Here is a 57671-nt window from a genome sequence, read left to right as displayed (position 1 = left end):
TATTATCGATAGCATACATGTCTATAACTCCGGAGGTTTTATACTTGGACAGAAAACCGATGATTACATACAGAAGAAAATTGAAGAGCCGTTTTATACCGTTTTCACTGAAGTCAACCAGAGCGGGGAAGTGAGAGAACTTACGCTGGTTGAAGATGGACAGCAAAAAACGTATCGATATATTCCGTATGTAGCGGAAGAAAGACGTGGTTATTCAACAAACCGTGTAGTAGAAATTGTATATAATGATTCCGAGTTGACGGGATTATTGCATGCATATAAAAACCAGTTCATCAAACAGCTTTTAGTCATTATCATGGCAGCAGTAGGTTTATCATTCATTATTGGCCGGCTTGTTGCCGCCCCGATTCACTTAGCGTTCCATGACAGTATGACAGGACTGAAAAACCGTGCTGCCTTCGAGGATGAAGTGCAAAGAAGCTTGGCCGGAGGGACTCCGCTAGCATTGCTTATGATTGATTTAGACAACTTTAAGCAGGTGAATGACCGGCTCGGACATGGAGAAGGGGATCGCATATTAAAACAGGCAGCTTCAATAATAGCTGATGTGGTAGAACCGAAGGCAGTTGCCGCCAGAGTAGGTGGAGACGAATTTCTAGTATTATTCAAAAAGGCAGAGAGGGAAGCGGTTTGCCGGGCTGCAGAACAACTTCTTTTAAAGATAGAAAGAAATGTAATCGGCATGCAGTTAACTGAAGAGATTCAGCTTTCCGTCAGCATCGGAATTGCATTCTCAGAGAAAGATGATACGTTTGATACGCTCTATGTAAAAGCAGACGACGCCCTCTACCAATCGAAAGAGAATGGTAAAAACCGGTACAGCATACATGACCCACTGTGTACTTGCTAACCCCATAAATAGGCGGAGAAAAGGATATGTCTTACTCCGTCTATTTTTTCTCCCAAGTTTCTAAAGAGAACTTTTACAGAAAAGGACTGTCACAGGCTATCAGTTTGCCACTGATCTTCTGGACAGTCCTTTGACTTATCTTATAGTGATTTATCGTCTACGCTGTTGAGCCATGATTCGATAGCGCCCACGACCGACTGTACGCAGCCGTCTTCAAAAGGAGAGATGAGGTTGGCTTCACGCACAAGCTCCGTAAATTTCTTTGAACCGCCGAGTCGGCAAAGGTGAATATAATCATTCCAAGCATCCTCACGGTTTTCCAGTGAGCGTTTCCAGAATTGGAATGCACAGATTTGTGCCAGTGTATAATCAATATAGTAGAATGGCACTTCGTAAATATGGGATTGGCGTTGCCACACGCCGCCAGCTTCCAAGTACGGATTGCCGTCGTAATCGCGCTTAGGCAAGTATGTTTTTTCGAGCTCTTTCCAAGCGGCTTTGCGCTCGGCAGGCGTCATTTCTGGATTTTCATAGACGATATGCTGATATTCGTCCACTGCGACACCGTAAGGCAAGAAGAGCAGTCCGCTGCTTAGGTGGGCAAATTTGTACTTCTCCGTTTCTTCCTCAAAAAACAGTTCCATCCATGGCCATGTGAAGAATTCCATGCTCATGGAATGGATTTCAGCCCCTTCATGTGTCGGCCATACGTATTCAGGAATTCCGATATTGCGGCTGGAATAGACTTGGAACGCATGCCCTGCCTCATGTGTCAGTACATCAATATCGCCAGATGTACCGTTGAAGTTGGAGAAGATAAACGGCGAGTCATAGTTGTCGATAAATGTGCAGTAGCCACCGGACTCTTTGCCTTTTTTCGCTTCCAAATCAAGCAAGTTTTTGTCTGTCATGAATGTAAAGAATTCATCCGTTTCGGGGGAGAGCTCTTGATACATCTTTTTGCCGTTTTCAATGATCCATTCGGAAGATCCTTTCGGCTTCGCATTGCCTGTTAAGAAATTCAATGATTGATCGTAGAATTTCAACTCATCAACGCCGATCCTTTCCGCTTGTCGATCGTATAGCTTATTCGCTAAAGGAACGATGTAGTCCCGCACTTGGTCACGGAAGTTCTTCACCATATCGGCATCATAGCCGATCCGGTTCATCCGGGCATAGCCAAGTTCCACAAAATTCTTGAATCCCAGTTTTGTTGCAATCTCATGACGGATTTTTACTAAATCATCGTAGATGCGGTCAAATTGTTCTCCATTGCTCTCATAGAATGCATAGGAGGTTTCCATAGCAGACTTTCTGACAGAGCGGTCTGTTGACTCCGCATATGGAGCGAGTTGAGCTAGAGTCAATGTTTTGCCGTCAAACTCGATTTGAGCAGAGGCTACCAGCTTGGCGTACTCCGAAGTCAGCTTGTTTTCTTGCTGTAAGAGAGGAAGGACTTCGGATGAAAATGACTTGATGGCATTATCCGCAAGTGCGAAAAGCTGTGGGCCCCATTTTTCTTCAAGTTCTTTTCGGAAAGGGGTTGCAACGAGCTCTTTGTAGAAAGCGGTTCCAAGTTCCTGGAATTCAGGATTGATTTCATCGAAATAGTCCCGTTCCTTTTGGTAGTATTCATCATTCGTATCAATGGAAGCACGAATATAAACCAAATTGGCCTGTGTCGAGAAATCGCTGCCGATCGCGTTAATTTTTTCAATTACTTCATTTTGTTTGTCGTACGAGTCCGCAGCGCGGAACTGTTCCAATAAATCATGGAATTGTTCTTTGATTTCGGCCATATCCGGTCTCGTATATTGGTAGTCTTCAAATTTCAACATATACATTTCCCCTAACGATCAAATTGTGAATAGTGCTCACTCTTTCATTGTTCCTTAATCTCTGGAAAATTGCAAAACAAAAATGTTGTCTGTGAATAAAAACAGTTTAAAATGAACGACGAGAAGTGTTTTTTAGTGTACGATGGTATCGAACAGTATATTTTTTTGGTGAGGATGATACAAATGGACATAATGGAGTATACACGGGAGGAATTGGTAGACCCGACCGGCATTTTAAGCGGCACCCGCTATGAATTTCATCTTTTCCTCCAGTTAGATCCCGAGGATGAACTTTACGATGAAAAAGGGACGGGCCTGCGGATCATCTTTTTGGTGGATGGTGAAGAAGAGAGAATCGTTTCCTACAACTTTTTTGAAAGGGCAACAGGGAATGTCCTCGACTTCGAATTAGATGAAGAAGAATACACGGAAATAGAGCAATTTTGCAAGGCACATCTTGCAGAATAAAAAATCGGAGCGCAAAAACGGCTCCGATTTTTTGTATATTTAGCACCACGCTAACCCCATTAGAAAGTGAAACGGTTGACCTCTTTTTGCAGGCTTTCGGCGAGTGAAGCAAGTGTTTGGGAACTCGTCGAAATCTCTTCGTTCACAGCCAGTTGCTCTTCAGTGGCTGCGCTCGTTTCCTGGGCGATGAATGCTGCGGATTCAGCTATCTTTTGGATCTGATGTGACGAGTGGTTGATCGATTCTGTCATATTCCGGATTTGGTCGATAGCAAGTGCGACACGATTCACATTGCCGTGCACTTCTTCGACAGCCTCTTCAATATGGTTGAATAATTGAAGTGAATTATCCGTTTCTGTTTTGCCGCTTTCGACTGTACTGCTGCCAAGGTTAATGGCAACAACCGCTTTCTTTGTAGCTGATTGAATCGATTCGATCATCGTCTCAATCTCGGTAGCAGACGTCTTGGATTGTTCGGCGAGCTTGCGGACTTCTTCTGCAACGACCGCAAACCCTTTACCATGCTCACCTGCACGTGCGGCTTCGATCGCGGCATTCAAAGCCAATAAATTTGTCTGATCCGAAATAGCAGTTATGAGAGAAGTCACCTGCTGAATTTCAGCTGATTGCTTGGCCATCAGTTGAATAATCTCGGCTGCTTCCTGAATGGTCGTTTGGATCTGGATCATTTTGCCTGATACTTCCCGAACTGTATGAGACCCGTCTGATACGTAGGAAATAACAGATTGCATAGACTCCAGCATGTTTTCATTGCTTTGTGCAATGGCCGTGACATCATGCGATAAGGTGCTGACTGATTCGGTCTGATCATTGATCAAAACTGTTTGCTGTTCACTTTCTCGCATATTCTTTTCTGAAGCAGAAGCAACCATTTCCGATGAAGCGAGGCTTTCCTCTGAGCTAGCTGATAACTGTTCGGCTTGTGCAGCCAATTGGTGGGAGGAGAATCGAATCTGCTCAAGAAGCTGTTTGACGTCGGCCACCATTCGGTTAAAGGCTGAAGCCATATCACCAATTTCATCCTTATTTTTTATTGTGACCTGTTCGATTGTCAGGTCCCCATCGGCTATTTGTTCCAGAGCAGTTGTCATCTTCTTCACAGGCAATCCGATTTTCCTGTTGATCATGTTCGTGACAATGATGGAAAGCATGAGCCCAGCCAGTATCAATCCGATTGTGATTGAATGAATGATCAAGGTCATATTCTCTAAGCTTTTTCTGGATGCCGCCATTTCTTCCAGCTGTCTTGCCTTCAGTTCTGTTGCCTTATCCATCATTTCCATATTTAAGAGGCTCGCTTGTTTTAACAGCACTCGGTTCTGTGTATCATTGCCCCTCATCAGCATATAACTGATATCATCCACCATCTGGCCGAACTCTTCATCCAGTGCTGTAAGTTCATCTACCAGATTTTTGTTCTCAGAGGAAGTAAAGGATTTGTTCATCTCTGCAAGCAATTCATCCGCTAGAGCTGTAGACTCATCCCGCTGTTTGACAAATTCCTGTGTTTTAAACAACACATAACTGCTGATAGCGATATATCTTTCTTTCTGGGCATTGATCAGCTCATCAGCCAGGCTGATTTTGTGCATGCGGTCGTCCAATAGGAATGCAAATTCATCGTTCATCTTTTTTGTCGAAATGAAAGATGCAGCTCCAATCAGGAGCATTAGGAAAAGTAATATGGAAAACCCGAACCATATTCTTTTGGATACCGATAGTCTCATGTGTGAACCCCCCCAAAGTCGCAATTGAATTTTTGTGAATCGGTACATATATCCTATTATACGGATTTGAGGAAATAATACTATAATTAAAATTAAAAAAAGTTAAGCGCTTCCAAATTTAATTTTACTATCCATGTGAACCGGCTATTGGAATGACAAAGAAATCAATGAAACAAATTGGGTGTTTTTTATTGAAAAATAGTAGATAATGTGTAGAGTAGATAAGTAAGAAATCAGAGGGAAGGGAAGCAGCTCTTCGTTCTGATCAAAGTCTAAGGAAAATGGAGTGTTCATAGATGAATAATGAAATTGTCGACATTACAATCATTGGAGGAGGCCCAACAGGTCTTTTCGCTTCTTTCTACGCAGGTATGCGGGAAATGTCGGTAAAAATTATAGATAGCCTGCCTCAATTAGGCGGACAGCTAATTGAATTGTATCCAGATAAGTATATTTATGATGTTGGCGGTTTTCCAAAAATCCTTGCTAAGGATCTTGTGGCGAATCTTGTGACACAAGCTCATTATTCCAACCCTGAAATCCATCTTGGCGAGACAGCAGTATCCGTGAAACGAGATGGCGATCATTTCATTCTGGAAACTGATAAAGGGGTTCATTTGACACGTACGATTTTGCTGACTGCGGGCATTGGAGCTTTCCAACCACGGAAAATCGGTTTAGCGGAAGAGGTGGACTTTGAGGGAACTACACTGCATTATGGGATTAAAGACCTTTCCTTGTTTAAAGACAAAAACGTACTTGTCTGCGGTGGAGGAGATTCAGCTGTTGACTGGGCTCTCATGCTAGAGGATATTGCATCCGATGTTTCCTTAGTGCACAGAAGGGAACGTTTTACAGCTCACGAAACAAGTGTCAACCAATTGATGGAATCCAAAGTCAATGTCTTGACATCACGTGCTGTAAAATCAATTTCCGGTGAAAACGGTATTGTCAGTGAAGTAGTTCTTACGCAAAAGGATGGCACTGAGGAAAGCGTTGCAATTGATCATCTAATCGTCAATTATGGAAACATTTCTTCCCTCGGACCGATTAAGGAGTGGGGCCTAGAAATGGATCGCAACTCCGTCTTGGTGAACTCAAAAATGGAAACAAATATTGAAGGAATCTACGCGGCAGGGGATATTACGAGCTATGATGGCAAAGTGAAACTGATTGCAGTCGGTTTAGGAGAAGCGCCGGTAGCAGTAAACCATGCCAAAGCCTACATCGATCCGAAAGCAAGACTTCAGCCGCTTCATAGCACAAGTGTGTTTAACTGAACCGAGTGAAGTCAAAAACCGCTCTCTCTGTAATATCAGTGAGGGCGGTTCTTTTTCTGAAAGCACAATAAGGCAGAGAACGAGTTAACGTTCTCTGTCTTATTTATGTTAGAGCAATAAGGATATAGCGATAATGAGCACTAGAGGTACAAGAATAATAAAATAAGATAAGGGCTGTCCAAAGTTGATGGTCCAGCCGACACCAAACCGCTTTTCAACGAAGAGGGATGGATCATTTCGGTTCACATAAAAAATGCCCGCTTTCCAATATGCATCCTCATCAACATCCGTTAATCCTTCTTTACTTTCTTCTACTACATTGATTTCTATCCGCGCTCCGCCTTGCCCGATCTTAAAAGCGTAAAATGCAGTTGCAGCCAAGAGAAGAATAACAAAACTGATTGGCAATACAAATAGAATCGCTGAGTTGCCAAGTTGCTCATGGATGTTGATCATTTGAAAGTAACCTAATAAAACGGTCACAAGGATAGAAACGAAAAACAAAAGCCAGCTTGAATACTTTCGAAAGGTAAGTTGCTGAATTTTGGAGGCTTGTTTTTTAGCAGCTCGCAGCCGAATTCCTGCACTTTTTGTCGACCAATGAATCAAGCCGAACATAGCTTGCATGATGAGCAGGATCAGCAGCATCGCAATGGCTGAAAATGGTGATTTATCACTGAAGGCATCCGGCTTCCCGTTCGGTCCCCAATGAGTCGGTATCTGATCTGGCAAGTCTGGATAATGAACCGCGGTGTACGCAAGCAATCCGAGTGTGATTGCCATCGGCAAAGCGAATAGGAATGTAGGAAGCATTTCATCCTGTGACCGCAAGGAAAGATCGGTCACGGTCACTTGTTTTAACTCGTTTCCCCAAGCCTCATTCTTTTTTAAAGCCATGACTTTTAGATGGAAGTAGAAATAGAGAATCATACTGCTTCCTAGCACAATGAACTGAAGGGCAAGTCCTGCCAGAATAAAGTTTTGTTCACTCATAACTGAAGATAGCCAGACAAATAATACACACGCCAGAACGCCGGTACTTAGCACCAATGCCGAATAGGTTCGTTTATAAGATGACAGCCTTGCATCATCTATATGGCTTTCGGGAATGGTAACACCAAATGTAACAGTCTGTTTTAAAAAATATGGCATGGCGGATTGTATAAGTGTCAGGAATGCAATGATGGTAAGAAAAATAGTCATTTCCATATAGTTATTCCTCCGTGAGTTCCGAAATGAGAGACGATGCAAGCGAGAGGATTTCATCTCGCGACATGCCATAGACGATCGATTCAGCGATTAAAGGGTGAAGTGTTTCGCGCATGCGGTCTCTGCTCGATTCTGAACTCACTTCAGGAATAGGATTGATGACAGCACCGGATTTGGGAATGACAGAAATAATCCCTTTTTGCTGAAGCTCATGATACGCCTTGTTCACTGTATGCATATTGACTCCCAAATCTGCTGCCAATGACCGGACAGATGGCAATGTATCGTTCGGTTTCAATTCTTTTTTCGCAATCAAAGCAATCAATTGATTGGCCAGCTGGGTATAAATAGGTATATCAGAAGCGGGTTCGATTTGAATGTGCAATGATCGTTCCTCCATTCTGTTCTAAAAGCATTATAACAAAAATGCCTACATATAAATAGCTTTGTTAGTTCTAAAAAAACAAAAAAGTGACGGACCACAAGGGCTCCGTCACATTTTTATTAGGTCTTATTGTTTCTACCATGTCACTCGTGTAATTCGGAGACGGTGACAAATGAATAGCCTTCGTTTTCTAAATACGTCAAGACAGCATCGAGCCCGTCTGCAGTCGACTGATGAATATCATGCATTAAAATAATGCTGCCGTCTTTCGTTTGCTGCTTCACTTTTTCTAGTATCTTGGTTGGGTCATGATGTTGCCAATCCAACGTGTCGACATCCCACAAGACAATCGGTATATCGGAAAGACCGCGAATTCGTTGGTTCACTGCCCCATAAGGAGGTCGGAACGCGGTCGCCTTTTGTCCTGTGACCTCTTCAATCTTGGAAGACGTTTTTTGAATTTCCTCCATTACCCGGGCACTTGGAAGTTTAACAAGATTCGGATGGTTCCACGTGTGATTTCCTAACTCATGTCCTGCCTGTTGAACCGCAGCGGCAACGTCAGGATAATATTCCACCCGGCTTCCTAACATGAAGAATGTTGCTTTGGCATTATGACGATTCAGGATTTCAAGAATCTGAGGCGTCACTTTTGGCTCTGGACCATCGTCGAACGTCAATGCAACTCTCTTGGCTAGAGATTGTTCGGGTTGAGTTGCTTCTTCTCCCTTGCCAGTTGTTTCATCCTCTTTTGAGCTTTCTGGATGGGAAGGCTGTTCTGGCTTTTTCCCAATTTGTCCTTCCGTCCGTAAAGGATCGGACTCTTCAGATTGATAAGCTTTCAACACAATCGAGTTAATAGAGGAAATTGGAACGGATACAATGGGCTGGCCAATTGTACGATCCGTCACAATCTGCGGATTGAGATAGAAGATGACCGCTTCATCTGTTAGTGCATACTCCCTAAAGTTACTCCACAAAGGAGTAAGCCACTTTTCATAGTCATCTGCCAATTTCCCCTGTAAGGATGGATCTGCCAGTAACTCCTTTTTCACTTTCGTAGATAGGACATTCAAATGTTCCGGATTACGGTTCATGACATCGGCAATGGTATGCATTGCGCCTGTCGAAGGATGTAAGTGGAAAGAATGAATGGCCAAAGATGTTTTTCCATCGCTGAAATTACTTCCAGATACCATGACAAAGGAATAATGACCTGATTTGTGGTGCATGGTCTCAAATGAGATATTGAGTTCTCCAGTCGGATCCTTCTTCGTTTTCTTCAATTGTTCCATACGTTTTAGAAAGGTTGCTCGTTCGTTATTTATGTAGGAAAGTACTTGTTCATTAAATTCTTTATGTGCACTTTGTGGATATTGAATGGCGTAGGGCAATTTTTTATCATTGGACGTTTCAGTGACAATTTTAATTCCTGGATAACTGGACTCGATGGATTCGATGGACACGGAAGCCGTTCCGTTTGTTTGGTTTTTCGGTTGCTCTTTGCTGTTACTCGGCCTGGAGATAATAAAGATCGCGGCAATGGTCAATGAAATAATGGTAATTGAAAACGCAAAATCAATCCAGATTTTCCGCCTAGGTTTTCTCATTCTGCTAAACTCCTTTTTCCTTTGTAAAGACTTAGACGGGGATAGTTGGAAAATAGTTTCGAATAAAACGATCTTTTGTCGAAACTTTATCTTTCTCTAGTATACAACATACAAAATCTGACACAATGGGTTAAGTAGTGTTTTTATAAAAAGAGAGTATAGAAATTAAACTTCTACTAGTAGTTTGTTTTAGCACAATACTAGATATTATAATTCAATCATCATTTTATAGTCTGAGGGTAGGGCCAGATTGCAGGTGGTATCTATACGGAAATTCTTGTATTCGTAAATAGAATCTTTTTTATTTAACATGCTTTAGAAAAATGTGACTTTCAATCTGTTGCTAACAAGCTAATTTCACTGCATAAAAATGATGGTTTTTACATCATGAAATCCCCGTCATTCCCTTTTATATGAGAGTTTTTTGTGATATAATGTCCAAGGCCCGGATCTTGCAAATGCGGGTTAGCTGTTATGTGTTTACAATCGAATATTGTTAAACCGAACTTGCTGTTATCCCTATTGCAAAGAGAAAAAACAGAAGGTGGTTGACGAAATGGAAAAAGGCGGATATCGGGTATTATTATTCTACAAATATGTTGAAATTGAAGACCCAGAAACATTTACTGCCGAGCATTTGGCATTTTGTAAGGAACTTGGCTTGAAAGGCCGTATCCTAATCGGCAAGGAAGGCATTAACGGAACATGTTCAGGTACGATTGAGCAGACCGATGCCTACATGGCGAAAATGCATAGTGATGAACGGTTTAAGGATCTCTGGTTTAAAATTGACGAAACGGATGGACATGCTTTCAAAAAAATGCACGTTCGTTACCGAACTGAAATCGTTAATTTGAGTCTGGATAAGGATATCGATCCAACTGAATTGACTGGAGAGTATTTAAGTCCAGAAGAATTTTATAAGCAAATGCAAGAAGAAAATACAGTTGTTTTGGATGCTCGCAATGATTACGAGTATGATCTCGGTCATTTCAGAGGAGCCGTGCGTCCAGATATCGAGACATTCCGTGAACTTCCTGAATGGATTGAGGAAAATAAGGAAATGTTTGAAGGGAAGAAAATCCTCGCTTATTGCACAGGTGGAATTCGTTGTGAGAAATTCACTGGATGGTTGAAGCGCGAAGGCTTTGAAGATGTAGCTCACTTGCACGGCGGCATTGTGACATACGGAAAAGACCCAGTTGTCAAGGGCCAGCTATGGGATGGACAATGCTACGTATTCGACGAAAGGATTGCCGTACCGGTCAATCAAGTTGAACACGTTATTGTCGGTCGTGATCATTTTGACGGTACACCATGCGAACGGTATGTCAATTGTGCGAACCCAGAATGTAATGCGAAAATCCTTTGCTCCGAAGAAAACGAGCATTTGTATATGAGAAGTTGTTCAGATGAATGCCGTACGCATCCGCGTAACCGTTATTTTGTAGAACATAACATGACGGTTGACGAGTTTAATCAACGGCTTGAAGCGATTGAAAAACGTCGTGAGGAAACAACGGCAACGGTCAATTGATTGTCCATATGCTGTTGAACATGTAAATTACTCAAAAAGACTGCAGTAAAATTCGAGTCATCTCGGATTTGGCTGCAGTTTTTGTTTTTCCGGCTGCCATGATCACCTCAGTTCTTTATCACTTAGCTCTGATTAGGTCTAAACTCACTCTATAACCTTGTGAACTGGAAATATTCATATCATATCGATTCATTTACTGCTGAAAAAGAAACTATTTAGTTTACCTGGCGTATAGGAAATAGATTTCCATTAGGAGGGAACAGACATGAGAGCGATCATCAGAACCGCTATAATATTGGCGTCCTGTATAGTAGCAGCAGGATGTTCCAATGGAGGTAAAACCGAAGAGCCGCAACCTGTAAGTGATTCAAAAGGACAAAAGCAGACAGAAGAGAAAGTAAATTCGGAAAGTCAGAACGAGGAAGAGGAACAAACACACAAAATGGCAATCCAACTTGGTCAGGCAGCGTCTACTGCTGAAGAACTGTCAAAGTTCCCGCCTGGTCAACTGACGAAAGGGTTTTCTATTGATCAGGAAACATCTATGTGGGTTGGCCAAGAGGTGCCAGCTGACATTCGTGAGGACTTTTTGGAAGAAATGAGACCGATTCTTGACTCGACTAAGGATCCAGAGGAATTGTATGCTGTGTTTCTTCACTTGCTTGGAGGCGCTCGATATCAGGAGGTTGTTGAGCCACTAGTTTATTTTTCACCAGCCTTTAAGGAACCGGTATTGCCCGAACCTTACGAAATTACAGCTGAAGGGAAACCGGCTTCTATCCCGTCAAAGGCAATTATTTTGTTGGACGCCAGCTCCAGTATGCTGCTCCAGGCTGACGGCAAGCTAAAGATGGATACTGCCAAAAGTGCGGTCAAAGGATTTGCTGCCACCATTGGCAATGAGAGTGACGTGTCATTATATGTGTACGGACATGCAGGAACTCAAAACAAATCGGATAAAGCTTTGTCTTGTGGGACGATTGACGAAGTTTACCCATTGAATAAATATAAAGGAAAAGAGTTTGAACAAGCCGTTGATTCAGTAAAAGCAAGTGGCTGGACCCCGTTGGCAGGTGCCATTAAACAGGCGCGGCTGGATCACGAAAAGACGGAAGAGGATTTAACATTATATATTGTCAGCGATGGAGCTGAGACATGCGATGGAAATCCAGTTGAGGAGGCAAAGGCTTTTGCCGAGCTTTCTAAGGAACGGCATGTGAATGTCATTGGTTTTCAAGTGGATCAAACAGCCGAAAGCCAATTGAAACAAGTGGCAGAGGCAGGGAATGGCACATATTTGGCAGCTAATTCCTTAGAGGAAATGACAGACGGAATCTCAAAAATGTGGCTGCCGTCTGATTTGGATTTAGTCAGTTTAATGTACTTTAAGGCAGATGCATGGCCCAAAACAATGGCTTATGACAAAGTACGGAGGCTGGCAACCTCAGCTCGAGACCTGATCCGTGTAGAGAGTAATCGTTTTGCGGGTGCAGCTAAACTTCTCGAAGCGGAAGGGTTAATCGATCAACCAACAAAGGATGAGCTGCTGAATATTGCAGAGAGGCATCGAGAGCAATACAATCAGATGATCAATACACTTGAGGAAGAGAAAGATACATTAATTCAAGATGAGTCGGATAGGATTGATAAAAAAATTGATGATTATATGAAACGGATCGATAAATTGAAAAAGGAACAAGGGAAATGAATGAACTGACGCCAGGTAAGCATACGTACCTGGCATCAGTCTTATAGATCGTTTAATCGGCAGTCGGCAAATCTGCTGTAGTGTTAGTCGTATCCCGTGGGAGCTTTAGTATGAGAAGGTATCCAATCGATTATTATTTGTATTCTAAAATCTTATAGGATATTAAATAAACGAGGAGACCAAAAACTGGTATGGATGCAGTTGTGAATAAGGGAAACCAAATATGATCAACAAAATAGTTAGGTATATATAGATAAGAACCAATCATCAGAAGGGAATAGACAAGTAGAAGTGCAAAGGCTATGCTGACTGCCTTCCGAGTGTTGACCACAGCCCTTTCATCCGAAACATTATATTCAAAACTCATAAATGCTTTAATATCTGATTTTTTGTCTCTTCGAACAAAAATGTATTGAATAATATTAGCGATTAGGAAGAAAAGAGCACTGCCAATAAAAAAATAGCCGGGCCAAGGCGAAATATACACGCTAAATTCTGTAATAAATCCTCTTTCCATTTTAATGAAATTTTGTTGGATGACAAGAAAATCATAAACCATTAAAGATGTTGAAATGAACAACATAATACGCAGAAAAACAGCCACATACATCCCCACTTTAATCATCCTCCTTACTAAATATTTCTTCAATCGGCAAGCCGAATACCTCACCAAGGTTCATGGCTAGTAATAAGGAAGGCGTATAGCTTCCTTTCTCCAAGGCTACAATGGTCTGTCTCGTTACTCCGACCTTCTCAGCCAGTTCTCCTTGTGTTAAATCAAATCTCGCTCGGAGTTCTTTAACACGATTTTTTATCATTGGACCAAACTCCTTGCAAGTCATGTTGTATGTATAGTATACCATACATATTGTAAAGTCAACCAGACTTTTTGGTGAGAATAGAGTAACAAACTTTTAAAAATAAATTGGAGCAAGATATGGAATTAGCGTAATAGTAAGGCCCTCTGATCAAGCTGAAATGAAAATCATATATGTATTGAAAAAATTCTTTATTTTGTCAAATTGATGCGAGACGACATTCTAGTCCTTCTTTTTGCTTGTAGATGGTATACTACTAAGAGTGAATTTGAATTTTGGAGGACTTTACAACAATGGAATGGAAAAATATTTATCGGGGATTCTTAATGGGAATCAGCGACTTGATACCTGGTGTCAGTGGAGGGACGATTGCGTTCATCCTTGGAATTTATGATCGTTTGTTATCATCAATTAGTGGTTTTTTTAGCCGGGACTGGAAGAAACACATTGGTTTTCTGTTGCCTCTTGGCATAGGGATCGGCTTAACATTAGTACTATTCAGTCGGGTTATCGATTATTTATTAAAGAATTATAATCAGCCCACTCAGTTTTTCTTTCTTGGTTTGATCATTGGCATTGTTCCTTTCATTTCTAAACAGGCGAATGTGCGGACGAATTTTAAATTTGGGCATTATCTTCTTCTGGTTCTAGTCGCAGCAGCTTTGGCATCGACGGCCTTCATCAAACCGGCTGACGCCGCTGTCATCACGTCGTTGACTGCCACGAATACACTGGGGCTGTTCTTGGCCGGCTGGGCGGGAAGCATGGCGATGTTGCTGCCTGGGATCAGCGGTTCGTTCATCTTATTGCTGCTAGGTGTCTACCCGACAGCAATTAATGCTCTTTCCACTATGAATTTCCCATTGATCCTCGTGATCGGTGCTGGTGTTATTGTTGGATTTATTGTGAGCAGCAAGGCCATTGCGTATTTACTGCATCATTATACGCACAGCATGTTTGCCATCATTATCGGATTAATTCTCGGCTCCATTTTCGTCATCTACCCGGGCATTCCTGAGAGTGGGACCCCGTTTGTGATGAGTGCTATTGCGCTGATTACCGGCTTAATTGTAGCGAACATGTTTAATGTGGCAGATCCAAAAACAAAATAAATGAATGTATGCACCGTTTCCGTGCGGATCACTTGTGAGTGATCCCATGGAAACGGTTTTTATTTGCAAGAAATAAAAAGAGATCCGTCCAATCCATTAGGAGGATGGCGGATCTTGAGTCTTTATGAAAGCGGGAGTGCCGCCATGACAATCCAACAAATATGGTAGACAACAACCATAATGTATAAGAGTAAAGCCGACAACAACAAAAATTGTAAATAGAGCCGATGTGTTATTTTAGTTACCAAAAATAAGAGTGCCAAGGGAAGGCAGAATTTGATCAAATAAAAAATAGGAATATTCATCTCGTATATGGATCTCATAACAGGGTTAAACTCTTCGATCAGCCCTTGGCGTAAGCCGAGATCTGTAAAAATGGCATCTATCATGCTTAAGCATAATAGCAGGAAAGATGCGTTCCATAATCTGCTTCTTGAATGGGGTAATGTTCTGGCTGTTTCCATGGTTTCACTCCCGATACATTGTTCACTGTTGCTAGTAACCGTTCCTTAGACATATAGCATATGGATTCTCGCTGTTTTTTATTCAAGCGATTGTCATGCTCGAATAAAAAATTCTGTATGGCCTTATTTTCACAAAAGAAAAAGGCATTGCATGACTGGCAATAAATGCTTATATTGAGTGGAGACAGATGGGGCAACGATTAGAATCAGGCCTGTTAACGTAAAGATGAGTCTAACCAGAGGTGAACAGCAATGGCATTTAAGTTAGTGAAACCGACAACTGCATATGAAGCTAGTTATCAGTCATTCCTCAAAGAATGGAAATCTCCGTTTGAAGAATATACTCCGTCCTTCATTCGTAAAGAGATTAATGAGATGAAGGAGTATGTCCAGCAAAGTATAGATGCTGAGATAGGAATCGGACTTCCTGATGGCTGGGTGCCGTATTCTACTTTTTGCTGCTGAAGAATGACCGTATGATTGGTGCTGCGGTTTTGCGACATGAGCTGAACGAGCGCTTAGTTAACACAGAGGGACATATCAGCCTAGGGATTAAGCCGAGTGAAAGAGGGAATGGCTATGGCCGGCTCTTCCTCTCACTGGCGCTTGCTGAATTAAATAAACTTGGAATAAAAAGGGCACTTGTAGTATGCGAAGAAGGGAATATTCCGTCGGAGCGGACTATTATTCATCTTGGCGGAGAAAGAGATGCTGACTTTATAGAGAGGGATGGGACCGTATTACGGCGCTATTGGATCAGTATATGAGAAAAAATGAGCAGGTAAAGAAGTGGATTGAAGATCATCTGAATGTAAAGGAGACTGCCATAACTCAAGCAAAAGAAGGTTTTTTCAATGAAGTATTTATCGTTCAAGTCAATGAGCAAAGAGTAGTTGTCCGTTTATGCCGTCAACAAGATAGAACGATTCAGGAATTAGAAGCTGAAATGCTCTGGCTGGATCATCTCAGCTCCTATGATATTGCTGTCGCTACATCTTTTAAAACCACTGGTGGTCGCTCCGTTTTTCCATTCACGTACAACGGAGAATCCTATTGGCTTTGTTTATTTGAACATACCAAAGGGCAGCCAGTTGATGTGATCGATACTACTGTTTGGAATGAATCGCTATTCCATGAATGGGGAAAGCAATTAGCCTCATTGCACTGCGTAGACATGCTGGGTATTCAGGGGCGACGGTCAGGTTTCGAAAAGCTGCAGCAAATGGAGCTGGAGGAAGAATGGCTCCGTCAAGCATTTCAACGGCTGATGAACCAAATGAGTGGATGGGAACAGAACGCAGAGGTGTATGGTTTTATCCATCATGATCTTCATCAAGGGAATTTTCATATTCGAGAAGGAAAACTGATCGTCTTTGATTTCGATGATTGCGGGAATCATTTTTATGCACAGGACTTAGCGGTTTCCATCTATCATGCCCTATGGACAGGTACATCGTTTCACCCTAATTGGGACGATTTTCCGAGTGTCTTCCTTCACTCATTCCTATCCGGGTATACCTCAAAGAAAACCTTGTCTCGAATAGTGCTAGAGCAGGTTTTGGTCTCCATGCAAATGAGAGAAGTCTTCCTTTATTCACTTTTCAAGAACACGTGGGATATGGATGGCCTGGAGGATTGGCAGAAATGGAAGCTGAACGAACTTGAAAATAATATTAGAAATAACAAGGTTCCTTTCCATAGCGTGATGGAGGCGTCGTTGTATTTGTTTGGCTGATGCGGGCTGACCTTGGAATGGATATAAGAATGCAAAACAGGAGGAGAAAACGAAATGTTTTCTCCTCCTGTATTTTAATTAGCCAATTACTTGTTCTTCTAGCACCTCATTCATTGAAATGCCAAGTGCTTTCGCAACTCCTTCTCCATATGCAGAATCTGCCTGGAAGCAATGGCGAATATGCCGGATCTTGATCTCTTTTGGAGCATCCCCCATGTTGCGTGCTGTATTGCCAAAGAGAACTTCTTTTTGGTCATCATTCATTAAATTGAACAACTTACCTGGCTGTGTGAAGTAGTCACTATCATCCTCGCGGAAATCCCAGTGGGCAGCATCCCCGTAAATCTTGAGTGGCGGCTCCTTGAAGTCCGGCTGCTCCTTCCATTCACCGAAGCTGTTCGGTTCATAGGAAGTCCGGCTGCCATGATTTCCGTCTACACGCATGGCTCCATCGCGGTGGAAGCTATGAAACGGACATTTCGGGGCGTTGACAGGAATTTGGTGATGATTGACTCCAAGACGGTAACGTTGTGCATCTCCGTACGAGAAAAGACGGGCTTGCAGCATTTTGTCAGGTGAGAAGCCGATGCCCGGTACGATCGCTGCCGGTGTGAAAGCAGCTTGTTCCACTTCAGCAAAATAGTTATCCGGATTGCGGTTCAATTCATATTCTCCAACTTCAATGAGTGGGAAATCCTTTTTGTACCAGACTTTTGTCAAGTCAAATGGATTGTAATTCATCTGCAAAGCTTGATCTTCCGTCATGACTTGAATATACATTTTCCATTTCGGGAAGTCTCCGTTGTCAATGCTGTTTAATAAGTCGCGTTGATGGGATTCGCGATCATGTCCGATCAACTCTGTCGCTTCCGCATCGGTCAAGTTTTCAATGCCTTGCTGGGAGCGGAAATGGAATTTAACCCAAACCCGTTCGTTGTTCGCATTGATCATGCTGTACGTATGGCTACCGAATCCGTGCATATGCCGGTACGATTTAGGAATGCCTCGTTCACTCATGAGAATAGTAATCTGATGCAATGCTTCAGGAAGGGACGTCCAGAAGTCCCAGTTGTTTGTCGCGCTCCGCATGTTTGTGCGCGGATCCCTTTTTACTGCATGATTTAAATCTGGGAACTGGAGTGGATCCCGGAAGAAAAAGACGGGTGTGTTGTTTCCGACTAGATCCCAGTTACCTTCCTCGGTATAGAATTTTAGTGCGAAGCCGCGGATATCCCGCTCAGCGTCTGCTGCACCACGTTCTCCAGCCACTGTAGAAAAACGGGCAAACATCGGAGTTTGTTTGCCGACCTCAGAAAAGAGTTTTGCTCTCGTATATTGGGTAATATCGTTTGTTACGGTAAATGTGCCATAAGCACCTGATCCCTTTGCATGCATCCGTCTTTCTGGAATTACTTCTCGATCAAAGTGAGCCAGTTTCTCAATTAGCCATACATCTTGAAGAAGGACAGGACCTCTTGGACCGGCTGTCATGGAGTTTTGGTTGTCAACCACTGGAGCACCAGCAGCAGTTGTTAGCCTGTTTTGAGAACGGTTATCATTATTGGACATGAGTGAAATCCCCCTTGGTTATTGATTTATCAATGTTCAATGATTACTATAGCAAAGTGTAATACGGAAAGCTATCATTTTGTTTATAATAATTATCGACAAATAATTCTTATCAAGAAGATATGATTATTAATATTCGACAGAGGTTTACATGAAAATGTCCGATTGTTACATCAAAGCTTGATTGCTTCTGATGGATTAAAAATGGGAGTGAAGATCTAGAATCAGATGAATGTTTTTGGGTCATAAGAAGCAAAAAGTTTTAAATGACAGATGACTAGCAAACTCATTTTAAGTATACTTTTGATAGAATGAGAGCCGGAAAGGCTAGGATGGAAGTGTGGGTATGACAAAAAGGCAGCTGGTCATCTATAGTTGCTTGACTGTTGTTTTCGTCAGTATAGTTGCATTAATCAGTGCGAATTTCATCTCTACTAAGAAATATGTTCAAGATTCCGTTCAAAGAGAAACGAAGGAGCTCCTTTCTAATTTTGTAGCTGAAACGAATCGTTTTTCTTACGAACGGATTGTAGAACTTGAGTTAATTGCAGATTATCTTCCAACTGTCATGGGAGACCGGCAAGAATTATTGCTGTATCTGCATCGGCAAAATGAAAAGATGCCTTTTTTCGCAGGTCTTGGCATCATTGATGAAAAAGGAGTCATTCTGGCATCGGATGGTTCTGAGTTTAGAGTACAGCAAGAAAAGTCTTTCCGAAAAGCCTTAGATGGAGAAATTGCTTTCAGTGATGTTTTTCGGCTGCGGCAGGATCCGACTCAGAAAGTCATTGCTATTTCGGTCCCCATTTATCAGGATGGTAAACCGCTTGGCGTGCTTTCAGGTGTAGTCAATATGTCAAATATCTTCGGGGAGATCGCAAATGAATCCCATCTGCCCGGAGGGGTTTTCTTATTAAAAAACAATGAAGTTTTCTTTTCCTCTACGGAGGAAGAACGGTTAAGCGACCTTGTACCGGATTATAGTGAGTTCTTATCGACAATCCGTGACGAACCTTCCGGATTTATTAATATTGATCAGAGAACGGCACATTACTTGTCCTATGAAATGACCTGGAATGATTGGATTGTCGTAGTTGATTCGGAAATGAACCCCGATCGGAAGCAGTTGGACGAAGCACTTTGGCAAAATGGTCTTGTTCTTTTTATTTCAGTACTTGTTGTGATTGTCATTGTTATTTATGTTAACCATATCGAACGTGAAGAAAGAAATCGGATGAAACGTGATTTGCTAACAGGGCTCGGAAATCGGCTTCGGCTAGAGGAAGATCTTGATAAGGCATTGACGGCTGAAAAAAACAAGTCATTTTCTATATTTCTCGTTTCAATCGACCGGTTTGTCGATTTAAATGAACGACATGGCTATCATATAGGTGAACGGATTGTATATTATGTATACAAGAAACTGTCAGCCTTCTCAGGGAAAGAACAGGTTTATCGTGTAGGGGAAGATCTTTTTGCTGTTTTCCGATATGGAGGCGGGTATGGGGACGAATCATTCGCTGCCCATTTAGTGGCGTTGTTCAATGAACCGACCGATGTGGGGGTGGAAGCCCCTGTTTGGATATCTGTAAGTGTTGGTATTCGACAGTCGGCATCGGGTGACCAGGCTGGAGAAATCATCCAGGACGCCGCGCATGCAAATCAAGAAGCGCAAAAGGCTGGCGGAGGCCAATACATTCGTATGACGGATGAGCTTTCTGCAGGTTGTGCCCATCGAAGAAAAGTAGAGATGCTATTGGAAAAGGCACTGGAGCGCAATGAGTTGTACATCGTCTACCAACCGATTTATAGCATTGCTCTAAATAAAATAGTCAGTTTTGAATCACTAATGCGCTGGTCATCTCCCGAACTTGGCGAAGTAGGTCCAATGGATTTCATTCCTTATATGGAAGAGTCAGATTTAATAATTCCCATTGGAAAATGGCTTATTCATGAAGTAGCCATGCAAGTAATTCAGTGGGATGAGGAAGGCTTCCGTGATTTTTCGGTCACTGTCAATATTTCAGTCAAACAATTATTGCATCCTATGTTTTTGCAAGATGTTATGACGATACTGGAGAATACAGATGTAGACCCGACGCGTCTCGTGTTTGAATTAACCGAATCGGTTGTAGTAGAAAATATCGAGACGGCAAAAGAAGTGATTTCCACTTTGAATGCTATGGGGATCCAAACTGCGCTTGACGATTTTGGAACCGGCTATTCTTCTTTGTCTATCTTGAGGTTGCTGCCATTTCAATATATTAAAATTGATCGTGCGTTTGTGCGGGAGCTGGAAACGGATAATGGATTATCCAAAGCAGTTTTGCGCGGGGTTATTGGAATTGCAGAGGAACTCGGTTTAGGAACGATTGCAGAAGGAGTTGAGAGACTCGAACAGCTTCGATCATTGGAGATGTTGGGCGCCGAGAGAATTCAAGGTTATTACATTAGTAAACCGCTATTGCCAAAAGAGGCTATCCAGACTTTAAGGAAAGATGAGTGGATATCCCAAGAACATTATGCCGGGTTGAATGGAATTAGCTATAAATAAAAAAGAGGCGCTTTCTATTTATCTACAGAAAGTGCCTCATTTTCATTGCTTAGTTTTTAAAATGGAAGTTTAATGAGATACCCGATCGTCAGGCAAAGGATAGAGGAAATGGCAGTACCGATGGATGCGAAGAGAATATATCTTCTAAAGTCCATTCCGCTTGATCCGGACATGTAACAAATAACGTGGCGCATGCCGGGAACAAAATAGCCAATCGTGACAGCCCAGGAGCCATATCGGTCAAACCATCTATTCACAAGCTGAAGCCGTTTCGGCGACAAAGAAATCCATTTTCCATATTTGTCCAAGAGTGGTTTTCCGATTTTTCTGCCGAACGTGAATGTTACCAGTGTGCCCGACATTACGCCGAGCATTGTCACCGCCATGGCAACCGGATAATTGAATGTGCCGAGTGACGAGAGATGTCCGACAAACGCGACCACCACCTCATCGGGAAGTGGCAACCCGAAAATACCAAGAGCGAGAAATATAAAAATCGCATAATAGCCATATTGTATAAAGAAATCTTGAAATTGCAGCATACAACCTTCTCCAATTTGAATGATAGTTAATTATGTCCAAATGCCGATCGACTCGCCCATCATAATATTTGTAGCTGGTTTTTGCAATAGCTGGAACGATTCGTGTTGCTCAATGAATAAAATAACGGTAGAACCAAAGGAGAAATAGCCGAAGTCCTCCCCTTTTACACAATTCTTTGTATGATTTTGTATGTGGATGCTATTGACATTCAGTGCTCCTACTTTTACAATGGCCACTTGGCCGAATGCAGTTTCCAATTCTGAAATCAATCTGTAATTTGTTGCGAATGGTCGATCGCCCAAACGCAGGCCCAAGTTATTTACAGGATAGGAAACGGTACCTAGCGCATATCTTGAAAGTAAGTTGCCATCGATTGGATAGTGAAAGTGATGATAATGACTGGGAGATAGATAAAAAATACAGTAGTAACCGTTTTCATATCGTTTTGCTATCTTTTCATCCCCCAGAATTTGCTTTATACTGTAGGAATAGTCCTTAATTAAAAAAGTCTGCTCTTTCTCTACTTTTCCCGCGGCACTTAGGACACCGTCTACTGGGGAAACGAGAATATTCGGAGCTGGTTCGATATTTCGAACACCTTGTTTTAAGTTGCGTGTGAAATAGGCTTGAAGGCTGCCGTATGTTTCGATGGCATATTCGGCTTCTGATTCGTTAATCCCATAAGCTTTGGCGAAAGGCTTGATCAATGGCCGGCTTAGCGGGGACTGGGATATAGATTTTAAAAGAGTAGAAGAAACTGGATGCCCTGTAAGTTCTACGAAATATTTAAATAAGGTTCTTTTCATTTCATTCGTCTCCATTGCAATATATTCATATTTGAAATTGATAGGGGGGAAAAACATGTTCTTATCCAGATACTTAGATTATACAAAAGTGAAATCACAATTGGCGAATGCCATTACGTTGTCCAACCTCGGGCTTGGGATTGTCGCAATTATCCTCATTACAAAGGACTTGAGTCACATGAGCCTCGTGTTCATCTTCCTGGCGGCCATATTTGACCGTTTTGACGGAATGGTCGCAAGGCACTTTCAGGCAGAGTCAGACTTTGGCAAGGAATTGGATTCGTTAAGCGACTTGGTTTCATTTGGCGTGGCGCCGGCTCTTTTAATTTATCATACTGATTTATCGATGATGTTATGGGTTGGCATTGCAGCAACGATCTTTTTCATTATAACAGGTGCAGTTCGTCTTGCGCGTTACAATGTAAAAGAATTTGATGGAGCTTTTTATGGCGTGCCGATTACGGCTGCAGGTGTCTTATTGACGCTAAGCTATTTTTTAAGCCCGTATGTGGGACCACCGTTTTTTGTTATCTTGATGTTCGTACTTGGTGCATTAATGGTAAGCAATATCCGAATTGCAAAAGTTTAATTGTTAGTTCAATACAATGTGGCAGGCCGGGAAATGAATTTATTCTCCTGGACCTGTCTTTTTATATTGGAATGCATTTCGAATCGTTACTTTTGACTTCGAGAATATCTTTCAGACAGATGATAATGGTCTTCCTGTCGATCCAAAAACGGGATAACTAAGTGGCTGCGCGATGTGTTAGGACGAATATCGGATGGGAGTAAGGTGGAAGGAGTAATTTTAATAATTAAATGGTATGGTTAATTGTAAGCATGATATGAAGGAGAGAAATGCATCTAAAAACAAAACGTTATCGCTGTCATTTTACCATACGGTTTCTTATGCATAGTCGGGGGATGTCACATCCCCCTTTTATTATGCGTAAAAATCTTTACACAAGCACTTCTTTTTAGTACAATAACTAATGTCATAAATGGAGACGTACCCAAGAGGCTGAAGGGGGCTGACTCGAAATCAGCTAGGGCGTTCACGCGTCGCGGGGGTTCAAATCCTCTCGTCTCCGCCATACATATAAGCTTTTTTGGCATACAGGAAGCATAAACATTTTGACTAAAATAACCCAATCAATTTTGAAGCCGTACTCTATTTTGAGTATGGCTTTTTTGTATTTTATATTATACTATGCCGTTCCCAACTCCGAATTGTGTTAAATCTTTTAAAATACGTCACGTAGCTGGGAGCATAGGATATTACTTTCTTATTACTCATCTGGATTTGTTCATAGTTTTTAGTTGCTTTTTTATCCGCATCAAATTCTCAAGCTTACCATCGACTACAATCGAAGGGACTGCCTGAATTGCATAGTCCATTGCCTTTTCTTTTGCTACAGTGTTTAAGTCCGCCGAATTTAGTGGATAAAGGACAACTTCGCATTTATTGCATACAACTGCATTCACTTGTTTCGTAAGCTCGTGGCATAGGTGTGTATCAGCGGTAAATATTTCAATTCGTTTCGCCATAATTATCTCTCCTTTCTGCTAAACTTTGCATTAGTGGACACATTTCTTTTGGAAGGGGCAATTGTGAGTCTGCAAAATGAACCACATTTTCTAAGAGTGATTTAAGATTGTTTAGTGTAATCAACTGTTTGTTAATTTCTTCTAATTTGGTTATTGCCTGCTGATGCATATCCTCAGTGGGGAAATGCTCCTTCGTAGTAAATATCCGTAAAATCTTTTTAATTTCCTCCAAAGTAAACCCTAAGGACTGAGCATACTTAATCATGGCAATGTCGATAATACTTTCTTCTGAAAAAACACGATAGCCTGAGTCAGTCCTCAAAGTGGGAGCAATCAATCCTCTTTTTTCGTAATATCTAATAGTCGTGATATTCACGTTTGTTTGTTTTGCCAATTCACTAATTGTCATTTTACTCATCTTCTGCCCTCCAACTGTCATTATGAACCTTCTACTATGGTATAGAGTCAATCTTTTCTATTTGAAAAATTTTTAGAGATAACAAGTCAGGTTAAAGATAGCACATTTCAAAGCATCTCAGCCTGGTTGGTTCTTCAAGTCGCCCGAAACTCAAATTCCTTAAAAACGGATGTTTTATTTTATTACACTTGAAACTTCTGGTATGCTGTGAGTAACAGAATGATAAAGTGATTGAAGGTAAATAAGCATAAAAGAAACAAACACGGGGCACTTTGTTATTTACTAGACTTTCGGAAGAGAAAATAGACCGTTTGGTTAGCTAGTCGGAGTAAGGTGACTTGAATGTTGTAAACCAAGCGGCGGATTTGACGATTGAGTATGGTGAAATTAATAATGACTTGTTAAGAAGCGCCTGAACTGGTGCTTTTTTCTCGTAATCCAATTGGAGGTGGTTCTGATCGAACGTGCGTTATCCATTTTAACAACATACTTCGGCTATTCGTCATTCCGGACAGGACAAGAGCAGGTGATCCGCCAAGTCCTTGATGGCGAAGATACACTTTGCGTTATGCCGACAGGGGGCGGTAAATCCATCTGTTATCAAGTGCCTGCCCTCGTGATGGAAGGGACGGTCCTTGTTATTTCTCCACTCATCTCACTGATGAAGGACCAAGTGGATGCGTTGCATCAGCTAGGTATCCCTGCTGCCTTAATAAATAGCACGCTGTCATCAGAAGAATATTTCGGGACGATGGAAAACGCATTGGAAGGCAAATATAAATTGCTTTATATTGCACCGGAACGTTTTGATTCTCCTTCATTTATAGAGCAAATCGGTAAAATGGCTATTTCCATGATTGCAATCGATGAAGCGCATTGTATTTCCCAGTGGGGCCATGATTTCCGTCCGAGTTATCGGATGATTAACCGGATCATTCCGTTTTTCGACAGGAAACCTGTCATTTTGGCGTTGACAGCAACCGCTACTCCAGCCGTTCGGGAGGATATCTGCAAACAACTAGAAATCGGCGATAGTAATACGGTGATGACCGGTTTTGAGCGGAGCAATTTGACATTCTCCGTCATTAAAGGCCAAGACCGGGAAGCGTATGTGAAAGACCATGTCCGAAAGAACAGCGGGGAAGCCGGCATCATTTACGCCGCGACTAGAAAAGCAGTCGACCAATTGCACGCTACATTAACGAAGATGGGATGCCAGGTCGCGAAATATCATGCAGGACTATCGGATGTCGAACGACAAAAGGAGCAGGACAGGTTCCTAATGGATGAAGCTGCTGTCATGGTAGCGACGAATGCGTTTGGAATGGGAATCGATAAGTCCAATATCCGATACGTCATCCATTATCAAATGCCGAAGAACATGGAAAGTTATTATCAGGAGGCGGGACGTGCCGGGCGGGACGGTTTGGACAGCGAATGTACGCTGCTCTTTTCTTCCCAGGATGTGCTGACGCAGCGATTCTTGATTGATCAATCCCAGGATATGAACCGGATTCCAGCGGAACTGGAAAAGCTCCAATCCATGGTGGACTACTGCCATACCGAATCGTGCCTGCAAAAATTCATCATTTCCTATTTCGGGGAAACAGAAGTGGCAGACTGCAAACGATGTGCGAATTGCACGGATACAAGAGAAAGTTTTGATGTAACGGTAGATGTTCAGAAAGTGCTTTCCTGTGTAATACGGATGGGGCAGCGCTTTGGAAAGACATTAATTGCACAAGTGCTGACTGGCTCACGCAATAAAAAAGTGCTCGAATTTAATTTTCATACGCTATCCACATATGGCTTAATGAAAGAACGGAACTCAAAAGATGTCTCGGATTTTATCGAGTTCATTATCTCAGAAAACTATCTTGGCGTGGAGAATGGACAGTTTCCAATCATTTATGTAACGGAACTAGGGAAAGATGTTTTGACCGGGAAAATAAAGGTCTTTCGGAAAGGTACCGTTAAATCAAAACAAATTACGAAAGAAGATCCGCTCTTCAATCAATTGCGCGCCTTGCGGATGCAATTGGCGCAAGAAGCGGGCGTACCGCCATTTGTTGTCTTTTCGGACAAGTCATTGCGTGATATGGCTGCAAAAATGCCGACGTCTGAAGAGGAGTTCCTGGAAGTGAATGGGGTAGGGACAGCCAAAATGGAGAGGTATGGGGAAGCGTTTATTCAGGAAATCATCACCTTCCAATCGGAAGCAGTTACCAATTAGGAAAACCAGGCAAGCGATCCGCGTGGATTGTCTGCCTGGTTTTTCTTATGCATATCTTTTCTTTTTTCTCATGCCGAGAATGGTATAGAGGGCGATGCCAATCAGAACGAATCCCGTTACCATAAATCCTCCGTTATACGTTAGATCTAAATAGCCGATTACACTGGAGCCAGCCACAACCCCGATGGAGAAGAATGCATAGAAATAGCCGTACGCTTTTCCTCGATACTCTGGTGATGAAGAGTCGATGAGCAACGAGTTAATTGATGGAAATAAAAATGCGAATCCAATTCCGTAAATGGCAAGTGCCCCAAATAAATAAACCAAATCATCCATTTGACTCAAAAACAGCATGCTCACTCCCATGATGGAAATGCCAAAAGACAAAGTGACCATTGGACGCACGCGGTCGAAGATACGGTTGATTGGCAATAAAAAGATCAAAATGGCAACGACGCCAAAGGTACTAAGAAGCATTCCTGTCATCTTCGTATCAAATCCGAGTGCTTCCACTTTCAAGGGCAGAATCAACGCCAGGACTCCTTGTGAAAACATGAGGAAAAAGGCACCTGCAAACGCACGTTGCATGCCTGGATGACGGAACAACTCGCGTACTTTGAAATGCTGGCCGGTAGTGGATTTTCCTTTCCGTTCAAAAGAAAAATTGCGCAGGAAGAAAATAGCGAGAATCGCGAGAATCAGCATGATGACTCCGTTGATCACCATGATAGAAGCAGCGGATGTTTTGGAAGCAACGATGCCGCTGTAAGCTGGTCCTATAATTGCCGCCATGCCGACAAATACTCCGGATATGGCGACGCTACGGCCTCTTTTCGATTCTTTTGCACGATTTGCAAGGAAAGTAAAAGCGGCAGGTACAATCAATCCTTCCATAAAACCATGGAGAAAGCGAATGCCAAGCAAGGAATACGGGCCAACCACGAACATATAAAGATATAAGGAAACGCTTGAAGCGAATAAGCCGGTCAACAAGACGAGGAAAGGCCCCTTCCGATCGGTCATAAACCCTGAGATGACATTGCCAATCGTGTTGGAGAATGAATAAATTCCGACGGCCAGCCCGGTCAAAAATGAGGAAGCTCCTAGCGATAGGGCAAATGGACTCATAATCGGCAATTGGGAAAACAAATCAAAAAAAGAAAAGAACACAATTAGGTACACAAAGAAACGCATAATACGGGCCTCATTTCAAAACTTCGTAGTCCTTTCTACTGTACCATTTTTGAGGGAGGAGTGGAAAAGGATAGTTTGTGAACGAAAAAAATGAATGGTAAAAGTAATGTGATAACGGTAGAATGGTAGAATAAAAAATCGGTTAAGGGATGGTGCCAGCTATGGAAGACAAAATAAAAATCGGAATTGTTGGATACGGTAACTTAGGAAGAGGCGTGGAATCCGCAATTGGGCAGAACAGCGACATGGAACTCGTTTCAGTATTTACGCGAAGAGAGCCTGACAGTGTTTCGTTATTAAATTCTGCTATTCCCGTTCGTCCATTGGCTACAATCGAGGAGTATAAGGAAGAAATTGATGTTTTGATTTTATGTGGAGGTTCCAAAAACGACCTGCCAGAACAAGGGCCAGTTCTTTCTGCTTCCTTTAATACTGTTGACAGCTTCGATACACATGCGAAAATACCTGAGTATTTCGAAAGCGTCAATGCTTCGGCTAAACCAAATGGCAAGACAGCGATCATTTCCGTCGGCTGGGATCCAGGATTATTTTCAATCAATCGTTTGTTTGGAGAAGCAATTTTGCCGGAAGGAGCAACATACACATTTTGGGGGAAAGGCCTCAGCCAGGGACATTCGGATGCTGTTCGAAGAATCGAAGGAGTTAAAGGAGCTGTTCAATATACGATTCCGGTAGAAGAAGCAGTGGACCGCGTTCGTAGCGGCGTGCAACCGGAGTTGTCCACACGTGAAAAGCATACTCGTGAATGTTTTGTCGTCCTTCAGGAAGGTGCAGATGCAGAGAGAGTGGAGCGGGACATCGTCACTATGCCCGACTACTTCGCGGATTATGATACGACGGTTCATTTCATAAGCGAAGAGGGGCTTGCAAAGGATCATGCTGCCATGCCGCACGGCGGATTCGTAATCCGAAGCGGGAAAACAGGCGAAGCGAGCAATCAAGTGATGGAGTTTTCATTGACGCTAGACAGCAACCCTGAATTTACGTCGAGCGTGCTAGTAGCCTATGCCCGGGCTGCATACAAAATGAACCGGGCGGGAGATAGCGGCGCGAAAACCGTTTACGACGTTGCGCCTGGTTTATTATCACCAAAGAGCCCGGCAGAACTAAGAAAAGAACTTTTATAAAATCACCAGTAAACAACAAGCAGTTTACTTTTGAGCAGCCCCCAATTGTATGATGATTGCAATTGGGGGTTCATTTATGAAATAAAAGGTGAAAATAGGGCACAGTACTTAAAGAAAGCATTGGGTATTATTTTTGCTGAAAAGTTTTGAAAACGGTCACAACATGACTTATACTACTCATATACGAATTGTTTAGGAGGGCGAAATAATTGCCGAAAATGGATGAAACACTAACCATGTTAAAAGACCTCACGGATGCGAAAGGCATTCCGGGGAACGAAAGAGAACCCCGTGAAGTGATGAAAAAGTATATCGAGCCGTTTGCGGATGAAATTGAACAAGACGGGCTTGGTTCTTTGATAGCCAAAAAGACAGGGGCTGCGGATGGCCCACGCATCATGCTTGCCGGCCATCTGGATGAGGTCGGTTTCATGGTGACAAAAATCGATGATAAAGGATTTCTGTCCTTCCAAACAGTAGGCGGCTGGTGGTCCCAGGTGATGCTGGCGCAGCGGGTGACGGTAGTGACAAGGAAGGGCGACACAGTAACAGGCGTCATTGGCTCCAAGCCGCCTCACATCCTATCAGCAGAAGCTCGGAAGAAACCGGTTGATATTAAAGATATGTTCATCGACATCGGAGCAAGCTCCAAGGAAGAAGCGCTTGAGTGGGGCGTATTGCCTGGCGATATGGTCGTGCCTTATTTTGAATTCACTGTCATGAATAACGACAAGTACTTGCTGGCAAAAGCATGGGATAACCGCATTGGATGTGCCATTGCGATTGATGTAATGAAAGCGTTGAAGAAAGAAAACCATCCGAATATTCTCTTTAGCGTTGGCGCAGTGCAAGAGGAAATCGGATTGCGAGGCGCAAAAACGGCTGCTGCAAAAATCCAGCCGGATATCGGAATTGCAGTGGATGTAGGAGTTGCAGGTGATACGCCGGGTGTAACTTCCAAGGAAGCTATGGGTAAAATGGGCGACGGTCCTCAAATTTTCCTGTTTGACGCATCGATGGTGTCCCATAAAGGACTTCGTGATCTTTTCGTCGATACAGCGGAAGAGCACGGCATCCCTTATCAATTTGAAGCGTTGGCAGGAGGAGGCACAGATGCAGGCTCCATCCACGTGAGCAACAATGGTGTTCCGTCCATTGCCATTTGTGTCGCAACAAGATATATTCATTCTCATGCAGCGATGCTCCATCGTGATGACTACGAAAATGCGGTCAAACTCATTGTGGAGGTCATCAAAAAATTAGATCGCGATACGGTAAACGAGATTACATTTAATTAAAATAAACGAAAAAGAAATCTTGCTCAGTTAGAGTAGGATTTCTTTTTTGTTTTTTTGAATAAGGCAGTTACCCGCTAACTAATTAATAAAAATTCATTTGACTTAATATTTATGCATGATTATACTAGAGTATACAAACTGGAAGGGAGAGATTGGCATGGTGAAATATAAGGAGAATTTCGTTGATATAGAGGGGAACTTGCAGGGGCGCGACCTGTTGAGTCTGTTAGATTTTAGCAGTGAAGAGGTTGCATACTTATTGCAAAAAGCGCATGATATGAAATCGAAAATGCAGAAGGGGATTATGCCTCCAGTGCTTGCGGGGAAGACGCTGGGCATGATTTTTGAAAAGCATTCGACACGTACGCGTATTTCTTTCGAAGTTGGAATGATTCAGCTTGGTGGGCATGCTATGTTCATGAACGCGAGAGATTTGCAAATTGGCCGTGGAGAATCCATCTATGATACCGGACATGTGCTTTCTGAGTATTTGGATGGGGTCATGATTCGAGCGAACTCTCATGAAATGGTGAAAGAACTGGCGCAGCACACATCCGTTCCTGTCATCAACGGTTTGACAGATCTCTTTCATCCTTGCCAAGCTCTCGCAGACCTATTGACGATTAAAGAAGTGAAGGGTTCTTTAAAGGGCTTAAAACTGGCGTACGTGGGAGATGGGAATAATGTAGCCCATTCCCTTGTAATAGCTGCAGCTCATATGGGAATGAACGTCTCTGTTGCCACTCCCACCGGTTATGAATATAACGAATTTTTATTGCAAAAAGCGAAAAAGCTGGCGGAGGATAATGGCGGGAGCGTCCTTGCTATGCAAGATCCGGTAATGGCTGTTCAAGATGCAGATGCTATTTATACAGATGTCTGGACTTCAATGGGGCAGGAGGGTGAATCGGAGAAACGGCTGCAAGACTTTGCGGGATTCCAGATCAACGATCAGCTTGTAGCGCACGCCAAATCCGATTATATGTTCCTTCATTGCCTGCCTGCGCATCGGGAGGAAGAAGTTTCAGCCTCTGTTATTGATGGGCCGAACTCGTATGTATTCCAGCAAGCGGGTAATCGGTTGCATGCACAGAAAGCGGTATTGGCTACATTGTTAGCGTAATGAAACAGCTATTCAAAATGGTGTTTCACCTTTCTGAAACGGAATTAGAATAATAAACAAAGCAGCAATGAAGGCGATCCAAACCAGAAAGAGTGGAGCTTGTCTCGTTATGTCTTATGAAACCAAACATCAATGAATGTTACTGCTGCAAACAGGATGTAGGCAAGGCCGAACCATATGACCCACACATTACCGGTAAATGCGATACCTTTCATCTCATAAATCGGCTTAAGAACATAGAGAGTGCCTGCTAATCCCACAGCTAAGAAAATAAAGATTTTTAACATGGATTGGATTACTTCTTTCAATAAGTTCATTGGTTCCCACTCTTTCTGTAAATGGTTACCATTTATTTTAGCTGATTGTTAGTTAGGAATCCATGATGAAAAAGAAAATATAAAAAAAGAGCCTTCAGGAAAAGTTCCGGCGGCTCTTTTCATTTTATTGCCCGGAAAACGCTTGAGCGATCTCTCCGGAAATCTTTTCTTTCTCCTGCTCGTCAGCGCGGTTCCAAAGCTTTTCAAAAAACACGCCGAGACCTGGAAGCATCTGTTCTTCGCCACGTTGAATGGCATCGTCCACAATGCCTTTAATGTCGTTTGCTGAGTTGTTTTTCATGTTTGCCGTAATGGCTTCACGAATTTGAAAGTTCATTTTTATTCAACCTCCTGCTATTAATGTGTTCAATCCATCGCCAACTATGCATCTTTTTGCTACACTAAAAAGAAAAAAGGATGTCTATGTACATGAAACGAATCGAATCTCGCCAGAATGCATTAGTGAAGCATTGGCTCAAACTAATAACAAATAAAAAAGATCGTGATAAATCGGGAGAATTTCTCATCGAAGGATTCCATCTTGTCGAGGAAGCCTTAAAAACGCAAGGTACTGTCCTTCATTTAATTGTGCGGGAGGATGTGGAACTGCCATCGCATTTCAAAGAGGCGGCTGTGCAGCAAATTGAAATACCAAGTGCAATCGCAAAGGAACTTGCTGAGACAGAGAATTCTCAAGGGATTTTCGCCCATTGTCGGCAACCTGAATACAACGAGGAATTATTTAGCGGTTGGAAAAAATTCCTGTTCATCGATGCAGTCCAAGATCCAGGAAATGTGGGCACAATGATTAGAACTGCAGATGCAGCTGGAATGGATGCTGTCATTCTCGGCCACGGTTCTGCTGACCTCTACAATCCAAAGACAATTCGATCTGCACAAGGATCTAATTTTCATCTCCCTGTAGTAAAAGGCAATCTAGAGGATTGGATTAAACGCGCCAAAGAAAACGGCGCTGCCGTTTTAGGGACTGGCCTTCATGAGGCTAAAGATTATCAAGCGATTCAAGCCCCGGCTTCATTTGCCCTATTAGTCGGCAATGAAGGAAGCGGTGTATCCGCAAATTTATTAAAGCAATCGGATGAAGTGGTTAAGATCCCGATTCTTGGCCAAGCGGAATCCTTGAATGTGGCGGTCGCGACCGGCATTCTCTTATATGCATATGCTGTTTCCGGAAACAGGTAAGGGGAATGTCGCAGATTTTGACGGTATCACGTGATGCTCCTAGTGTTGCCGAAAATATTTGATTCATGTATACTAAAAACTAAAGTGGAGGCGGAGTTTTTTTGTTGCACAGCAGCTCGGGCGTATGACCCCGAGTCTCTAGCCGCCGGCTGAATACAAATGTAAAAAGCGATGAGCGGGAAGAGTAGATGACATGCGGTCGTCAGGAAGTCTGTACCTTGACTGGAAGTACAGATCGATGCGCAGTGATTGAAGTTCACCCCGTTAGCTGCCGCCAGGACCAGTCTTCTGTAAAGGCGTGCCGGTGTAGGACCGTTATTCCAATGAAGTGATTATGCGCGTTTGCATAATAATCAGGGTGGTACCGCGATCTCGTCCTCGTCCCTTTTTGGGGGCGGGGCTTTTTTATTTTGAAAGGAGAATGACGATGGAACAGCAATTGCAGCAATTGAAAGAAGAAGCATTGAAAAAGATTCAGGATGCGCAGGGAGTCAAGGAGTTAAACGACGTCCGTGTTGCATATCTCGGTAAGAAGGGCCCTATCACCGATTTATTGAAAGGAATGGGAAAACTTCCTGCTGAAGAACGTCCAAAAATGGGGGCGCTTGTGAATGTCGTCCGTGAAACAGTTACCGAGGCATTGGAGTCCCGCATGGCTGTACTGGAGGAGGCGGCAATCCAAGCTCAGCTTGAAAATGAATCGATCGATGTGACACTGCCAGGACGTCCTGCGCCGGCAGGCAATCATCATCCGTTGACTCGTGTCGTGGAGGAGATTGAAGACTTCTTCATTAGCATGGGCTATGAAATCGCGGAAGGACCGGAAGTGGAGAAAGACTACTACAACTTTGAAGCGCTTAATTTGCCAAAAGGGCACCCAGCTCGCGACATGCAGGATTCGTTCTATATTTCAGAAGACGTTTTGCTTCGTACCCATACATCTCCTGTCCAGGCAAGAACGATGGAAGCCAAAAAAGGGGAAGCGATTAAAATTATCTGTCCAGGAAAGGTCTACCGTCGTGATAATGATGACGCGACCCACTCCCATCAGTTTACACAAATTGAAGGACTCGTTGTCGGGGAAAATATCCGCATGAGTGACCTGAAAGGCACCTTGGATTTGTTTGCGAAGAAGATGTTTGGAGCAGACCGTGAAATCCGTCTTCGTCCAAGCTTCTTTCCATTCACAGAGCCTTCGGTCGAAATGGATATTTCATGCTTCAAATGCGGCGGAGCGGGCTGCAATGTTTGTAAAAAGACGGGCTGGATCGAAATTCTCGGAGCCGGCATGGTGCATCCGAATGTATTGAAAATGGCGGGCTACGATCCATCCGTGGTGACAGGATTTGCATTTGGCATGGGGCCAGAGCGGATTGCCATGTTGAAATATGGCGTGGAAGATATTCGTCATTTCTATACAAATGATATCCGATTCATCTCGCAATTCAACCGGACGGAAGCGTAAGGAGGAGAACTGAAATGTTAGTATCTACAAAATGGCTCAGTAAATATGTAAATATCAATGGAATCGCCCCTGCTGATCTTGCAGAACGGATCACGCGAGCAGGTATTGAAGTGGACTCCATTATCGATCGCAGTCAAGGTATGACAAATGTTGTTGTCGGTCATGTGAAGGAGTGTGTCAAACACCCGGAAGCTGATAAATTGAACATTTGCCAAGTGGATGTAGGAGAAGAAACAACTCAAATCATTTGCGGCGCACCGAATGTGGCACAGGGCCAAAAAGTGATTGTCGCTCGTCCGGGTGCTGTTCTTCCGGGCGGAGTCAAAATCAAAAAAGCAAAACTGCGCGGTGAAGAATCAAACGGCATGATCTGCTCCCTTCAAGAGCTTGGAATTGAAGGAAAGCTTGTTCCGAAGTCGTATGCTGAAGGAATCTATGTCTTGCCTGAGGATGCTTTACCGGGAGAAGACGCTTTACCGCTTTTAGGCTTGGATGATACGGTTCTTGAATTCGATTTAACGCCCAACCGTTCAGACGCTCTCAGCATGCTCGGCGTGGCTTACGAAGTGGGTGCGATCCTTTCTCAAGGAATTGCGTTGCCTGAAATCAACTACGATCAAGCATCGGAAAAGGCAGAGGATCTCTTAAAGCTTCATGTGGAAGCGACTCAAGACAATCCAATGTACGTAGCAAAAGTGGTCAAAAATGTAACCATTGCGGAATCGCCATTATGGCTTCAAAACTATTTGATGGCGGCTGGCGTGCGCCCGCATAATAACGTCGTCGATATTACAAACTTCGTCTTGATGGAATATGGCCAGCCGTTGCACGCTTTCGATTATGACCGCCTTGGAACAGGGGAAATTGTTGTTCGCCATGCAACAGAAGGTGAGAAGATTGTCACACTTGATGATGCCGAACGAACACTTCGTTCCCATAATCTAGTCATTACAAATGGCACTGAACCGGTTGCACTCGCTGGCGTCATGGGCGGTGCCAATTCTGAAGTGCACGATGGTACGACGACAGTCGTTATCGAGTCGGCGTACTTCGCACCTGCTTCCGTCAGACAAACGTCCAAGGAAGTTGGCTTGAGAAGTGATGCGAGTGCGCGTTTTGAAAAAGGGGTCGATCCGAACCGTGTTCAGGAAGCTGCTGAACGTGCTGCCCAGCTGATCGTAGAATTGGCTGGCGGAGAAGTGCTGGCAGGTTCGGTCATCTTTGACGAACTCGAGAAAACGCCTGAACGCATTGTCGTCTCACCTGATTACATTAACAGCCGCTTAGGCATGAAAATTTCAATGGATGAAATGATGACGATTTTGAAGCGTCTCCAAATCCCGACAGACGCGGTCAACGGTCAACTGGTCATTGATGCGCCGACTCGCAGACAAGATTTGAAGATTAAAGAAGACATCATCGAGGAAATCGCACGTATGCACGGGTATGATGAAATTCCAAAGACGTTGCCGGTGACAGAGTCAGTGCCAGGAGGTTTAACGTCCTACCAGGCGAAACGGCGCGTCGTCCGCAATTTCTTAGAAGGAGCTGGCCTTTTCCAGGCAATCACGTATTCATTGACATCCAAAGAGCAATCACAGGCATTCGCACTTGAAACAGCTGAAACAACAAATTTGTTAATGCCGATGAGTGAAGAACGGAGCACATTGCGCCAAAGCCTAATTCCTCATTTGCTGGAGGCGCTGACGTACAATGTGGCACGTCGAATGGACTCCGTCGCACTATATGAAACGGGATCTGTATTCCTTGGAATGGAAGAAGACGGATTGCCAAAAGAGGTTGAACATTTGGCAGTAGCCATGACAGGCCAATGGGTGGATCATGCATGGCAAGGTGAGTCGAAGAATGTCGATTTCTTCGTCTTGAAAGGAATTGTCGAAGGCTTAATGAGCCGTCTTGGATTCTCCGATCGTCTTACATTCGAAAAGGCTGCAATTGCTGGCATGCATCCTGGACGTACCGCTGATATCCTTCTTGATGGAAACCGTGTCGGATTGATCGGCCAATTGCACCCTGCAGAAATGAAGAAGCGTGACTTGAAAGAAACGTATGTGATGGAAATGAACTTGGCTGATGTATTGAAGGCGGACACTGCAGAGCTGATTTATAAGCCGGTTCCACGTTTCCCTTCTATGACGAGAGACATCGCACTCGTCGTTTCTAAAGAGACGACTGCCGGAAAATTGGAGCATATCATCCGAGATGCTGGCGGCAAGCTTCTGAAAGGCGTCAAATTGTTCGATCTTTATGAAGGGACAAATGTCGAAGAAGGCAAAAAATCAATTGCGTTCTCTTTGACATACTTCGATCCAGAACGGACATTGACAGACGAGGAAGTCGTGAAAGCGCATGATAAAGTACTAACTGCATTAACTACAGAAGCGGACGCGCAGCTCCGCGGATAAAAGAATTGCCGCCCATGGAATAGGTTCCTGGGCGGCCGTTTTCATTGTTCATTCCACTTCATAGCCGATTTGCAGTCGCATGTTCATTTCTTTCTCTGATGTATCTGAATCATCGATGATAGAGAAATTGGCATAGCCCTCCATTGAATAATCACCTTTGGGGAATCCGCTATGGTCGATAATGGACTGGACAAAAACCACATAATCCTCATCGTCCTGGTTACTATATCCTCCTGCAAATTCATAACTTTCGCGATAAGGTTCTCCGCGTTTCAAGTTGGTGATAAGCAAGGGGGTATTCATCGCATAATCAACTGTATACCCTCTGGTCTTTTCATGGATCGGAAAGGAGAACGGGGAGGCGGCATGGGAGATCCGGATTTCTTCATTCTGTCCTACATAAGTCAATTCCGCATAAATCTCCGGTTTTTCGTATTCCTCGTACTTCTTCTTTTCTGAAACAAGCCGGAAAATGAAATCTCCTTCTCGCACTTCGTCTTCTTGTGGACTGTCTTGTAACTTTGGCGGAGCTGCAGCTGTATTTTTGGTTTGGCATGCCGTTAGCAGCAGGGCTGATAATAGGATCATTACAATCGCTCTCATTCTTATTCACCTCATCCATTGGTACGTAATGGACCGGGAATTGTTACTTCTTTTTCCGGGCAGCGATTTTCATTGCTTTTTCTCGATTGGCAAAGTGCCACTTGGATAACGATTTTAGTGTATTTTCTCCTTGGGACAACAGAATCCTGGCAGCGGCTTCATCCACTTTCGGGCCCGCGCCTTTAGGTAATTGAAAGCCGGTCAGAGAGCTGAGACGGTCCATTTCTTCTAGAAAAGCCACACGAGCGATGATGGAGGCTGCGGCAACTGCTACATGTAACCCCTCTGCTTTCGTGGAAAATAGTACATTCTCCCGGACAATTTCAGGAGCCGCTTTCAGATGGTTGTAATAGATGCCGCGCTCTGCAAACTGGTCAATTAGGATGTATTCCGGTTTTTCGTCTCCCATTTTCCGAAGGACATGTTTCAATGCCTGGTTATGAAGCAGCGCTTTTATTTTGCCTTGCGACCATCCTTTTTCTTGTACTTCGTTATACTTGTCATTTTTCAAGGTCAAGACAGAATAGAGGAGTGTTTCTTTCAGATCAGGTGCAATCTGCCTCATCCAATCGTCCGTCAATTGCTTGGAATCCTTTACACCCAGTTCCTTCACGAGTTCAATTTGCTCATTCCTGACAAAGCATGCACAAACCGTAATAGGGCCGAAGAAATCACCGGTTCCAGTTTCATCAGAGCCGACTATGGAAAGGTTGGCGAGATTCGGAGGCATCGTATCACCTTGCGTTTTCGTTTTTATACCGGCAGCTTTAGCGGGTAAATCTGATCCAGACCATCCCGCTGCTTCACGGGTTGAGCCGGCGCCTTGGAAGAGCACTTTTCCGGACTTATAAACAGTTATGGCAGTATCGTTCAGCTTGGCGGCAAAAACTACCCCAGGTGCATTTCGATGTATTTTATTGTTTTCATAATGCTTCATCAAACGGTTCATTTCTTCTTTTCCTAAAACGATCACTTGTTGGCTCATTTGCAACTTCCTTTCCCCATCTACTGACATATTGTACAATACTACAAGGTGGAATAACTATTGCTAGAGAAGAACCTATGGATGGCACATCCTTTATTCACAACCAAAATGGTTTCATGTTATGATGGGGTACAGAGTGCTGTACCGTACTTGTCCATTTCCTCTGTTCGGTTTGGGGAACTGTTTCATATTATTTGATCATCAATGGCCGCAGCGCCTGTTGAATCGGAATCGGGAGGTCGGATTATTGGAAGACGAGCAGAAGACGCGCGTTTCGGTCGATATTTTTGGGCAGACATATACGATAGTCGGCGATGAATCTAGCAGCCATGTCCGTCTCGTTGCCTCCATGGTCGACGATAAAATGCGTGAAATCAGTGCCCGGAACCCTTATTTGGATAGCGCCAAAATTGCGGTTCTGACTGCAGTAAACAGCGTGCATGATTATTTGCTGTTGAAAGAGAAGATCGAACGGTTGGAAGAAGAATTGAATAAGTTGAAGGGTTGACGGACGTTTATGCTTGATTTAATTATTGTGTTCCTCCTGCTCGGAGGATTGATCACCGGATTCAGACGTGGCTTGGTCGTGCAAGCCATTCATATGACAGGCTTCATTATTGCGCTGATTGTCGCTTACATATACTACAAACCGCTGGCTGAAAAATTTGTCCTATGGGTTCCTTATCCAGGGGTAACCGCAAATTTGAAGCTGAGCTGGGCTGTCGAGCAGATCGATTTAGATGAAACCTTTTACCGGTTGCTTGCCTTTGTCCTCATTTTCCTTGCTGTGAAATTCGTGTTGCAGCTGATCGCATCGATGTTTGATTTCCTGAAGTTTTTGCCTGTGCTAGGTTTTCTTGCACGTTTTGGCGGAGCGGCGTTAGGATTTGTGGAGTTCTATATTTTGATATTTTTTGTTCTCTATGTATTTGCCATGATTCCGATAGATTTCGTGCAGGGAATCATTGATAACTCTATTTTAGCCAATACGATGTTTGAACATACTCCGATCATTTCAGAGACTGTGAAAAAATGGTGGTATATTTATAAAAGTTGACGGCTTCCCCGACGTGAGGGAAGCTTTTTTTGAAGGGACATATGGAGGAGGCTGATTTTGTTGAATAAGAAAACAATCATCCGGACGTTTGAAAAGATTGCTTTATATATGGAGTTGCTTGGGGAAAATCCTTTTAAAGTGGGGGCATTTCGTAAAGCAGCCAATGTGTTGGAATTGGACCCGAGAAGTTTATCCGAAATGGATGATATTTTAACTTTGAAAGGGATTGGCAAGGGCACAGGCGCTGTCATCATTGATTTGCTGGAAAAAGGTGAATCCGATTTGCTGAAAGAATTGGAAGAGGAAGTGCCAAAAGGATTGATTCCTTTATTGCGCATCCCTGGACTGGGTGGAAAGCGGATTGCGAAATTACGAGAGGCACTCGGAATTGATTCCGTGGAATCGCTGCGTGCAGCCTGTGAAACGAATGAAGTAAGTAAATTGCCCGGCTTTGGTAAGAAGACGGAAGAAAAGATCTTACATGAAATTGAGCAATTGGGCACGCGAAAAGGCAAACTCCCGGTTTGGCAAATTGAGCAAATCGTCTTCTTCATCGAGGAGGAATTGCGCCAAATCGCGGACATTCAACGGTTCTCGGTAGCGGGCAGTTTTCGCCGCGTAGAAGAGGAGAGCAGCGACGTCGATTTCATTATCGTGACGGACAAGCCTTCCAGTGTCAGGGAGGCTATCCTGGCAGCACTGCCTGTCGAAGAGGTGATTGCTGCCGGGGATGCGAAGTTATCAGTAACGCTAGATATGACGGATCTAGTCGATGCGGATTTCCGCTTTGTGACAGACGAGCAATTCGCCACCGCAATCCATCATTTTACCGGTTCCAAAGATCATAATGTGCGAATGAGGCAAATCGCCAAATCCCGAGGCATGAAGATTAGTGAATACGGTGTTGAGCTTGAAGATGGGAATGTCCTAACGTTTGATTCCGAAAAGGAATTCTTTGCTCATTTCGGTTTGCCTTTCATTCCGCCATCGCTACGAAAGGATGGCAAGGAAATCGACAAAGCAAACGAATTGGACGGTCTCATTTCACTTGCTGACATTCGTGGGGATTTCCATATGCATACGACATGGTCGGATGGAGGCTATTCGATTCGTGAAATGGTGGAGGCGTGCCGCAACAAAGGCTATTCGCATATCGTCATTACCGACCATACACAATACTTGAAAGTGGCAAACGGGTTGACGCCTGAACGGCTTAGGGCACAAATGGCCGAAATCCATGAATTGAATGAGGAATATACCGATATTGAAATTTTTACCGGGACAGAAATGGATATTTTGCCGGACGGACGGCTGGATTTTGAAGATGATCTGCTGGAAGAGCTTGATTTCGTCATCGCATCAATCCATTCCAACTTCAATCAAAGCAGAGAACAAATCATGGAGAGGCTGCATTCCGCTATTTCCAATCCCCATGTTGATATGATTGCTCACCCGACCGGAAGAATTATCGGGCAAAGAGAAGGCTATGATGTGGATGTGCCGCAACTGATTGAATGGGCCAAGCAATACGGTAAAATCCTGGAGCTGAATGCCAATCCGCATCGTTTTGATTTGGCTGTTGATTATTTGGCGATGGCGCAGGAGCAGGAGGCAGGAGTAAAAATAGCGATTAATACGGATGCTCATGCGACAGATCAGTTACGTTACATGGACATCGGCGTTCGATACGCACAAAAAGCATGGTTGAAAAAAGAGACGGTCGTCAATACATGGCCGCTGGAACAATTCATCCGTGACATTATACGGAAGTGAAAGGAAGTGTAAAGACATTGGAGAAACGTGTCTTGAAAACACTTGAATTTGATAAAGTCAGAGCGCTTGTGGCAGGGCATTGTACTTCCACGGCGGGTCGGACACACATAGAGAGGCTTGTGCCGGTCAGCGATTATGACCGGGTTGTCCAATTATTAGAAGAGACCGATGAAGGGCTGGCTATTTTACGAGTGCGAGGCAATGTGCCGATGGGCGGGATCAGTGATGTGAAACCGCATGCAAAACGTGCACAAATTGGCGGTATGCTCAGTGCCTATGAATTGATGGAAATCGCCAATACGATACGGGCCAGCCGGATCCTGCGCCAGTTTATTGAATCGGTTAATGAAGATGAGGATATTTCAATCCCACATTTCATGGAGAAAAAGGAATCATTGCCAATCCTTACGGGACTAGAGCATGAAATTAACCATGCCATTGATGACAACGGACATGTTCTCGATAGTGCATCCAGTACACTGCGGTCCATCCGCCAAAGCTTGCGCATTCAAGAAGGCCGGGTGCGTGAAAAACTGGAAAGCTACACACGTGGGCGAAATGCCTCTAAAATGCTTTCCGATTCGATCGTCACGATACGAAACGATCGGTACGTTATTCCGGTGAAATCGGAATATCGATCCCATTTTGGGGGAGTCGTCCATGACATGTCCTCTTCGGGTCAGACGCTATTCATTGAACCGGACGCCGTTGTACAAGCGAACAATGAAATTCGGACGTTGAAATCAAAAGAACAGGATGAGATTGAAAAAATCCTTCTTGCTTTGTCTGCAAAAGTGCAAGAAATAGCCCATGAGCTATTCGTTCTCGTCGATGTGCTGGCAGAAATCGATGTCATATTGGCGAAAGCGAAATATGGAACGGCTAATAAATGCACGAAGCCTGCTGTTAACCAGGAAGGCTACATTCGACTCGCCAAAGCACGCCATCCACTGATTCCTGCGGATGAAGCGGTAGCCAACACGATTGAATTTGGGAAAGACATTACGACGATCGTCATTACAGGACCGAATACAGGCGGGAAGACCGTTACATTGAAAACGGTCGGCCTCTGCACCTTGATGGCACAAGCCGGCTTGCCGATTCCTGTTTTGGACGGTTCTGAAATCGCCGTGTTTAATTCGGTCTACGCTGATATCGGAGACGAGCAGTCCATTGAACAGAGCTTGAGTACCTTTTCTTCTCATATGGTGAATATCGTTGATATCCTGAAAAAATTCGATTCGCAATCATTGTTGATTTTTGATGAGTTAGGATCAGGGACCGATCCGCAAGAGGGAGCGGCCCTCGCTATTTCCATTTTGGATGAAGTGCACGGGACAGGTGCGAGAGTCATGGCTACAACGCATTATCCGGAACTCAAGGCATACGGTTACAATCGGCCAGGCGTGGCAAATGCGAGTGTGGAATTTGATATCGATACGCTTAGCCCGACCTACCGATTGCTAATTGGTGTACCAGGACGAAGCAATGCGTTTGAAATTTCAAAACGGCTTGGTCTTGGCGAACATATCATCAAGCGTGCCAAAGGATTTACGGGCACAGATCGTGGCGAAGTAGACTCGATGATCGCTTCCCTGGAATCCAGCCGGGTCCAGTCGGAGAAAGATGCCGAACGGACACATGAGCTTTTATTGGAAACGGAACAGTTGAAGCAGGAGCTCGAAAGCAAGTTAGCTGAGTATGATCAATTGAAAGATCGGCTAGTTGAACAAGCGAAAGAAAAAGCGAAAAAGATTGTGGATGAGGCTCGGTCAGAATCCGAATCAGTCATCTCTGAATTACGTGCTCTCCGTTTGAATGCCGGAGCAAGCGTCAAGGAACATGAACTGATTGAAGCGCGTAAACGGCTGGAAGGCGCTATGCCTGCCGAGGAAAAGAAGAAAGTGAAAGCAAAAGCGGCACCGCGTCCATTGCAGCCGGGCGACGAAGTGAAAGTAGTCACATATGGGCAGAAAGGGACGCTGGTTGAAAAAGTGTCCGACAAGGAATGGGTTGTCCAAATCGGCATACTAAAAATGCGTCTGGATCAATCCGTTCTCGAATACAGCAAACCGGAGAAAGAGAAGGAACCGGTCGTTTCCGCTTCCGTAAAAGGAAGAGATTCATACGTGAAGCTCGAACTGGATTTGCGCGGGGAGCGCTATGAAGACGCCATCCATCGCACGGAAAAATATTTGGATGACGCATTGCTGTCAAATTACCATCAAGTATCGATTATCCACGGGAAAGGAACTGGCGCATTGCGTCAAGGAATCCAAACCTACCTGAAGAATCACCCACGCGTAAAGAGCTATCGATTTGGCGAAGCGGGTGAGGGAGGTCACGGGGTGACAGTCGTTCAGTTGAAATAGGTACTATTTCGCTTCATTTTTGAAACCTTTCGCTCGCTTATCCGTATAGGATGGGATGATTGAAACAATAAAGGAGCCATATTGATGTCGAAAACAGGATTTTGGAGTCATCCTTTAGTTGAAACAGCAGGCTACTTCAGCGTAGTAGTGCTTTGCCTCATCGTTTCCATGGTATTATTCGAGTTAGTAACGAAATACAGGAACTGGGAAGAAATAAGAAAGGGCAATCTAGCGGTCGCCATGGCAACGGGCGGGAAAATATTTGGTGTCGCCAATATATTCCGTTATTCCATCGAACAGCACAACACACTGCCGCAAATGATCGGCTGGGGACTGTACGGATTCGTATTGCTGATTTTTGCGTACTTCCTTTTTGAGTTCCTCACGCCTAAATTCAATATTGATAAGGAAATCGAAGAGGACAACCGATCCGTCGGATTTATTTCATTAACCATTTCCGTAGGTCTCTCGTTCGTCATTGGTGCCAGTATTTCATAGGAGTCGTTGAAAGTGGAAAAATTATCAAAAATATTACTTGTAGTCTGCGTCGTATTTATACTAATCGGCGTTTACTGGATGATGAAACATACACCTTGATCTATCACAGATCGAGCTTAACCTGCAGGCAAACTCATGCGTGACTTGAGTTTGCCTGCAGGTTTTTTGTATTCGTTAGGAAGAAGTAGAAAAAACTTGTGTGCGGTTCGAAAAAATTCTAATGATTCAACTGAAACGCGAGAATTTCCATGTTTTCGCCTGCTGCTGGTCGCGCTGTATGCTTTTGACCATCTAGAAATTCCTTTGATCATTGAGCGTACTTTTCACCTGAAATCTACGAGCGGTTCGGAAGAGGATACGAGCGGTCATGGGTATATACGAGTGGTTCGAAGGAATAAACGAGCGGTTCAACCCTTTCATCTAAACGTTGGAATTCCCATATCATCGCCTGCACCGGGTCGCGCTGAATGCTTTTGACCATCAAGAAATTGAATCAATCGTAGATGTAATCTCTTGTCCTAGATGTCCTGAGAATAAACGAGAAATTCACCCTTTCTCGCCTCAATTTCATGCCATACAAAGGTTGTCACCCTTCACCGAAAAGTACAAAGCAGCTATTTTTTAATAGTCTCTAATTGAGAAGCAGAAATTCTAATCGAATAAGACTTTAGAACAAGGTATTATTTAGCAGAAAATCTAATATTCTATTTGAAAGCGGATTCATTTATAGATATAATTGATTAAATAAGGAATTTTCTAAGTATTGATAAGGGGGGATTCATGATGACAGCACGGCCTTGGCTGGATTTATATCCGGCTGGCATTTCGAAGACGATTGAGTATGATCAAGTTCCGATCCAACAGTTTTTGACGAATTCGGCTCAAAGGTTTCCGGACAAAACGGCTATGCATTTCATGGGGAGAAATATCACGTATCAGGAGTTCTATGAATCGGCGCTAAAGTTTGCGAACTATTTACGGTCAATTGGAATCGAAAAAGGGGATCGAGTGGCTATTATGCTACCCAATTGTCCACAAAGCGCAATTGCGTATTACGGCATTTTGTACACGGGTGGAATTGTCGTTCAGACCAATCCGCTCTATACGGAAAGGGAAATCGCTTATCAAATGGCTGATTCGGGAGCGAAAGCGATTATTTCCTTAGATCTTCTGTTCCCGCGGATTTCTAAGGTGCTGAAAGAAACAGAACTTGAGCATGTGATCATTACGGGCATCAAAGACTACTTGCCCTTCCCGAAAAATGTGATTTATCCTTTCATCCAGAAGAAGGAGCATGGATTGACAGTGAAAGTGGAACATAGGGGGATGAACCATCTCTTCACTGAAATTATGAAAGTTGGCAGTACGGATACAATCACATACGAATTCAATTACGATACCGACATTGCGCTGCTTCAATATACAGGGGGAACGACAGGACCGCCGAAAGGAGTCATGTTGACACATGCGAACCTGATCTCGAATACGCAAATGTGCCGCGAATGGCTCTATCAATGTGAAGATGGAAACGAGACGGTTATGGGAATTTTGCCATTCTTCCATGTGTATGGAATGACGACAGTCTTAATTCTTTCTGTTATGCTGGGGAATAAGATGGTACTATTGCCAAAATTCGATTTCGATACTGCATTGAAAACGATCGATAAGCAGAAGCCCACTTTGTTTCCTGGAGCGCCGACGATTTATATTGGCTTGTTGAACCATCCGAAACTGGCGAGCTTCGATTTGTCTTCCATTAAAGCTTGCATTAGTGGTTCCGCGGCTTTGCCGGTAGAGGTGCAGGACAAATTCGAACGGTTGACAGGCGGCAAGCTCGTCGAAGGATATGGATTGACGGAAACGTCCCCAGTCGCCATCGCAAATTTTGTGTGGGATGGCGAGCGAATCAAAGGCTCCATCGGCGTACCGTGGCCGGATACGGATGTTTGCATTCTTGGTCCGGATAGTTCGGAACCGCTCCCTGTCGGTGAAGTCGGAGAAATTGCAGTAAAAGGTCCTCAAGTGATGAAAGGCTATTGGAATCGTCCAGAGGAGACGGCAGCGACTTTTCGTGACGGCTGGCTGTTGACAGGGGATCTCGGCTATATGGATGCCAAAGGTTATTTTTACGTGGTGGATCGGAAGAAAGATATGATCATCGCCAGTGGTTTCAATATTTATCCGAGAGAAATCGAGGAAGTGCTATACGAGCATGAAGCGGTTCAGGAGTGTGTTGTTGCAGGTGTGCCAGATCCATACCGCGGTGAAACGGTGAAAGCCTATATTGTTCTGAAGGAAGGCAAAGAGGCGACGGAGGAACAATTGGACGCGTTTTGCCGACAACAATTGGCATCTTATAAGGTACCAAGGCAGTATGAGTTTCGGAAAGAATTGCCGAAAACGGCAGTCGGGAAGATTTTAAGACGCGCTTTAGTGGATGAAGAAAAGAAAAAATCTGAAACGAAGTTAGAAGCATCAGTATAACGCTTGACGACAAATGAATAAACGATTAATATGAAAATATGAATGAATCATCATTCATATTTTCTTTTTATGATGGTGGTGAGGATAATGAAGCGGGATAAACCAAAATACAAACAAATCGTAGATGCAGCAGTCGTCGTCATAGCCGAAAACGGGTATCACCAGGCACAAGTGTCGAAAATCGCCAAAGAGGCTGGTGTCGCCGATGGGACGATCTATCTTTATTTCAAAAATAAAGAGGATATCCTTATCTCGGTATTCCGTGAGAAAATGGGGATTTTCGTACATAAGCTTGAAGAAATATTGAAGAAAGAAATCTCAGCAACAGAAAAACTGTTCAAGATGATTGAAAATCATTTCAAAGTTCTGCATGACGATCGCCACCTTGCCATTGTGACACAGTTGGAATTGCGACAGTCGAATAAAGACTTGCGTTTCCGCATTAATGAAGTACTCAAGGAATACTTAGGCCTGCTCGATTCCATTTTGAAGGAAGGGATCGAAAATGGCGAGTTTGATGAACGGCTGGACACCCGGCTCGGCCGCCAAATGGTTTTCGGCACAATTGATGAAACCATTACATCCTGGGTAATGAACGATCAAAAATACGATTTGATGAAACTTGCTCCCGAAGTGCATCGTTTGCTCTTGAATGGAATGAAAGCGTAATCATCGCGAATGAATCTGTTTGATCATGCAATTATCACATTGTAGTAGGAAGGGATTGGTGTTGAATGGAGTGTATTGGGGTTTCTAAGGAAGACGGGGTTGCCGTTCTGACTATTGACCGGCCACCGGCAAATGCTTTGGCAAGTACGGTCATTAAAGAAATAGGGGAAGCGCTGGAACAGATCAAAGATGATCAGTCCGTACGGGTAGTTGTATTGCGCGGAGAGGGAAGATTTTTCTCGGCCGGTGCCGATATTAAGGAATTCACCACGGTTGAATCAGGCCAGGAATTCACGGTTTTATCCGCACAGGGGCAAGAAGTGTTCGAGCGTATCGAAACATATCCAAAACCGGTCATCGCGTCCATTCATGGGGCTGCCCTGGGTGGCGGGCTTGAGCTGGCGATGAGCTGTCACATCCGCCTTGTAACAGAAAAGGCGAAGCTTGGTCTTCCTGAATTGCAGCTCGGATTAATTCCGGGATTTGCAGGAACACAGCGTCTGCCGCGCTATGTCGGTATGGCTAAGGCAGCTGAAATGCTATTGACGAGTGAACCGATCAGCGGGGAAGAAGCAGTCCGGCTTGGCTTGGCGAATCATGCCTATGCAGAAGAAGAGCTGTCTGACAAGACGATGGAACTAGCGAAGAAAATAGCGAAGAAGAGCCCGGTTGCCATGAGAGCCGCCCTTCGGATGCTTCAATATACGAAATCCGAATCCTACTATGAAGGTGTAAAGGCGGAAGCGGATTCATTCGGTGAAGTCTTTGTTTCGGAAGATGCCAAAGAGGGAATACAAGCGTTTATTGAAAAAAGAGAACCTGAATTTAAAGGGAATTAATAGAGGAGGTTACTAGAATGAATATTTATGCGTTAGTGAAACGTACTTTTGATACGGAAGAGAAAATCGCGGTAGCAAACGGAAAGATCGTTGACGACGGTGCTGAGTTCATCATCAATCCTTATGATGAGTATGCAATCGAAGAAGCGATTCAGCTCCGTGACGAGCACGGCGGTGAAGTAACTGTCATCACAATTGGTGATGAAGAGGCTGAAAAGCAACTCCGCACAGCACTCGCCATGGGTGCAGACAAAGCAGTCCTTATTAATACCGAAGACGATTTGGACGAGATGGATGAATATACAGTCGCTAAAATCGTAGCGGAATATTTAAAAGACAAAGATGCAGATTTGATCTTGGCTGGGAACGTAGCGATTGACGGAGGCTCTGGCCAGGTCGGACCGCGTGTTGCAGAGTTGTTGGGTATTAATTATGTAACCACGATCACGAATTTGGAAATCGACGGCACATCCGCTAAAATTGTCCGCGACGTGGAAGGTGATTCCGAAACAATCGAAACGTCACTCCCACTTCTAGTAACAGCGCAACAAGGGTTGAACGAGCCTCGTTATCCTTCCTTGCCAGGAATCATGAAAGCGAAGAAAAAACCGCTTGAGGAACTGGAATTGGATGATTTGGATATCGATGAGGACGATGTGGAACCAAAAACAGAAACTGTCGAGATCTTCCTGCCGCCTGCAAAAGAAGCTGGCCGGGTGCTTGAAGGGGATTTGGCAGATCAAGTGAAGGAACTAGTAGACCTATTGAACAAAGAAGCGAAAGTGCTATAAAACGATTTTCATATTGTAATAGGAGGGACTCATTATGTCTAAAAAAGTATTGGTACTGGGCGAAGCGCGCGAAGGAGCTTTGCGTAATGTATCGTTCGAGGCGATCGCAGCAGCAAAAACAGTTTCGGGCGGCGGAGAAGTCGTCGGGCTGCTCGTTGGAGATGCTGTACAATCGTTAGCAGAAGAAATGATCCAATACGGCGCAGACCGTGTCGTGACGGTAGAACATCCTCATTTGAAGCATTACACTTCCGATGGGTACGGCCAAGCATTTATGGCTGTTTATGAGCAAGAAAAACCAGAGGCGGTCATTTTTGGCCATACAGCGAACGGGAAAGATCTTTCTCCTAAAATCGCGAGTAAATTGGGAACTGGTTTGATTTCAGATGTGACAGCTATCGAAGGAGAAGGGGATGACGCACTGTTCGTTCGCCCAATCTATTCAGGCAAGGCATTTGAAAAAGTGAAAAATAAAGAAGATCTTCTATTCTTTTCGATTCGCCCTAACAATATTGCGCCTTTAGAGAAAGATGCAGGCCGTTCTGGTGAGGCGACTTCTGTTTCTGTCGACATTACGAATCTACGTACTATTATTAAAGATGTAGTCCGCAAGTCTACAGAAGGCGTCGACTTGTCAGAAGCGAAGGTCGTCGTTGCAGGTGGCCGTGGCGTAAAAAGCGCAGATGGTTTCAAGCCGCTTGAGGAATTAGCGAACTTGCTTGGAGGCGCGGTAGGTGCATCCCGTGGTGCGTGTGACGCGGATTACTGTGACTACTCTTTGCAGATTGGCCAAACAGGAAAGGTCGTCACGCCAGATTTATATATCGCAGCTGGCATTTCCGGTGCCATCCAGCATATGGCGGGCATGTCCAACTCCAAAGTAATTGTGGCAATCAATAAAGATCCGGAAGCCAACATTTTTAAAGTGGCAGACTACGGAATTGTAGGCGACCTATTTGAAGTCATTCCGATGATGATCGAAGAGATTAAGAAGGTTAAAACGAATTAATGAAGGCGGGCTCCCCATCGCTGAGGGAGCCTCCTTTTATGGTCAAGCATAAATTTAGCCCCCTTTCTAGGGGCATGCTATAATTCATGAAGAGTTGTATTTTTCAAAAGGAGGAATTACAAAATGGCTATCGTACATGCTACTGATTCAGACTTTAAAGATCAAACAAAAGAAGGACTTGTATTGGTCGATTTCTGGGCTACTTGGTGTGGGCCTTGCAAAATGATCGCTCCAGTTCTTGAAGAACTTGATGGCGATTTGGATGGCAAAGCTAAAATCGTAAAAGTGGACGTTGACGAAAACCAAGCAACTGCTGGTGAGTTCGGCATCATGTCCATTCCTACACTTGTTCTTTTCAAAGATGGCGAAATCGTAGATAAAGCTGTCGGTTTCCAACCGAAAGAACAACTGGCTGAAATGATTGAAAAACACGCGTAATTGACTACGAGAACCGGGAACCTATACAGGAACCCGGTTTTTTGATAGGTGATATAGATGAATGACTTAATCGAACAAAAACTCGCTCTTCTGCCTGATCTGCCAGGCTGTTATCTTATGAAAGACAGGCAGGGGACGATTATTTATGTGGGGAAAGCAAAAATCCTGAAAAACAGGGTGCGCAGTTACTTTACGGGCAGCCACGATGCGAAGACTCAGCGGCTTGTCGGTGAAATCGAGGATTTTGAATATATTGTCACGTCCTCCAATATCGAAGCGCTGATACTCGAATTGAATTTGATCAAACAATATGATCCTAAATACAATATTATGCTGAAGGATGACAAGACTTATCCTTATTTGAAGCTGACATCCGAACGGCATCCTAAACTCATTGTCACCCGGCTGCTGAAAAAGGATAAAGGGAAGTATTTTGGTCCGTATCCAAATGCGACGGCTGCCCATGAAACAAAAAAGTTGCTCGATCGGCTTTATCCTTATCGGAAATGCCATACCTTGCCGGATCGTGTCTGCCTTTATTACCATTTAGGACAATGTCTGGCCCCATGTGTCAATGAAGTTGCAGTCGAGACGTATAAAGAGATGACTGACAACATTACCCGTTTTTTGAATGGCGGCTATAAGACGGTGAAAAAGGAACTGACCGAAAAAATGCAAGTGGCGGCAGAAAATCTGGAGTTTGAGCGGGCGAAGGAATACCGTGATCAGATTGCCAACATCGAGGCTGTCATGGAAAAGCAGACAATGACAATGAATGATTTCACGGATCGTGATATTTTCGGTTATGCAGTAGAAAAAGGGTGGATGTGCGTCCAAGTCTTTTTCGTACGGCAAGGGAAACTGATTGAACGGGATGTCTCCATTTTTCCACTTTACCAGGATCCTGAAGATGAATTCCTCACGTATATCGGGCAATTTTACGGAAAGACGGGTCATCTGCTACCGAAGGAAATCTTATTGCCGGACGGAGTCGATTTGGAGATCGTGAAGCAGCTGCTCCAAACGAACAGCTATATTCCACAGCGCGGGAAAAAGAAAGATCTTGTAAAGCTCGCCGCGAAAAATGCAAAAATATCGTTGCAGGAAAAGTTCCAGTTGATTGAGCGGCAGGAACAGCGCACAATCGGCGCATGTGACGAACTCGGCGAGGCCATGAACATCGCTACTCCATTCCGAATTGAAGCGTTCGATAACTCGCATACTGGTGGTGTCGATGCTGTTTCGGCCATGGTGTCTTTTGTTGACGGCAAACCGAACCGCAAGGATTACCGCAAGTATAAGACCAAAACAGCTGCAGCACACGACGATTATGGAGCAATGCGGGAAGTGGTCCGAAGGAGATATATCCGGGTGTTGAAAGAGAATCTGCCTTTACCTGACTTGATCATTATTGATGGAGGAAAAGGGCAGATGGAAATTGCACGGGAAATCATTGAGGATGAACTTGGGTTATCCATACCGATTGCAGGGTTGGCGAAAGATGATAAGCACCAGACGGCCCAGTTGCTTTATGGCAATCCAATCGAGATTGTACCATTAAAGAAGACGAGCGAAGCTTTTTATTTGCTTCAGCGTATACAGGACGAAGTGCATCGGTTTGCGATTACGTTTCACCGGCAACGGCGGGACGCTGGTTCTCTAACTTCTTCACTGGATTCGATTCCTGGCGTCGGTGCCAAGCGGAAAAAACAGTTATTAAAGCATTTCGGTTCAATGAAGAAGATAAAAGCAGCCAGTGTAGATGAACTGAAAGAGGCGGGGCTTCCGGTTTCTGTCGCTAAACAGGTAGTGGAGCACTTCAGCGGAGAAGGGAAAGAGGAGTAGAAAGTTCTGCATAATATAACTTTCGGATAGAGGATGCATGGGAAGCGAAAGAATGCCAGACTGTCGCCTTGCAGACAAAGCGATGGTCGGCTTTATCCACAAGATCGAGTCTAGGGAATGCAAGGATCAATTTTCTACTATTGTTTTGACATCCCACTTGGCAATAAAACGGACACGGTCATGCTGGGTTTCTTTCTGTCCATAGCATTCGGTCAGAAAGCCATTCAGTTTTTGAAGCTGTTCGGCAATAAAACCCGCTTCCAATTGAAATGACCGATTTTCAATGAGGAGTCGTTCGAACGGACCTAATACGAACTGCATCTCATCTTTGTCTTCTTTTTCCAATATAAGTTGACCCCATCCTGCTTCTGTAAAAAAGGAGGGCAGCTCATCCGTTTCAAAGATTGGGAACTTCCGTGCGACATCCTTGCCCGACCAATATAAGATGTCATCTTCGTGCTTTCCTAAGATCGTAGGCAAAACATGATCGCGCAATATTTCGTATCCGAGCCGTGTCGGTGTTTCATATGTAGGTTTTTCCACTTGTCATGCAATCCTTTCGGAAGAAAAATCTGGTTGTGTGTTTCCAGTAAGTAAGGGGTATATAAAAGTCCAGATCGCCTTGACCTGCTCAAAAGTGAGGAGTACAATGTACATGTTATATATTGTACCATGAAGAGCCATGCCGTCAAAGGCTCATGGGACGATCAGTTCTGCAATTGATTTGCTGGCTCATATATAAGGGAGGGTAAAAGACTTGTCGAGAGAATCAGATTTTTACTTGCGCCGACTGCATTCATTGCTCGGAATCATTCCGGTTGGGTTATTTGTTACCCAGCACTTGGTAGTCAACCACTTTGCAACTCGCGGTGAAGAAGCATTCAATAACGCGTCCAATTTTATGGGGAACTTGCCTTTCGTTCTTTTCTTGGAATGGTTTGTTATTTATATTCCATTAATGTTTCACGCGTTCTACGGTGTCTACATAGCTTTCACTGCGAAAAACAATGTACAGCGCTATGGGACGTTCCGTAACTGGATGTTCCTTCTTCAACGTGTGACGGGTGTATTCCTCGTCATTTTCATTGCATGGCATATTTATGAAACACGAATCCAAAAAGCTCTTGGAACAGAAGTGAACTTTGATATGATGCATGACATCCTATCGAATCCGTTCATGCTTGTGTTCTACATTCTTGGTGTGATTTCTGCAACTTTCCACTTGGCAAATGGCCTTTGGTCATTCTGCGTTACTTGGGGAATTGCACAATCTCCACGTTCCCAAACCATCGTATCTTATATTACGATCATCGCATTCTTGGTTCTTTCCGTTATCGGCGTTCAGGCTTTGCTTGCATTCGTTTGATCCGGGAGAGCTGGCATATAAGAACTATGTGACTATGTAAAATTTGAGGAGTGAAACAATAATGGCTAAAGGCAGATTGATTGTCGTCGGAGGCGGTCTTGCAGGCTTGATGGCTACCATCAAAGCAGCAGAAGATGGAGTCTCAGTCGACTTATTCTCGCTCGTTCCGGTGAAACGCTCCCACTCCGTATGTGCACAAGGCGGCATTAACGGAGCAGTGAACACGAAAGGGGAAGGCGATTCACCAGCCATCCACTTTGACGACACTGTGTACGGAGGAGACTTCTTGGCTAACCAGCCGCCAGTCCAAGCAATGACTGAAGCGGCACCGGGAATCATCCGTTTGATGGACCGGATGGGAGTAACTTTCAACCGTACTCCGGAAGGATTATTGGATTTCCGCCGTTTTGGTGGTACATTGCATCACCGAACGGCTTTCGCTGGCGCTACAACAGGACAGCAACTTCTTTACGCACTTGACGAGCAAGTACGCCGCTTTGAAGTGGCAGGCTTGGTTCAAAAGTACGAGCACTGGGAATTCCTTGGCATCATCATGGATGACGAAGGGGTTTGCCGCGGTATTAAAGCGCAAAATATGAAAACGATGGAGATCAAAGCGTTCAAAGGTGATGCTGTCATCATGGCGACTGGCGGACCTGGGATCATCTTCGGAAAATCAACGAACTCTGTTATTAATACAGGTTCTGCGGCATCCATCGTCTATCAGCAAGGTGCTAAATATGCGAACGGTGAATTCATCCAAATCCATCCAACTGCGATTCCTGGAGACGATAAGCTTCGCCTCATGAGTGAATCCGCTCGTGGTGAAGGCGGACGGATCTGGACGTATAAAGATGGCAAGCCTTGGTACTTCCTTGAGGAAAAATACCCGGATTACGGAAACCTTGTACCACGTGATATTGCAACACGTGAAATTTTTGATGTCTGCGTGAATCAAAAATTGGGTGTCAACGGGGAAAACATGGTATACCTTGACCTTTCCCATAAAGATCCGCATGAGTTGGATATCAAACTTGGCGGTATCATCGAAATCTATGAGAAATTTACAGGGGAAGACCCTCGTAAAGTTCCAATGAAAATCTTCCCTGCCGTTCACTATTCAATGGGTGGCCTATGGGTTGACTACGAACAGCACACTAGCATTCCTGGCCTCTTTGCGGCGGGCGAATGTGATTATTCACAGCACGGTGCGAACCGTCTCGGCGCTAACTCGCTTCTTTCTGCCATTTACGGCGGTATGGTTGCAGGTCCGGAAGCTGTCAAGTATATGAGAGGCGTAAAACGGACGGCTGAAGAGCTTCCTTCCTCCATTTTCGAAACAGCTATTAAAGACGAGCAGCAGAAGTGGGATGAAACCTTGAAGATGGACGGTACGGAAAATGCGTACGTTCTCCACCGTGAACTTGGTGAAGTCATGACGGATAACGTTACGGTTGTTCGTTACAATAAGAACCTTCAAGAAACTGATTACAAGCTTCAAGAGCTTTTGGAGCGGTACGAAAACATCAATATTACGGATACACAAAAATGGTCTAACCAAGGTGCGACATTTACTCGTCAATTGAAGAATATGCTATACTTGGCTCGCGTCATTACGCTGGGAGCATTGAATCGTAACGAAAGCCGTGGAGCCCACTATAAGCCGGAGTTCCCGAACCGTGACGATGATAACTTCTTGAAGACGACGATTGCGGAATTCGATGGCAAGTCTGCACCGATTATCTCTTATGAGGAAGTCGATGTATCATTGATTCCACCTCGTAAACGCGATTATTCCGCGAAGAAAGGAGATTGACGGAAGTGAGTGAGCAAACTACTGCCGTAAGAGAGGCAACTGCTAAAAAAACGGTCCGTTTTGAGATTCAACGCCAAGATACTCCTGATTCCAAACCTTATTGGGAAAGCTTTGAAATAGACTATCGGCCGAATATGAACGTCATTTCGGCTTTGATGGAAATCCGGAGAAATCCGGTAAATGCAGAAGGCAAGAAGACGACACCTGTAAACTGGGACATGAACTGTCTGGAGGAAGTTTGTGGTGCTTGTTCGATGGTCATCAATGGCCGTCCGCGTCAATCTTGTACAGCATTGATCGACCAATTGACACAGCCGATTCGCTTGGAACCAATGCGTACGTTCCCGGTTGTCCGTGACTTGATTGTCGATCGTGAATTCATGTTCGATTCCCTTAAGCGGGTTAAGGCGTGGATTCCAATTGACGGTACGTATGATCTTGGCGACGGTCCTCGTATGCCGGAACGCAAGCGTCAATGGGCTTATGAGCTTTCCAAATGTATGACTTGCGGTGTATGCCTTGAAGCGTGCCCGAACGTCAATGATAAAACGAACTTCATTGGTCCAGCTTTGATTTCCCAAGTTCGCTTGTTCAACTCTCACCCAACTGGTGCGATGAACCGTGACGAGCGTCTGGAAACACTTATGGCCGATGGCGGTATCGGTGAATGCGGTAACTCGCAAAACTGTGTCGTTGCTTGTCCGAAAGGAATTCCTTTGACAACGTCCATCGCAGCGATGAACCGTGCAACTACGGTACAAATGTTCAAGAACTTCTTCGGAAGCGACCATATGGTAGACTAAGATTTGCGCAAGAGCCTCTCAGCGGGTAACGACCCCTGGGAGGCTTTTTTTGGTTTCGGATTCCTTTTACTCGTTATCTTCAAATATTCTTTCCAATTTGTTATAATAAAAGAATGAATGTTCATTCATTTTAATAAAGGGAGAGATGATCATGATACCAAGCTATATTGGGGACTATGCAACATGGGAAGCAGGGTTTGAGTTTTCGGTTCCGGTGACGGTGCGTTTTTCGGAAACAGATATGTACGGACATTTGAATAACACGGTGACATTTGCCTATTATGAATATGCCCGCATCGAATTTCTAAAAACAATCGGCCAGATGGAAGATTGGCTGGATCCGCAGGGAACGACCATTCCTGTCGTTGCGGATCTACAATGTGATTACAGAAAACAAGTGTTTTTCGATGAAACGGTTACTATATATGTGAAAGCGGCCTCTATTGGAAACAGTTCGGTCGACCTTCATTATATGTCGAAAAATGAAAAAGGGGATGTTGTATTTACGGGACGGGGTTCAATTGTTCAAGTAAACCGGGAAACAGGTCGAGCTGTTCCATGGACCGACGCACAAAAGTCGCAGTTCCTAAAGAAAGTCGCCATCTAGCCGGCACAGCATAATCCCTCCTGACATATTGTAAAGTGAACGTTGGATAGGAGGGGCGCGTCTTGACAGGAGAAATGAACAACCGTTCTTTGCTTACAGCAAGGGAAAGAGAGATCTTTGATCTTTTGGTAGATGATCATACGACAAAAGAGATCGCAGGACGGCTCGGCATAAGCGAAAAGACTGTAAGGAACCACATCTCGAATACGATTCAAAAACTCGGGGTTTCAGGCAGAGCTCAAGCAATTGTCGAATTGTTGCGATTAGGAGAGTTGAAACTGAATTAAGCACGAACGATTGGTGGTTGTCACGAAATAGCTGCCAGCATTGTCTAACCAAAAGGGTACTATGAAAATATTGTCTATGTCGTTATTCTGTAAAACTGTTGCGTTATGAAAGAAAAAAGGTGACAATAAGTACACAGTATTTGTTTTGTGGGAGCTGGTTAACGTGTTGGAACAACAACAGTCACATCCCGACAGCAATGAGAATATCGCACGTATGGAGAAGGAATTGCGGTATATTGCAGGGATCATTAAACAACAAGGTCGCAAAATATTAAGCAACTATACGATTACACCTCCTCAATTCATCGCCTTGCAATGGCTTTTTGAACATGGTGATATGACAATTGGCGATTTATCGACAAAGATGTATTTGGCCTTCAGTACCACTACTGATTTAGTAGATCGCATGGAGAACAATAATCTGGTTAAGAGAGTTCGTGACGAACAAGATCGTCGTGTCGTCAGGATTCATTTACTGAGTGAAGGCGAACGCATCATCGAAGAAGTGATCGAAAAGCGCAGAGACTATTTAAATTCCGTGTTGACTGATTTTAATGATGATGAGTTACAGGAATTTTCTCGTATGTTGACAAAATTACACCAAGAAATGCAGAAGGATTGAGGGGTTCGTGTGGAAGCACCAATAGGAGTGATCGATTCAGGTGTCGGGGGCTTAACTGTTGTCAAGGAGTTGCTTAACCGGCTGCCTAATGAACCGATCGTATATATAGGCGATGATGCACGCTGTCCATACGGTCCGCGATCAGCAGAAGAAGTTATCCAGTTTACTGTCGAAATGGC

55 protein-coding genes, 1 tRNA gene and 1 other annotated feature (1 of these 57 cut by a window edge) are annotated in these 57671 nt (G+C 43.9%); of the genes, 37 read left to right on the top strand and 19 right to left on the bottom strand.

Features of this window, described 5'->3' with window-relative positions; genetic code table 11:
- On the top strand, window positions 1-871 hold the 3' portion of the coding sequence (locus NCCP2222_RS02530) for a GGDEF domain-containing protein (RefSeq protein WP_248509296.1). 617 nt of this gene lie to the left of the window's left edge; 871 of the gene's 1488 nt are visible here — the last part of the coding sequence; its start codon lies beyond the left edge, outside the window; the stop codon is at window positions 869-871.
- Window positions 872-1011: 140 nt separating this feature from the next.
- Here the strand turns inward: NCCP2222_RS02530 and NCCP2222_RS02525 are convergent, their stop codons facing one another.
- The gene (locus NCCP2222_RS02525; protein ID WP_248509295.1) at window positions 1012-2709 is read right to left on the bottom strand and encodes a M3 family oligoendopeptidase; all 1698 of its coding nucleotides are present in this window, start codon (window positions 2707-2709) and stop codon (window positions 1012-1014) included.
- Between the two features lie 183 nt (window positions 2710-2892).
- Here NCCP2222_RS02525 and NCCP2222_RS02520 point away from each other — a divergent pair, with 183 nt between their 5' ends.
- Entirely contained in the window at window positions 2893-3177 is a 285-nt protein-coding gene (locus tag NCCP2222_RS02520) for a DUF6509 family protein (protein WP_248509294.1), read from the top strand.
- Window positions 3178-3236: 59 nt separating this feature from the next.
- On the opposite strand, the gene NCCP2222_RS02515 is transcribed toward NCCP2222_RS02520, so the two are convergent.
- A complete protein-coding gene (locus NCCP2222_RS02515) occupies window positions 3237-4925 on the bottom strand; it encodes a methyl-accepting chemotaxis protein (RefSeq protein ID WP_248509293.1) in 1689 nt (562 codons plus the stop codon).
- A gap of 296 nt (window positions 4926-5221) precedes the next feature.
- On the opposite strand from NCCP2222_RS02515, the gene NCCP2222_RS02510 reads away from it, so the two are divergent.
- Window positions 5222-6205, top strand: coding sequence for an NAD(P)/FAD-dependent oxidoreductase (locus NCCP2222_RS02510; protein WP_248509291.1), 984 nt, complete (start codon window positions 5222-5224; stop codon window positions 6203-6205).
- A gap of 108 nt (window positions 6206-6313) precedes the next feature.
- Here NCCP2222_RS02510 and NCCP2222_RS02505 read toward each other — a convergent pair whose 3' ends face one another.
- The 3 genes from NCCP2222_RS02505 to NCCP2222_RS02495 all read right to left on the bottom strand — a co-directional run bounded on the left by NCCP2222_RS02505 (window position 6314) and on the right by NCCP2222_RS02495 (window position 9409).
- Entirely contained in the window at window positions 6314-7414 is a 1101-nt protein-coding gene (locus tag NCCP2222_RS02505; protein ID WP_248509283.1) for a DUF1648 domain-containing protein, read from the bottom strand.
- Window positions 7415-7418: 4 nt separating this feature from the next.
- Entirely contained in the window at window positions 7419-7799 is a 381-nt protein-coding gene (locus NCCP2222_RS02500; RefSeq protein WP_248509282.1) for a GntR family transcriptional regulator, read from the bottom strand.
- 143 nt (window positions 7800-7942) lie between these two features.
- Window positions 7943-9409 (bottom strand): polysaccharide deacetylase family protein, encoded by a 1467-nt coding sequence (locus NCCP2222_RS02495; RefSeq protein WP_248509281.1) that lies wholly within the window; start codon window positions 9407-9409, stop codon window positions 7943-7945.
- A 556-nt stretch (window positions 9410-9965) separates the two neighbouring features.
- Here NCCP2222_RS02495 and trhO point away from each other — a divergent pair.
- Together trhO and NCCP2222_RS02485 are read left to right on the top strand one after the other, a co-directional pair.
- Window positions 9966-10946, top strand: coding sequence for an oxygen-dependent tRNA uridine(34) hydroxylase TrhO (gene trhO, locus NCCP2222_RS02490; RefSeq protein WP_248509280.1), 981 nt, complete (start codon window positions 9966-9968; stop codon window positions 10944-10946).
- A gap of 265 nt (window positions 10947-11211) precedes the next feature.
- Window positions 11212-12654 carry a VWA domain-containing protein gene (locus NCCP2222_RS02485; protein WP_248509279.1) on the top strand — a complete coding sequence of 481 codons (1443 nt, stop codon included), beginning with the start codon at window positions 11212-11214 and terminating at the stop codon, window positions 12652-12654.
- 133 nt (window positions 12655-12787) lie between these two features.
- On the opposite strand, the gene NCCP2222_RS02480 is transcribed toward NCCP2222_RS02485, so the two are convergent.
- Window positions 12788-13270, bottom strand: a complete 483-nt coding sequence (locus NCCP2222_RS02480; protein WP_248509278.1) for a hypothetical protein — start codon at window positions 13268-13270, stop codon at window positions 12788-12790.
- A 1-nt stretch (window position 13271) separates the two neighbouring features.
- Complete coding sequence (locus tag NCCP2222_RS02475; RefSeq protein ID WP_248509277.1) at window positions 13272-13472, bottom strand: helix-turn-helix transcriptional regulator; 201 nt, start codon at window positions 13470-13472, stop codon at window positions 13272-13274.
- A 293-nt stretch (window positions 13473-13765) separates the two neighbouring features.
- On the opposite strand from NCCP2222_RS02475, the gene NCCP2222_RS02470 reads away from it, so the two are divergent.
- Window positions 13766-14584: a DUF368 domain-containing protein gene (locus NCCP2222_RS02470; RefSeq protein WP_248509276.1), complete on the top strand. Its 819-nt coding sequence runs from the start codon at window positions 13766-13768 to the stop codon at window positions 14582-14584.
- A 122-nt stretch (window positions 14585-14706) separates the two neighbouring features.
- On the opposite strand, the gene NCCP2222_RS20840 is transcribed toward NCCP2222_RS02470, so the two are convergent.
- Window positions 14707-15048 carry a DUF5658 family protein gene (locus tag NCCP2222_RS20840; RefSeq protein WP_483882512.1) on the bottom strand — a complete coding sequence of 114 codons (342 nt, stop codon included), beginning with the start codon at window positions 15046-15048 and terminating at the stop codon, window positions 14707-14709.
- A gap of 252 nt (window positions 15049-15300) precedes the next feature.
- Here NCCP2222_RS20840 and NCCP2222_RS02465 point away from each other — a divergent pair, with 252 nt between their 5' ends.
- The 3 genes from NCCP2222_RS02465 to NCCP2222_RS02455 are packed head-to-tail and all read left to right on the top strand — an operon-like array spanning window position 15301 to window position 16783.
- Complete coding sequence (locus NCCP2222_RS02465) at window positions 15301-15513, top strand: hypothetical protein (RefSeq protein ID WP_248509274.1); 213 nt, start codon at window positions 15301-15303, stop codon at window positions 15511-15513.
- 11 nt (window positions 15514-15524) lie between these two features.
- Window positions 15525-15815: a GNAT family N-acetyltransferase gene (locus NCCP2222_RS02460; RefSeq protein WP_248509272.1), complete on the top strand. Its 291-nt coding sequence runs from the start codon at window positions 15525-15527 to the stop codon at window positions 15813-15815.
- A complete protein-coding gene (locus NCCP2222_RS02455) occupies window positions 15812-16783 on the top strand; it encodes a phosphotransferase enzyme family protein (RefSeq protein WP_248509264.1) in 972 nt (323 codons plus the stop codon). Before NCCP2222_RS02460 ends, NCCP2222_RS02455 begins: the two co-directional genes overlap by 4 nt.
- A gap of 78 nt (window positions 16784-16861) precedes the next feature.
- Here NCCP2222_RS02455 and NCCP2222_RS02450 read toward each other — a convergent pair whose 3' ends face one another.
- Window positions 16862-18352 (bottom strand): catalase, encoded by a 1491-nt coding sequence (locus NCCP2222_RS02450; RefSeq protein WP_248509262.1) that lies wholly within the window; start codon window positions 18350-18352, stop codon window positions 16862-16864.
- A gap of 346 nt (window positions 18353-18698) precedes the next feature.
- Here NCCP2222_RS02450 and NCCP2222_RS02445 point away from each other — a divergent pair, with 346 nt between their 5' ends.
- Complete coding sequence (locus tag NCCP2222_RS02445) at window positions 18699-20906, top strand: bifunctional diguanylate cyclase/phosphodiesterase (RefSeq protein ID WP_248509260.1); 2208 nt, start codon at window positions 18699-18701, stop codon at window positions 20904-20906.
- Window positions 20907-20962: 56 nt separating this feature from the next.
- On the opposite strand, the gene NCCP2222_RS02440 is transcribed toward NCCP2222_RS02445, so the two are convergent.
- The gene (locus NCCP2222_RS02440) at window positions 20963-21448 is read right to left on the bottom strand and encodes a DedA family protein (protein ID WP_248509259.1); all 486 of its coding nucleotides are present in this window, start codon (window positions 21446-21448) and stop codon (window positions 20963-20965) included.
- Between the two features lie 30 nt (window positions 21449-21478).
- Window positions 21479-22255: a phosphatidylserine decarboxylase gene (locus NCCP2222_RS02435; protein ID WP_248509258.1), complete on the bottom strand. Its 777-nt coding sequence runs from the start codon at window positions 22253-22255 to the stop codon at window positions 21479-21481.
- A gap of 55 nt (window positions 22256-22310) precedes the next feature.
- Here NCCP2222_RS02435 and pssA point away from each other — a divergent pair, with 55 nt between their 5' ends.
- Window positions 22311-22844 carry a CDP-diacylglycerol--serine O-phosphatidyltransferase gene (pssA, locus tag NCCP2222_RS02430; protein WP_238082476.1) on the top strand — a complete coding sequence of 178 codons (534 nt, stop codon included), beginning with the start codon at window positions 22311-22313 and terminating at the stop codon, window positions 22842-22844.
- 414 nt (window positions 22845-23258) lie between these two features.
- Window positions 23259-23349, top strand: a tRNA-Ser gene (locus NCCP2222_RS02425).
- 199 nt (window positions 23350-23548) lie between these two features.
- Here NCCP2222_RS02425 and NCCP2222_RS02420 read toward each other — a convergent pair.
- A complete protein-coding gene (locus tag NCCP2222_RS02420) occupies window positions 23549-23803 on the bottom strand; it encodes a hypothetical protein (RefSeq protein ID WP_248509252.1) in 255 nt (84 codons plus the stop codon).
- Window positions 23787-24221, bottom strand: coding sequence for a MerR family transcriptional regulator (locus tag NCCP2222_RS02415; RefSeq protein WP_248509251.1), 435 nt, complete (start codon window positions 24219-24221; stop codon window positions 23787-23789). Before NCCP2222_RS02415 ends, NCCP2222_RS02420 begins: the two co-directional genes overlap by 17 nt.
- 454 nt (window positions 24222-24675) lie before the next feature.
- Between NCCP2222_RS02415 and recQ the strand changes: the two genes are divergently transcribed.
- Window positions 24676-26454, top strand: coding sequence for a DNA helicase RecQ (gene recQ / locus NCCP2222_RS02410; RefSeq protein WP_248509775.1), 1779 nt, complete (start codon window positions 24676-24678; stop codon window positions 26452-26454).
- 45 nt (window positions 26455-26499) lie between these two features.
- On the opposite strand, the gene NCCP2222_RS02405 is transcribed toward recQ, so the two are convergent.
- On the bottom strand, window positions 26500-27648 hold the full coding sequence (locus tag NCCP2222_RS02405) for an MFS transporter (protein WP_248509250.1): 1149 nt from the start codon (window positions 27646-27648) through the stop codon (window positions 26500-26502).
- A 161-nt stretch (window positions 27649-27809) separates the two neighbouring features.
- On the opposite strand from NCCP2222_RS02405, the gene NCCP2222_RS02400 reads away from it, so the two are divergent.
- The 3 genes from NCCP2222_RS02400 to argF all read left to right on the top strand — a co-directional run bounded on the left by NCCP2222_RS02400 (window position 27810) and on the right by argF (window position 31217).
- On the top strand, window positions 27810-28796 hold the full coding sequence (locus NCCP2222_RS02400; protein ID WP_248509249.1) for a diaminopimelate dehydrogenase: 987 nt from the start codon (window positions 27810-27812) through the stop codon (window positions 28794-28796).
- 209 nt (window positions 28797-29005) lie between these two features.
- On the top strand, window positions 29006-30094 hold the full coding sequence (locus NCCP2222_RS02395) for a M42 family metallopeptidase (protein WP_248509248.1): 1089 nt from the start codon (window positions 29006-29008) through the stop codon (window positions 30092-30094).
- A gap of 157 nt (window positions 30095-30251) precedes the next feature.
- On the top strand, window positions 30252-31217 hold the full coding sequence (gene argF, locus NCCP2222_RS02390) for an ornithine carbamoyltransferase (protein ID WP_248509246.1): 966 nt from the start codon (window positions 30252-30254) through the stop codon (window positions 31215-31217).
- 107 nt (window positions 31218-31324) lie between these two features.
- On the opposite strand, the gene NCCP2222_RS02385 is transcribed toward argF, so the two are convergent.
- Window positions 31325-31534 carry a hypothetical protein gene (locus NCCP2222_RS02385; RefSeq protein ID WP_248509245.1) on the bottom strand — a complete coding sequence of 70 codons (210 nt, stop codon included), beginning with the start codon at window positions 31532-31534 and terminating at the stop codon, window positions 31325-31327.
- A gap of 124 nt (window positions 31535-31658) precedes the next feature.
- On the bottom strand, window positions 31659-31871 hold the full coding sequence (gene sspI / locus NCCP2222_RS02380; RefSeq protein ID WP_238082466.1) for a small acid-soluble spore protein SspI: 213 nt from the start codon (window positions 31869-31871) through the stop codon (window positions 31659-31661).
- Between the two features lie 92 nt (window positions 31872-31963).
- Between sspI and NCCP2222_RS02375 the strand changes: the two genes are divergently transcribed.
- The 3 genes from NCCP2222_RS02375 (at window position 31964) to pheT (ending at window position 36628) form a co-directional block, all read left to right on the top strand.
- Window positions 31964-32737: a TrmH family RNA methyltransferase gene (locus NCCP2222_RS02375; protein ID WP_248509243.1), complete on the top strand. Its 774-nt coding sequence runs from the start codon at window positions 31964-31966 to the stop codon at window positions 32735-32737.
- Between the two features lie 162 nt (window positions 32738-32899).
- Window positions 32900-33126: a binding site (T-box leader), on the top strand.
- Window positions 33127-33164: 38 nt separating this feature from the next.
- Complete coding sequence (pheS, locus tag NCCP2222_RS02370; RefSeq protein ID WP_248509241.1) at window positions 33165-34202, top strand: phenylalanine--tRNA ligase subunit alpha; 1038 nt, start codon at window positions 33165-33167, stop codon at window positions 34200-34202.
- Between the two features lie 14 nt (window positions 34203-34216).
- Window positions 34217-36628 carry a phenylalanine--tRNA ligase subunit beta gene (pheT, locus tag NCCP2222_RS02365; protein WP_248509236.1) on the top strand — a complete coding sequence of 804 codons (2412 nt, stop codon included), beginning with the start codon at window positions 34217-34219 and terminating at the stop codon, window positions 36626-36628.
- 48 nt (window positions 36629-36676) lie between these two features.
- Here pheT and NCCP2222_RS02360 read toward each other — a convergent pair whose 3' ends face one another.
- Both NCCP2222_RS02360 and rnhC read right to left on the bottom strand, forming a co-directional pair.
- Window positions 36677-37231 (bottom strand): hypothetical protein, encoded by a 555-nt coding sequence (locus NCCP2222_RS02360; RefSeq protein WP_248509235.1) that lies wholly within the window; start codon window positions 37229-37231, stop codon window positions 36677-36679.
- 43 nt (window positions 37232-37274) lie between these two features.
- Window positions 37275-38216 (bottom strand): ribonuclease HIII, encoded by a 942-nt coding sequence (gene rnhC, locus NCCP2222_RS02355; RefSeq protein ID WP_248509234.1) that lies wholly within the window; start codon window positions 38214-38216, stop codon window positions 37275-37277.
- Between the two features lie 247 nt (window positions 38217-38463).
- Between rnhC and zapA the strand changes: the two genes are divergently transcribed.
- The 12 genes from zapA to uvrC all read left to right on the top strand — a co-directional run bounded on the left by zapA (window position 38464) and on the right by uvrC (window position 51991).
- Complete coding sequence (zapA, locus tag NCCP2222_RS02350; protein ID WP_248509233.1) at window positions 38464-38724, top strand: cell division protein ZapA; 261 nt, start codon at window positions 38464-38466, stop codon at window positions 38722-38724.
- A 9-nt stretch (window positions 38725-38733) separates the two neighbouring features.
- Window positions 38734-39273, top strand: a complete 540-nt coding sequence (locus NCCP2222_RS02345; protein ID WP_248509232.1) for a CvpA family protein — start codon at window positions 38734-38736, stop codon at window positions 39271-39273.
- A 60-nt stretch (window positions 39274-39333) separates the two neighbouring features.
- Window positions 39334-41046 carry a DNA polymerase/3'-5' exonuclease PolX gene (gene polX / locus NCCP2222_RS02340; RefSeq protein WP_248509229.1) on the top strand — a complete coding sequence of 571 codons (1713 nt, stop codon included), beginning with the start codon at window positions 39334-39336 and terminating at the stop codon, window positions 41044-41046.
- 17 nt (window positions 41047-41063) lie between these two features.
- Window positions 41064-43418, top strand: coding sequence for an endonuclease MutS2 (locus NCCP2222_RS02335; RefSeq protein ID WP_248509228.1), 2355 nt, complete (start codon window positions 41064-41066; stop codon window positions 43416-43418).
- An 84-nt stretch (window positions 43419-43502) separates the two neighbouring features.
- Window positions 43503-43916: a DUF350 domain-containing protein gene (locus NCCP2222_RS02330; protein WP_248509227.1), complete on the top strand. Its 414-nt coding sequence runs from the start codon at window positions 43503-43505 to the stop codon at window positions 43914-43916.
- A 783-nt stretch (window positions 43917-44699) separates the two neighbouring features.
- The gene (locus NCCP2222_RS02325; RefSeq protein WP_282570631.1) at window positions 44700-46400 is read left to right on the top strand and encodes a long-chain-fatty-acid--CoA ligase; all 1701 of its coding nucleotides are present in this window, start codon (window positions 44700-44702) and stop codon (window positions 46398-46400) included.
- A gap of 87 nt (window positions 46401-46487) precedes the next feature.
- Window positions 46488-47069, top strand: a complete 582-nt coding sequence (locus NCCP2222_RS02320) for a fatty acid metabolism transcriptional regulator FadR (protein WP_238082443.1) — start codon at window positions 46488-46490, stop codon at window positions 47067-47069.
- A gap of 65 nt (window positions 47070-47134) precedes the next feature.
- The gene (locus NCCP2222_RS02315; RefSeq protein ID WP_248509224.1) at window positions 47135-47908 is read left to right on the top strand and encodes an enoyl-CoA hydratase; all 774 of its coding nucleotides are present in this window, start codon (window positions 47135-47137) and stop codon (window positions 47906-47908) included.
- A 17-nt stretch (window positions 47909-47925) separates the two neighbouring features.
- Window positions 47926-48699: an electron transfer flavoprotein subunit beta/FixA family protein gene (locus NCCP2222_RS02310; protein WP_248509223.1), complete on the top strand. Its 774-nt coding sequence runs from the start codon at window positions 47926-47928 to the stop codon at window positions 48697-48699.
- A 34-nt stretch (window positions 48700-48733) separates the two neighbouring features.
- Window positions 48734-49708, top strand: coding sequence for an electron transfer flavoprotein subunit alpha/FixB family protein (locus NCCP2222_RS02305; protein ID WP_248509222.1), 975 nt, complete (start codon window positions 48734-48736; stop codon window positions 49706-49708).
- 123 nt (window positions 49709-49831) lie between these two features.
- Entirely contained in the window at window positions 49832-50146 is a 315-nt protein-coding gene (gene trxA / locus NCCP2222_RS02300) for a thioredoxin (protein WP_238082435.1), read from the top strand.
- Between the two features lie 57 nt (window positions 50147-50203).
- Window positions 50204-51991 carry an excinuclease ABC subunit UvrC gene (gene uvrC, locus NCCP2222_RS02295; RefSeq protein ID WP_248509221.1) on the top strand — a complete coding sequence of 596 codons (1788 nt, stop codon included), beginning with the start codon at window positions 50204-50206 and terminating at the stop codon, window positions 51989-51991.
- Between the two features lie 126 nt (window positions 51992-52117).
- Here the strand turns inward: uvrC and NCCP2222_RS02290 are convergent, their stop codons facing one another.
- The gene (locus tag NCCP2222_RS02290) at window positions 52118-52534 is read right to left on the bottom strand and encodes a YslB family protein (RefSeq protein WP_248509220.1); all 417 of its coding nucleotides are present in this window, start codon (window positions 52532-52534) and stop codon (window positions 52118-52120) included.
- Window positions 52535-52748: 214 nt separating this feature from the next.
- Between NCCP2222_RS02290 and NCCP2222_RS02285 the strand changes: the two genes are divergently transcribed.
- The 6 genes from NCCP2222_RS02285 to NCCP2222_RS02260 all read left to right on the top strand — a co-directional run bounded on the left by NCCP2222_RS02285 (window position 52749) and on the right by NCCP2222_RS02260 (window position 57492).
- A complete protein-coding gene (locus NCCP2222_RS02285) occupies window positions 52749-53357 on the top strand; it encodes a succinate dehydrogenase cytochrome b558 subunit (protein WP_248509219.1) in 609 nt (202 codons plus the stop codon).
- Window positions 53358-53418: 61 nt separating this feature from the next.
- Entirely contained in the window at window positions 53419-55173 is a 1755-nt protein-coding gene (gene sdhA / locus NCCP2222_RS02280) for a succinate dehydrogenase flavoprotein subunit (protein WP_248509218.1), read from the top strand.
- On the top strand, window positions 55170-55976 hold the full coding sequence (gene sdhB, locus NCCP2222_RS02275; RefSeq protein ID WP_248509217.1) for a succinate dehydrogenase iron-sulfur subunit: 807 nt from the start codon (window positions 55170-55172) through the stop codon (window positions 55974-55976). Before sdhA ends, sdhB begins: the two co-directional genes overlap by 4 nt.
- Window positions 55977-56127: 151 nt before the next feature.
- A complete protein-coding gene (locus NCCP2222_RS02270; protein WP_248509215.1) occupies window positions 56128-56583 on the top strand; it encodes an acyl-CoA thioesterase in 456 nt (151 codons plus the stop codon).
- A 74-nt stretch (window positions 56584-56657) separates the two neighbouring features.
- Window positions 56658-56870 carry a helix-turn-helix domain-containing protein gene (locus tag NCCP2222_RS02265; RefSeq protein WP_184207831.1) on the top strand — a complete coding sequence of 71 codons (213 nt, stop codon included), beginning with the start codon at window positions 56658-56660 and terminating at the stop codon, window positions 56868-56870.
- 214 nt (window positions 56871-57084) lie between these two features.
- The gene (locus NCCP2222_RS02260) at window positions 57085-57492 is read left to right on the top strand and encodes a MarR family winged helix-turn-helix transcriptional regulator (RefSeq protein WP_248509773.1); all 408 of its coding nucleotides are present in this window, start codon (window positions 57085-57087) and stop codon (window positions 57490-57492) included.
- The last annotated feature ends 179 nt before the right edge of the window (window positions 57493-57671 follow it).

The sequence above is a fragment of the Sporosarcina sp. NCCP-2222 genome, from assembly GCF_023168145.1.
In the GTDB taxonomy this organism is placed as follows: Bacteria; Bacillota; Bacilli; order Bacillales_A; family Planococcaceae; genus Sporosarcina.
The sequence above is the reverse complement of the archived record's forward strand: the minus strand, read 5'-3'. Positions and strand labels throughout refer to the sequence as shown.

Coding starts and splice junctions, on each gene's coding strand:
- NCCP2222_RS02420 (WP_248509252.1), bottom strand. CDS start 23,803: ATGGCGAAACGAATTGAAATATTTACCGCTGATACACACCTATGCCAC.
- NCCP2222_RS02415 (WP_248509251.1), bottom strand. CDS start 24,221: ATGAGTAAAATGACAATTAGTGAATTGGCAAAACAAACAAACGTGAAT.
- NCCP2222_RS02270 (WP_248509215.1), top strand. CDS start 56,128: ATGATACCAAGCTATATTGGGGACTATGCAACATGGGAAGCAGGGTTT.
- NCCP2222_RS02505 (WP_248509283.1), bottom strand. CDS start 7,414: ATGGAAATGACTATTTTTCTTACCATCATTGCATTCCTGACACTTATA.
- trxA (WP_238082435.1), top strand. CDS start 49,832: ATGGCTATCGTACATGCTACTGATTCAGACTTTAAAGATCAAACAAAA.
- pssA (WP_238082476.1), top strand. CDS start 22,311: ATGTTCTTATCCAGATACTTAGATTATACAAAAGTGAAATCACAATTG.
- NCCP2222_RS02445 (WP_248509260.1), top strand. CDS start 18,699: ATGACAAAAAGGCAGCTGGTCATCTATAGTTGCTTGACTGTTGTTTTC.
- NCCP2222_RS02525 (WP_248509295.1), bottom strand. CDS start 2,709: ATGTTGAAATTTGAAGACTACCAATATACGAGACCGGATATGGCCGAA.
- NCCP2222_RS02405 (WP_248509250.1), bottom strand. CDS start 27,648: ATGCGTTTCTTTGTGTACCTAATTGTGTTCTTTTCTTTTTTTGATTTG.
- NCCP2222_RS20840 (WP_483882512.1), bottom strand. CDS start 15,048: ATGGAAACAGCCAGAACATTACCCCATTCAAGAAGCAGATTATGGAAC.
- uvrC (WP_248509221.1), top strand. CDS start 50,204: ATGAATGACTTAATCGAACAAAAACTCGCTCTTCTGCCTGATCTGCCA.
- NCCP2222_RS02465 (WP_248509274.1), top strand. CDS start 15,301: ATGGCATTTAAGTTAGTGAAACCGACAACTGCATATGAAGCTAGTTAT.
- sspI (WP_238082466.1), bottom strand. CDS start 31,871: ATGAACTTTCAAATTCGTGAAGCCATTACGGCAAACATGAAAAACAAC.
- sdhA (WP_248509218.1), top strand. CDS start 53,419: ATGGCTAAAGGCAGATTGATTGTCGTCGGAGGCGGTCTTGCAGGCTTG.
- NCCP2222_RS02265 (WP_184207831.1), top strand. CDS start 56,658: ATGAACAACCGTTCTTTGCTTACAGCAAGGGAAAGAGAGATCTTTGAT.
- NCCP2222_RS02320 (WP_238082443.1), top strand. CDS start 46,488: ATGAAGCGGGATAAACCAAAATACAAACAAATCGTAGATGCAGCAGTC.
- trhO (WP_248509280.1), top strand. CDS start 9,966: ATGGAAAAAGGCGGATATCGGGTATTATTATTCTACAAATATGTTGAA.
- NCCP2222_RS02310 (WP_248509223.1), top strand. CDS start 47,926: ATGAATATTTATGCGTTAGTGAAACGTACTTTTGATACGGAAGAGAAA.
- NCCP2222_RS02400 (WP_248509249.1), top strand. CDS start 27,810: ATGGAAGACAAAATAAAAATCGGAATTGTTGGATACGGTAACTTAGGA.
- pheS (WP_248509241.1), top strand. CDS start 33,165: ATGGAACAGCAATTGCAGCAATTGAAAGAAGAAGCATTGAAAAAGATT.
- NCCP2222_RS02315 (WP_248509224.1), top strand. CDS start 47,135: ATGGAGTGTATTGGGGTTTCTAAGGAAGACGGGGTTGCCGTTCTGACT.
- NCCP2222_RS02345 (WP_248509232.1), top strand. CDS start 38,734: ATGCTTGATTTAATTATTGTGTTCCTCCTGCTCGGAGGATTGATCACC.
- NCCP2222_RS02485 (WP_248509279.1), top strand. CDS start 11,212: ATGAGAGCGATCATCAGAACCGCTATAATATTGGCGTCCTGTATAGTA.
- NCCP2222_RS02470 (WP_248509276.1), top strand. CDS start 13,766: ATGGAATGGAAAAATATTTATCGGGGATTCTTAATGGGAATCAGCGAC.
- NCCP2222_RS02455 (WP_248509264.1), top strand. CDS start 15,812: ATGAGAAAAAATGAGCAGGTAAAGAAGTGGATTGAAGATCATCTGAAT.
- NCCP2222_RS02460 (WP_248509272.1), top strand. CDS start 15,525: ATGATTGGTGCTGCGGTTTTGCGACATGAGCTGAACGAGCGCTTAGTT.
- NCCP2222_RS02360 (WP_248509235.1), bottom strand. CDS start 37,231: ATGAGAGCGATTGTAATGATCCTATTATCAGCCCTGCTGCTAACGGCA.
- NCCP2222_RS02385 (WP_248509245.1), bottom strand. CDS start 31,534: ATGAACTTATTGAAAGAAGTAATCCAATCCATGTTAAAAATCTTTATT.
- NCCP2222_RS02515 (WP_248509293.1), bottom strand. CDS start 4,925: ATGAGACTATCGGTATCCAAAAGAATATGGTTCGGGTTTTCCATATTA.
- NCCP2222_RS02325 (WP_282570631.1), top strand. CDS start 44,700: ATGACAGCACGGCCTTGGCTGGATTTATATCCGGCTGGCATTTCGAAG.
- NCCP2222_RS02260 (WP_248509773.1), top strand. CDS start 57,085: ATGGAGAAGGAATTGCGGTATATTGCAGGGATCATTAAACAACAAGGT.
- NCCP2222_RS02475 (WP_248509277.1), bottom strand. CDS start 13,472: ATGATAAAAAATCGTGTTAAAGAACTCCGAGCGAGATTTGATTTAACA.
- pheT (WP_248509236.1), top strand. CDS start 34,217: ATGTTAGTATCTACAAAATGGCTCAGTAAATATGTAAATATCAATGGA.
- NCCP2222_RS02510 (WP_248509291.1), top strand. CDS start 5,222: ATGAATAATGAAATTGTCGACATTACAATCATTGGAGGAGGCCCAACA.
- rnhC (WP_248509234.1), bottom strand. CDS start 38,216: ATGAGCCAACAAGTGATCGTTTTAGGAAAAGAAGAAATGAACCGTTTG.
- NCCP2222_RS02520 (WP_248509294.1), top strand. CDS start 2,893: ATGGACATAATGGAGTATACACGGGAGGAATTGGTAGACCCGACCGGC.
- NCCP2222_RS02375 (WP_248509243.1), top strand. CDS start 31,964: ATGAAACGAATCGAATCTCGCCAGAATGCATTAGTGAAGCATTGGCTC.
- argF (WP_248509246.1), top strand. CDS start 30,252: ATGGTGAAATATAAGGAGAATTTCGTTGATATAGAGGGGAACTTGCAG.
- NCCP2222_RS02305 (WP_248509222.1), top strand. CDS start 48,734: ATGTCTAAAAAAGTATTGGTACTGGGCGAAGCGCGCGAAGGAGCTTTG.
- NCCP2222_RS02440 (WP_248509259.1), bottom strand. CDS start 21,448: ATGCTGCAATTTCAAGATTTCTTTATACAATATGGCTATTATGCGATT.
- NCCP2222_RS02435 (WP_248509258.1), bottom strand. CDS start 22,255: ATGAAAAGAACCTTATTTAAATATTTCGTAGAACTTACAGGGCATCCA.
- NCCP2222_RS02450 (WP_248509262.1), bottom strand. CDS start 18,352: ATGTCCAATAATGATAACCGTTCTCAAAACAGGCTAACAACTGCTGCT.
- NCCP2222_RS02330 (WP_248509227.1), top strand. CDS start 43,503: ATGTCGAAAACAGGATTTTGGAGTCATCCTTTAGTTGAAACAGCAGGC.
- NCCP2222_RS02495 (WP_248509281.1), bottom strand. CDS start 9,409: ATGAGAAAACCTAGGCGGAAAATCTGGATTGATTTTGCGTTTTCAATT.